The sequence below is a fragment of the Paraburkholderia bannensis NBRC 103871 genome (genome assembly GCF_000685015.1).
GTDB classification, from domain to species: Bacteria; Pseudomonadota; Gammaproteobacteria; order Burkholderiales; family Burkholderiaceae; genus Paraburkholderia; species Paraburkholderia bannensis.
Window position 1 is genome coordinate 1 of sequence record NZ_BAYA01000049.1, and the last position, 40418, is coordinate 40418.

35 protein-coding genes are annotated in these 40418 nt (G+C 66.8%); 20 read left to right on the top strand and 15 right to left on the bottom strand.

The features are described 5' to 3' along the window. The 3 genes from BBA01S_RS44510 to BBA01S_RS36865 form a co-directional block, all read right to left on the bottom strand. Positions 1 to 495: AI-2E family transporter (locus tag BBA01S_RS44510; RefSeq protein ID WP_407668371.1), on the bottom strand; the 495-nt coding region annotated here is incomplete at its 3' end. Positions 496 to 792: 297 nt separating this feature from the next. Next, entirely contained in the window at positions 793 to 1431 is a 639-nt protein-coding gene (locus BBA01S_RS36860; protein WP_027820784.1) for an MlaC/ttg2D family ABC transporter substrate-binding protein, read from the bottom strand. 318 nt (positions 1432 to 1749) lie between these two features. Further along, on the bottom strand, positions 1750 to 1998 hold the full coding sequence (locus BBA01S_RS36865; protein WP_027820785.1) for a hypothetical protein: 249 nt from the start codon (positions 1996 to 1998) through the stop codon (positions 1750 to 1752). A 411-nt stretch (positions 1999 to 2409) separates the two neighbouring features. On the opposite strand from BBA01S_RS36865, the gene BBA01S_RS36870 reads away from it, so the two are divergent. The 13 genes from BBA01S_RS36870 (at position 2410) to BBA01S_RS36930 (ending at position 15419) form a co-directional block, all read left to right on the top strand. After that, positions 2410 to 3273 (top strand): STAS domain-containing protein, encoded by an 864-nt coding sequence (locus BBA01S_RS36870; RefSeq protein ID WP_027820786.1) that lies wholly within the window; start codon positions 2410 to 2412, stop codon positions 3271 to 3273. Between the two features lie 16 nt (positions 3274 to 3289). Continuing rightward, positions 3290 to 3646 carry an STAS domain-containing protein gene (locus tag BBA01S_RS36875; protein ID WP_027820787.1) on the top strand — a complete coding sequence of 119 codons (357 nt, stop codon included), beginning with the start codon at positions 3290 to 3292 and terminating at the stop codon, positions 3644 to 3646. A 26-nt stretch (positions 3647 to 3672) separates the two neighbouring features. Beyond that, positions 3673 to 4098, top strand: a complete 426-nt coding sequence (locus tag BBA01S_RS36880) for an anti-sigma regulatory factor (RefSeq protein ID WP_042298505.1) — start codon at positions 3673 to 3675, stop codon at positions 4096 to 4098. Continuing rightward, the gene (locus BBA01S_RS36885) at positions 4083 to 5237 is read left to right on the top strand and encodes an ATP-binding protein (RefSeq protein WP_027820789.1); all 1155 of its coding nucleotides are present in this window, start codon (positions 4083 to 4085) and stop codon (positions 5235 to 5237) included. Before BBA01S_RS36880 ends, BBA01S_RS36885 begins: the two co-directional genes overlap by 16 nt. Beyond that, positions 5206 to 6642 (top strand): sensor histidine kinase, encoded by a 1437-nt coding sequence (locus BBA01S_RS44515; RefSeq protein WP_042298506.1) that lies wholly within the window; start codon positions 5206 to 5208, stop codon positions 6640 to 6642. The genes BBA01S_RS36885 and BBA01S_RS44515 overlap by 32 nt, the downstream gene beginning before the upstream one ends. After that, positions 6639 to 8171 (top strand): ATP-binding response regulator, encoded by a 1533-nt coding sequence (locus tag BBA01S_RS36895; protein ID WP_027820790.1) that lies wholly within the window; start codon positions 6639 to 6641, stop codon positions 8169 to 8171. The genes BBA01S_RS44515 and BBA01S_RS36895 overlap by 4 nt, the downstream gene beginning before the upstream one ends. Positions 8172 to 8197: 26 nt before the next feature. Further along, positions 8198 to 8680: a GNAT family N-acetyltransferase gene (locus BBA01S_RS36900; RefSeq protein ID WP_407668372.1), complete on the top strand. Its 483-nt coding sequence runs from the start codon at positions 8198 to 8200 to the stop codon at positions 8678 to 8680. Positions 8681 to 8760: 80 nt separating this feature from the next. After that, positions 8761 to 9444 carry a hypothetical protein gene (locus tag BBA01S_RS45450; protein ID WP_052392063.1) on the top strand — a complete coding sequence of 228 codons (684 nt, stop codon included), beginning with the start codon at positions 8761 to 8763 and terminating at the stop codon, positions 9442 to 9444. Positions 9445 to 9716: 272 nt separating this feature from the next. Continuing rightward, positions 9717 to 10874 carry an HPP family protein gene (locus BBA01S_RS36910; RefSeq protein WP_027820792.1) on the top strand — a complete coding sequence of 386 codons (1158 nt, stop codon included), beginning with the start codon at positions 9717 to 9719 and terminating at the stop codon, positions 10872 to 10874. Positions 10875 to 10979: 105 nt separating this feature from the next. Then, positions 10980 to 11408, top strand: a complete 429-nt coding sequence (locus BBA01S_RS36915; RefSeq protein WP_027820793.1) for a MarR family winged helix-turn-helix transcriptional regulator — start codon at positions 10980 to 10982, stop codon at positions 11406 to 11408. 5 nt (positions 11409 to 11413) lie between these two features. After that, entirely contained in the window at positions 11414 to 13225 is a 1812-nt protein-coding gene (locus tag BBA01S_RS36920) for a chloride channel protein (protein ID WP_042298507.1), read from the top strand. A gap of 457 nt (positions 13226 to 13682) precedes the next feature. After that, positions 13683 to 14258, top strand: coding sequence for an ANTAR domain-containing response regulator (locus BBA01S_RS36925; protein ID WP_027820795.1), 576 nt, complete (start codon positions 13683 to 13685; stop codon positions 14256 to 14258). 33 nt (positions 14259 to 14291) lie between these two features. Continuing rightward, entirely contained in the window at positions 14292 to 15419 is a 1128-nt protein-coding gene (locus tag BBA01S_RS36930; protein ID WP_027820796.1) for a CmpA/NrtA family ABC transporter substrate-binding protein, read from the top strand. Here the strand turns inward: BBA01S_RS36930 and BBA01S_RS36935 are convergent. From BBA01S_RS36935 to BBA01S_RS36970, 8 genes are all read right to left on the bottom strand, one after another. Next, positions 15416 to 15817 (bottom strand): type II toxin-antitoxin system VapC family toxin, encoded by a 402-nt coding sequence (locus tag BBA01S_RS36935; protein ID WP_027820797.1) that lies wholly within the window; start codon positions 15815 to 15817, stop codon positions 15416 to 15418. The two genes, BBA01S_RS36930 and BBA01S_RS36935, sit on opposite strands and share 4 nt — an antisense overlap. Next, positions 15817 to 16053, bottom strand: a complete 237-nt coding sequence (locus BBA01S_RS36940) for an antitoxin (protein ID WP_027820798.1) — start codon at positions 16051 to 16053, stop codon at positions 15817 to 15819. Before BBA01S_RS36940 ends, BBA01S_RS36935 begins: the two co-directional genes overlap by 1 nt. Positions 16054 to 16337: 284 nt before the next feature. Continuing rightward, the gene (locus BBA01S_RS36945; protein WP_027820799.1) at positions 16338 to 16631 is read right to left on the bottom strand and encodes an antibiotic biosynthesis monooxygenase family protein; all 294 of its coding nucleotides are present in this window, start codon (positions 16629 to 16631) and stop codon (positions 16338 to 16340) included. A 107-nt stretch (positions 16632 to 16738) separates the two neighbouring features. Then, on the bottom strand, positions 16739 to 17557 hold the full coding sequence (locus BBA01S_RS36950) for a PA3715 family protein (protein ID WP_027820800.1): 819 nt from the start codon (positions 17555 to 17557) through the stop codon (positions 16739 to 16741). A gap of 118 nt (positions 17558 to 17675) precedes the next feature. Then, positions 17676 to 18779, bottom strand: coding sequence for a porin (locus tag BBA01S_RS36955; RefSeq protein ID WP_042298508.1), 1104 nt, complete (start codon positions 18777 to 18779; stop codon positions 17676 to 17678). Between the two features lie 110 nt (positions 18780 to 18889). Then, positions 18890 to 20233 (bottom strand): MFS transporter, encoded by a 1344-nt coding sequence (locus tag BBA01S_RS36960; RefSeq protein WP_027820802.1) that lies wholly within the window; start codon positions 20231 to 20233, stop codon positions 18890 to 18892. A gap of 141 nt (positions 20234 to 20374) precedes the next feature. Then, positions 20375 to 20734 (bottom strand): protocatechuate 3,4-dioxygenase, encoded by a 360-nt coding sequence (locus BBA01S_RS36965; RefSeq protein ID WP_027820803.1) that lies wholly within the window; start codon positions 20732 to 20734, stop codon positions 20375 to 20377. Continuing rightward, complete coding sequence (locus BBA01S_RS36970; RefSeq protein WP_027820804.1) at positions 20731 to 21591, bottom strand: gallate dioxygenase; 861 nt, start codon at positions 21589 to 21591, stop codon at positions 20731 to 20733. The genes BBA01S_RS36965 and BBA01S_RS36970 overlap by 4 nt, the downstream gene beginning before the upstream one ends. A gap of 329 nt (positions 21592 to 21920) precedes the next feature. On the opposite strand from BBA01S_RS36970, the gene BBA01S_RS36975 reads away from it, so the two are divergent. Both BBA01S_RS36975 and BBA01S_RS36980 read left to right on the top strand, forming a co-directional pair. Beyond that, positions 21921 to 22628: a GntR family transcriptional regulator gene (locus tag BBA01S_RS36975; RefSeq protein WP_027820805.1), complete on the top strand. Its 708-nt coding sequence runs from the start codon at positions 21921 to 21923 to the stop codon at positions 22626 to 22628. Beyond that, positions 22625 to 23896 (top strand): LysR family transcriptional regulator, encoded by a 1272-nt coding sequence (locus tag BBA01S_RS36980; protein WP_027820806.1) that lies wholly within the window; start codon positions 22625 to 22627, stop codon positions 23894 to 23896. Before BBA01S_RS36975 ends, BBA01S_RS36980 begins: the two co-directional genes overlap by 4 nt. Positions 23897 to 23961: 65 nt before the next feature. On the opposite strand, the gene BBA01S_RS36985 is transcribed toward BBA01S_RS36980, so the two are convergent. Genes BBA01S_RS36985 through BBA01S_RS36995 form a run of 3 tightly spaced genes read right to left on the bottom strand, consistent with a single transcriptional unit; the run spans position 23962 to position 26568 of the window. Continuing rightward, positions 23962 to 25107, bottom strand: a complete 1146-nt coding sequence (locus BBA01S_RS36985) for a 4-oxalomesaconate tautomerase (protein ID WP_281177037.1) — start codon at positions 25105 to 25107, stop codon at positions 23962 to 23964. Positions 25108 to 25123: 16 nt separating this feature from the next. Beyond that, positions 25124 to 25819, bottom strand: coding sequence for a 4-carboxy-4-hydroxy-2-oxoadipate aldolase/oxaloacetate decarboxylase (locus tag BBA01S_RS36990; RefSeq protein WP_027820808.1), 696 nt, complete (start codon positions 25817 to 25819; stop codon positions 25124 to 25126). Beyond that, a complete protein-coding gene (locus BBA01S_RS36995) occupies positions 25816 to 26568 on the bottom strand; it encodes a PIG-L deacetylase family protein (protein ID WP_156966236.1) in 753 nt (250 codons plus the stop codon). Before BBA01S_RS36995 ends, BBA01S_RS36990 begins: the two co-directional genes overlap by 4 nt. 609 nt (positions 26569 to 27177) lie before the next feature. On the opposite strand from BBA01S_RS36995, the gene BBA01S_RS37000 reads away from it, so the two are divergent. Beyond that, on the top strand, positions 27178 to 29337 hold the full coding sequence (locus BBA01S_RS37000) for a TonB-dependent receptor (protein WP_156966239.1): 2160 nt from the start codon (positions 27178 to 27180) through the stop codon (positions 29335 to 29337). A gap of 74 nt (positions 29338 to 29411) precedes the next feature. Here the strand turns inward: BBA01S_RS37000 and BBA01S_RS37005 are convergent, their stop codons facing one another. After that, entirely contained in the window at positions 29412 to 30080 is a 669-nt protein-coding gene (locus tag BBA01S_RS37005) for an O-methyltransferase (RefSeq protein ID WP_027820811.1), read from the bottom strand. Between the two features lie 556 nt (positions 30081 to 30636). On the opposite strand from BBA01S_RS37005, the gene bcsB reads away from it, so the two are divergent. From bcsB to bcsE, 4 genes are all read left to right on the top strand, one after another. After that, complete coding sequence (gene bcsB, locus BBA01S_RS37010; protein WP_027820812.1) at positions 30637 to 33105, top strand: cellulose biosynthesis cyclic di-GMP-binding regulatory protein BcsB; 2469 nt, start codon at positions 30637 to 30639, stop codon at positions 33103 to 33105. Positions 33106 to 33107: 2 nt separating this feature from the next. Continuing rightward, positions 33108 to 34457 carry a cellulose synthase complex periplasmic endoglucanase BcsZ gene (gene bcsZ / locus BBA01S_RS44525; RefSeq protein ID WP_084162775.1) on the top strand — a complete coding sequence of 450 codons (1350 nt, stop codon included), beginning with the start codon at positions 33108 to 33110 and terminating at the stop codon, positions 34455 to 34457. Beyond that, the gene (locus tag BBA01S_RS37020) at positions 34427 to 38479 is read left to right on the top strand and encodes a cellulose synthase subunit BcsC-related outer membrane protein (RefSeq protein ID WP_245641710.1); all 4053 of its coding nucleotides are present in this window, start codon (positions 34427 to 34429) and stop codon (positions 38477 to 38479) included. The genes bcsZ and BBA01S_RS37020 overlap by 31 nt, the downstream gene beginning before the upstream one ends. Positions 38480 to 38588: 109 nt before the next feature. Further along, positions 38589 to 40418, top strand: a 1830-nt coding sequence (gene bcsE, locus BBA01S_RS44530; RefSeq protein WP_167336084.1) for a cellulose biosynthesis protein BcsE, incomplete at its 3' end; no start/stop codon positions are given.

Genomic DNA, 40418 nt, shown 5'->3' on the forward strand with positions numbered 1-40418 from the left:
GCGCGGCTGCGGCGGCGAGGGCGGCGGCGTGGGCGTCACGCGTTGCAGCGCGGCGGCCGCGCGCGTCATCAGCGAATCGGCGCGGCCCACGGTCTTTTCCTGCACCGTCTCGATTTTTTGCTCGATGGCTTCCTGGTACTGCGGCAGATCGGCGGCGAGCTGCACGACCTGCGCGGCGATCAGCGCGCTCACGCCCGCCAGCGCCAGCACGGTGGCGAGCACCGCGACCAGGATCGAGAGGAACTGCGGCAGGCGCAGGCGGCGCAGCGCGTTGACGAGCGGCGCGAGCAGGAAGCTCAGCAGCACGGAGAGCGTAATCGGAATCAGCACCGCGCTGCCGAAGTACAGTCCGCACACGACCGCCACGCCGGTGATGACCGAGGCGAGCGTGTGAACCGTCGGCGTGCTGGGCGGGAACACGCGGTTGCGGCGGCCGTCGGCGGCGGCTTGCGCGGGATCCATCTGGGGCCGGTCGGGCGGAAGCGGGAAATTCATGGCAAAGCGGTCACGGCTATCGTGATTCTGGGAACCCAGGCGACGCTGGCGGTCATCGGATTCTTGAGGAGCTTGGGGCTCGCGCATCGGGGCGCACCTGCATGTAGAAGAGTAGTGCGCGCTGCGCATGACAGGCGGCAGCGGGCGAAATCGTTCGGGTCGTTAGAGGCGGATCGGGCATCTCATGCCCAGCCTGGCGCTACGTGAGGCAACCGCCTGCCTTGCAGGGCAAGCGGCATGCCGGGCGCGAGCGTAACGCAGACGCGCCGTCAGACAAAGCAATACAGCGCGCCGGCGTCAGGGCTTGCCTGCTTCCAGTTGCTGGTTTCGCGAGGTCAGGAACTGGATCAGGCCGTCCACCCCGCCTTGCTGGATCTTCTCGTTGAACTGCGCGCGATACGTCTGGATAAGCCACGCGCCCAGCACGTTCAGGTCATAGAGCCGCCAGCCCTGTGGCGTCTTGTAGAGGCGATAGTCGATCTCGACGGGGTTGCTGCTGGTCTGCGCCTGGGTGCGCACGACCACGTCGGTGTCGGTCGGGGCGTTGCGCATGGGCGCGTATTCGATCTGCTGGTCGGGCTTGAGCTGGGCGAGCGCGCCGGCGTACAGGTGAATCAGCAGCAACTGGAACTGCTCCATGACCTGTTGCTGCTGCGCGGGCGTGGCCGTGCGCCAGTGGCGGCCCATCGACAGTTGCGTCGTGCGGCGGAAATCGACGTAAGGCAGGATGTCGCGATCGACGATGCCGCGAATGCGCGCAATGTCGTCGGGAGCGATCGACTGGGTGCGTACCTCGTCCAGCACTTGCTGGGTAGCGGTCTTGATAAGGGCTTGCGGGTCGGACTGGTCGACGGGCTGGGGCGCGGCGCTGGCGGCCGGGGCGATAAAGCCCGTGAGGGCGCTGAGCAGCGTGGCGACAATCAGGAAGTTCTTCATGCGTGGGCTCGGTCGGTTTTCAGGGCTGACGAGGACTGACGTTCGCCCCTTTTATAAAGCATTCAGCCGACGCGCGCATTTCAACGCTTTTCAGATCTTTCCTCGCCCGCCTGAGCAGGAACGGCGCAATGCGTTACGCCACGCGGCAGCCGTTGAAGGCTGTTACGTTACGTTACACCTGCCGGGAATTTGTTACAGGCACCCGGCATAAAACCGGGTCAGTGCAGCGAAAATCAGTCGAAAATCAGGGGCCAACCAGTCAGGTGACGGCCAGCAGATGTAACAAACACGTTCACATCCACCGGCCGTCCCGGCGCTTCAATCGCGCCTCCTCCCTTCAAAACCTTGAGCCGCTTGCGTGCCCGCTGCGTCCTGAGGCTCCATAAAGAAAGCCTCCAGGCCAAACAGCCAGGCCACGCCGTACGACAACCTCGACAGAATCCGCAGGCCTTTCTCCTCCCCAGCGGTCTCGTCCTCCAGCGCTTGCGGCGTAGCGAACGTGGCCCCTGCCGTTCCCCCTGCGAAACTCGCGGGCGTCGATTCCTGTGCTACCGGATCGATCTTCATGTGGCACCCCTCTCCTCGTTTTTGTGTGTGGCGGACAAGTAAGAGCAAACTCTGTACCAACGTCTCCAGACACGAAAAATTCCCGCACGCGATCGGATTTCGCCTGACAGCGTGCGGTGCCGCACTGAATGCCGAACACCCAGCCGGACTCCGTGGCCCGTCACTGCGAGCGCTCAGCCTGTAAAAACTACAAGCACACCGTGCAAAAGCGGGAAAGCCATGCACGCAGTGGGTTTGCCGGATTCATCGCAGAAGCATCAGGGAAGCAAAAGCGCCCCGCCCGTTCCTGATCTTTTTCCGCATAGGTAATAGCTTCAATCGCGACAATGGTGTAAGGTGCAGCGGTTCCGTCTCGAAAATCGGGACGCCGCCCGAGCCGCATCCAGAACGTCAGCCCGCAGAGGAGGTCGCATGAACTCACCCGAACGGACCCGTCTTGCCGATGTCCTGAACCAGCATCGCGACGCGCTGCTCGCCGACTGGATCCGCCTGCATCTGCCGACCGCGCTGCGCCGCGGGCTCGCCATGGAAGCCGAAATCCGCGAGCAGTTCTCGACGTTCCTCAAGGTGTTCCTCGACACGCTCGCGAAATCGGAGACGCTCGACGCGGGCCGTCCCGAATGGGAGCCGGTGCGCGCTTTCCTCGCCGATATGTCGGCGCACCGCGCGCGCCAGGGCTTCACGCCCGCCGAGACGGCCACCTTCGTGTTCTCGCTCAAGCAGCCGCTCTACGCGCGCCTGCGCGAAAGCTTCACGGATCCCGCCGAACTCGCGGACACAAGCTGGTCGATCAACCTGCTGATCGACGAACTGGGCCTCTATACCACCGAGGTGTTCCAGAAAAGCCGCGAAGCGATCATCGCGCGCCAGCAGGAGGAACTGCTGGAGCTGTCCACGCCGGTCGTGCAGTTGTGGGAAGGCATCCTGGCGCTGCCGCTGATCGGCACGCTCGATTCCTCGCGCACCCAGGTCGTGATGGAAAGCCTGCTGCAGAAGATCGTCGATACGGGCGCGGGCCTCGCGATCATCGACATCACCGGCGTGCCGACCGTCGACACCCTCGTCGCCCAGCATCTGCTCAAGACCGTGGCCGCCGCGCGACTGATGGGCGCGGACTGCATCATCAGCGGCATCCGTCCGCAGATCGCGCAGACCATCGTGCACCTGGGCGTCGATCTCACCAATGTCACCACCAAGTCCACGCTCGCGGACGCCTTCGTGATCGCGCTGCAACGCACCGGCGCGTCGATCATCAAGCCGAAGGCCACGGCGTAAGCCCCGGAGCCGCGCGATGGAACGCATTCCGATCCTGCGTCTGGGCGACTGCCTGATCGTGTCGATCCAGGTGGACATGCACGACCGCCTCGCGATCGCGTTGCAGGACGACCTCACGGCGCGCATCGTCAAGGAGTCGGCCAAAGGCGTGCTGATCGACATTTCGGCGCTCGACGTGGTCGATTCGTTCATCGGCCGCATGATCTCGAACACGGCGGCGATGGCGACGGTGCTCGACGCGCAGACGGTCGTGGTCGGCATGCAGCCGTCAGTGGCGATCACGCTCGTCGAGCTGGGCCTCACGCTCACGGGCGTGCGCACCGCGCTCGACGTCGAAAAAGGCATGGCGCTGCTCAAGCAGCGTCAGGCTTAGCTTTTGCTCACCCCTTGCTGACCTGCATGAACGGCGACGCCGCTAACGACCGGCTGCTTGCGCAAGCGAGCCTGCGCTCGGACGAGGAAATCGTCCGCTTGCGGCAGTTCGTACGCGACCAGGCGATCGCGCTGGGCTTTTCGCTGATCGAGCAGACCAAGTTCGTCACGGCCGCGAGCGAGCTGGCGCGCAACACGCTCCAGCACGGCGGCGGCGGCGAGGCGCGCGTCGAAGCGCTCAGCAACGGCGCGCGCGTAGGCCTGCGGCTCACGTTCACCGATCGCGGCCCCGGCATCGCCGACATCGAGCGCGCCTTGCAGGACGGCTTTACCACGGGCAACGGACTGGGCCTGGGGCTGGGCGGCTCGCGGCGGCTGTGCGACGCCTTTTCGATCGACTCCACACCGGGCAGCGGCACCACGGTCACCATCGTCAAATGGAAAGTTCGCTAGACGGAGCCTCCGGCCTGGCCGGCGGCGTGCATCGCTCCTTCGAGATCGGCGACGCAAGCAGCGTGGCGTTCGCGCGCCGCGGCGCGGCCGAAGCGGCCCGGCTGGCGGGCCTGAATCCGACCGACGCCGGGCGGCTCGCGATCGTGCTCACCGAAGCGGCCACCAATATCCTCAAGCACGCCGGGCACGGCGAGCTGCTGGTGCGCGCGCTGGAGCGCGGCGTCGAGCTGATCGCGCTCGATCGCGGCCCCGGCATGGCCGACGTGGGCGCGGCGCTCTCCGATGGCCACTCGACGGCAGGCACGCCCGGCACGGGACTCGGCGCGATCCAGCGGCTTTCGGATCAGCTCGCGCTGTGGTCGCAGCCGGGTCATGGCACGGTGTTGCGCGTGCTGGTGCAGCAGAGCGGCGCGCCGCGCGCGACGCAATCGACGCCCGAAATAGGCGGCGTGTGCGTGCCGTATCCCGGCGAGGAAGTCTGCGGCGACGGCTGGCAGGCGCAGGCCGATCGGGACGGCTTCACACTCGCGCTCGCCGATGGACTCGGCCATGGCGCGGAAGCGCATGTCGCCGCGACCGCCGCGCTCGACGTGCTGCGCAAGCGTGCGGGTCTCACGCCCGGCGCGCTGATGGAGCTGTCGCACGCGGCGCTGCGCCCGACGCGCGGCGCGGCGCTCGCGCTCGCGCGCTTCGACCTCGTGCGTTCGAGCGTGAGCTTTTGCGGCACCGGCAATATCTCGGCGGTCACCTACGGCACCGGCAAGCCGGGTCACGGCGCGGCGGAGCACGGCGCGACCATCAGCAGCAGCTCCGACGGAGCCGATACCGGCAGCGGCGCGCAAGCGAGCTATCAGATCGTCTCGCGCAGCGGCATCGTCGGTCATACGATGCGCGGCACCCAGGAGTTCGAGCTTGCGTGGCGCGAGAGCGGCGTGCTGATCCTGCATTCGGATGGCGTCGGCACGCGCTGGGACCTGGACGCCTGGCCGGGCCTCGCGCACCAGAGCGCGGTGGTGATCGCCGCCGTCCTCTACCGCGACTTCTCGCGCCGCCGCGACGACGCCACCGTCGTCGTCGTCAAGGCACGGCCGGGAGTACAGTTGACCCATGAACACGCCGCTGCTGCGCATCCGCATTGAGACCGCCCAGGACGTCGTCGTGGCGCGGCGGCGCTCGCGCGACCTGGCGGCGGGCTTCGGCTTTTCGACGCTCGACCAGACGCGCATCGCCAGCGCGGTGTCGGAGATCGCGCGCAATGCGTTCGAATACGCGGGCGGCGGCGAGGTGAGCTTCGCCTTCGACGCTGAGCGCACGCCGCAAGCGTTCGAGATCGTCGTGCGCGATCGCGGCCAGGGCCTGCGCGATCTCGACGCCGTGCTCGACGGCACGTGGCGCTCGCCGGGCGGCATGGGGGTGGGCATCATGGGCAGCCGCCGCCTGATGGATCGCTTCGAGATCACCTCGACGCCGCAAGGCACCACCGTCGCGATGGCGCGCCATCTGCCGCCCGGACATGGAGCGCTGCGCGGCAGCGAACTGGAAAGCGTGGTCAACAATGCGACCGCGCTCGCACCGCAGGACGATTCGCTCGCGGAGGTGCAGCAGCAGAACCGCGAACTGGTGGCGACGCTCGACGAACTGCGCGAGCGCCAGGAAGAACTCGCGCGCCTCACGCAGGAGCTGGAGGCAACCAATCGCGGCGTGGTCGCGCTGTACGCGGAACTCGACGAGCGCGCCGAAGAACTGCGCCGCGCCGACCTGATGAAATCGCGCTTTCTCTCCAATATGAGCCACGAGTTGCGCACGCCGCTGTCGTCGATCCGCGCGCTCGCCAACCTGCTGCTCAACCGGCTGGACGGCGACCTGGGCACGGAGCAGGAGCGCCAGGTGAAGCTGATCCTCGCCTCGGCGGAGACGCTTGGCGAGACCGTCGACGATCTGCTCGACCTGGCCAAGATCGAGGCCGGCAAGACCGAGGTGTCGCCCGCGTGGTTCGATCCCGCCGATCTGTTCGCCGCGCTGCGCACGATGCTCATGCCGCTGCTCGCCACGCCGCACGTCTCGCTCGAATTCGCGGCGACGTCGGGCCTGCCGCGCCTGCACACCGACGAGCCGAAGCTCACGCAGATCCTGCGCAACTTCGTCTCGAACGCGCTCAAGTACACCGAACGCGGGCAGATTCGCGTGGGCGCGCGGCTGGAAGCATCGGGCGAGCGCATCGTATTTTTCGTCGCGGATACGGGCATTGGCATTGCTCCCGAGCATCACGCCATTATTTTCGAGGAGTTCGGCCAGGTGCAGAACCGACTGCAACAGCGCGTGAAGGGCACGGGCCTGGGCCTGCCGCTGTGCCGCAAGCTCGCCGCGTTGCTGGACGGCGAAGTGGGCGTCGAAAGCGAGCCAGGCGTGGGTTCGACGTTTTACGTCGACCTGCCGGTGCTGCTCGCACCCGCCGACCATGGCAACAACCGTGACGCTGGCGACGTTGGCGACAGCGTCGCAAGCGCGGCGGGCGAAGCCACCCCGGGAGAGGCCGCCCCATGACGCCCACCGCCGCCACCGCCACCCTCATCCTCAACGTCGACGACAACGAAGGCGCGCGCTACGTGAAGTCGCGCGTGCTGCGCCATGCGGGCTTCGCGGTGATCGAGGCGGCCACCGGCCAGGGCGCGCTCGACGCCGTGAGCGAGCAGTCGCCCGCGCTCGTGCTGCTCGACGTGAAGCTGCCCGACATCAGCGGCATCGAGGTGTGCCGCCTCATCAAGCAGAATCCGAAGACCAGTTCCACGCTGGTGCTGCAGACCTCGGCGGCGGCGGTGCAGCCGCGCGACAAGATCCGCGCACTCGACGGCGGCGCGGACAGCTACCTGACCGAGCCCGTCGATCCCGCCGAGCTGGTGGCGAACGTGCGCGCGCTGCTGCGCCTGTACGCCGCCGAAAAGGCGCTGCGCGACGCCGACCGCCGCAAGGATCACTTCCTCGCCACGCTCGCGCACGAACTGCGCAACCCGCTCGCGCCAATCCGCAACGCCATCGAACTGCTCGACCCGCGCCACGGCGCAAGCGACGCCGGACGCGCCGACGCGCGCCTGATCGCCAGCCGCCAGGTCGAGCATCTGGGGCGCCTGGTCGACGACCTGCTCGACGTGTCGCGCATCTCGCACGGCAAGATCGCCCTGCAGATGACGACGCTCGACCTGCGCCAGATCGTCGAGCTGGCCGTCGAAACCAGCCGCCCGGCACTCGACGCCAAGCAGCAGCAACTGAGCGTGACGCTGACGCCGGGCCCGTGCCATGTCGTCGGCGACGCGATCCGGGTCGCACAAATCATCAGCAATCTGCTGTCGAATTCGGCAAAATACACGGCCATCGGCGGCGCGGTGACACTGCGCCTCGAAGCAGGCGGCGACGAGGTGGCGATCAGCGTGCGCGACAATGGCATAGGCATCGCGCCCGACGAGCTGCCGTACGTATTCGAGCTTTTCATGCAGTCGCGCGACGCGGTCAAGCGTGCGGACGGCGGGCTCGGCATCGGCCTCGCGCTGGTGCAGGAACTCGCGGAACTGCATGGCGGCTCGGTGACGGCTTATTCGGAAGGCCTTGGTAAAGGCTCGGAATTCGTCGTGCGCCTGCCCGTCGTACGCGCGCCGCAAACCGACAACGCATCAACAGAAAACAACAATATGGATAACGAAACAACCTCGCGAAAACGTCGCGTGCTGATCGCCGACGACAACGTGGATTCAGCCACGTCGCTGCTGATGCTGCTCGAACTCGAAGGCCACGATGTGCGCGTCGCGCACGACGGGCCCAGCGCTCTCGCCATCGCCGAAAGCTTCGTGCCGCATGTGGCCATCCTGGACATCGGCCTGCCCGGCATGGACGGCCACGCGCTCGCCAAGGCCATGCGCGCGCTGCCCGCCACGGCCCGCACGCAGTTGATCGCCCTCACCGGCTACGGCCAGGAACGCGACCGCCAGGCCACCACCGAAGCCGGTTTCGACCGCCACCTCGTCAAGCCCGCGCCGTTCGACGAAATCCTGCGCGAGATCGAAGGCACCCAGGCGAGCTGAACGGCGTGCAAGGATCGACCATGAACGTGAAGGCGCGCGCCCTCGGCAGCAGCGACCTTGAACTCGTCTGCCGCCATCGCGAGACGATGTTCCGCGAAGCGGGCCGCGACGACGCCACGCTCGCGACCATGACGGAGCACTTTCGTGCGTGGCTCGCGCCGCGCCTGGCCGACGGCCGCTATTTCGGCTTCGTGCTGCACGACGCCGAGGGAGATGTGGATACCCACGCTCACGACGCTGCGCCGCTGGCCGGTATCGGCCTGATGGAGATTGACTGGCCGCCTCATCCTGCGCACCCCGAGCAGGATCGCCGCGGCTATGTGCTCAATGTCTACGTCGAGCCGCACGCGCGGCGGCGCGGCCTTGCCCGCCATCTCATGCAACTCGCCGACGAGGAATTCGCGCGGCGCGGTATCCGCTATGCGATCCTGCATTCGACCGAACAGGGCCGCGACCTCTATCGGCAACTCGGCTGGGGCGGGACGACCGAAATGGCGAAGACGCTCTAACGCGAGCCTCTTTGCTCTCAAGCTGGCCTCCATTCGTGCCGTTAACCGGTTGAGCCCTCAACCTTCTCTCGGAGCCACGCTTGAACGGGAACACGCGCGCCTTTATTTCCAGACCTGAAACCGGTGCTTTCGCCGCGCTCGCGGCCGTTGTCCCTCTTTCGTTCGCGCTCATGCTGTCGGGCTGCGTGACCCATACGCAAGTGGTCGCCGCGCCTGCGCGCCCCGTCGTCGTGGCCGCACCGCCGCCCGTGCCGGTCGTGGTGGGCGCGCCCGCCTACGTGCCCGAGCCGCACGACGCCTATGTCAGCGTCGCGCTTGATCGCGACGTAGTCGTGATCGGCGGCATGACGTACATCTGGTTCGTAGGCCCCGACGGGCAGCGCCATCGCCATTACTACGGCCGCGGTGACCTGCGCGCCGAGGTGTTCCATCGCCGCGCCGAACTGCGCAACGTGATGGCGCACCACGAAGGCCATCTGCCGATGCAGCACGCCTATATCGCGCCCGAACCCCCGATGCGCGCCGCCCCGCCTCACTCGCGCGTGCGCGTGGAAATGGTCGCGCGACCCGGCGGCATGCCGCATCCCGTGTCTCGCCCAGGCGCACGTCCTGGCGCTCACCCGCAGCCGCATCCCGAGCCTCGCCAGGCCCAGCATCGCGCGCCAGCGCCCACCCGCAATGCCGCCGATCACGGCCGACGCCTGCCGAATGCCCATCCTGGCGACGCTCACCCGATGGCGGGCGTGCCGCGCCATACGGTGTGAGCAGGCGGCAACGCTCGCTGCGAAGCGATTAAAAAACCGCCGGTGCGTGTTGCGCACCGGCGGTTTTTTTACGCCCATTCATTCGACCTCCTGATTATTTGCGCGCTTGCGCATCGCCGGTGCATCGCTGGCGCATTCGTCAGTCGAATACACGTCTGATACCCAAAATAGTGCATGCGAACGTCTTTTTATATCACGTTGCGATATAATTCGCCGAATTCAGGCCGATGCTGGCTCCGCACCTTTTGTCGCTTTCTGTCGCTATTTCCATCGTGTCGACCCTCGCCCTTTCCCGCTGGCTTGCGCGTTTCGCGCCGCCGCCCGTCGCCTTGCGCTGGCGCGAACGTCTGCGCTCGGGCGTCGGCGCCCTGCTCGGCATCGCGCTTACGGGCGCGATATCGCAACATCTGCTTGGCAACGCCTCCACGATTCCCTGGCTGATCGCCCCGATGGGCGCGTCGGCCGTGCTCCTGTTCGGCGTGCCCGCCAGCCCGCTGGCGCAGCCGTGGTCGCTCATCGGCGGCAATCTCGTGTCAGCGGTCGTGGGCGTGACCTGCGCGCTCCTGATCAGCGATCCGGTTCTGGCCGCTGCGCTCGCCGTGGGCGTGGCAGTCTGCGCGATGTTCACGCTGCGCTGCGTGCACCCGCCTTCGGGCGCCGTGGCGCTGACCGCCGTGCTGGGCGGCCCCGCCGTGCATGCGCTGGGCTACGCGTTCGTGCTGGAGCCGGTGCTGCTGCAATCGTTCGTGCTGCTCGGCAGCGCGCTCGTTTATCACAAGGCCACGGGCCATCGTTATCCGCACGCCGCGCATCTGGTGAAGAGCGCCCAACCCGAGCCCGCGGTCAGCGGCTTCTCGCGCGCGGATCTGGAAGCCGCCCTGCGCGAGCGCGACGAACTGCTGGACGTCGACACCGACGATCTCGAAGCGCTGCTGCGCGAAACCGAAATCCGAGCATATGCACGCAGCTTTGGCGCGCTCAACTGCGCTGATGTGATGTCGCGCGACGTAGTCAGCATTACGCCGACCACCACGGTGGGCGAAGCGCGCGCGCTGCTGCGGCAACACGACGTGAAGGCGCTGCCGGTGGTGGATGCGCAGCGTCACGTGAAGGGCATCGTCACGCGCGCCGATCTGGCCGACGGTGGCGCGAGCCTGCATCCACTGCGCGCGCTGCTGCGTTCGATGGGGTTCGGCCGCCGCGCCGGTGAAAGCGACGCCGCGCGCGTGAGCACACTCATGAGCACGCACGTGCGCACGATTGCCGCCGCGACGCCCATCGTGGAGCTGCTCGCGCTTTTCGCGGGCCGCGGCCATCATCACGTCCCGGTGGTCGATCACGAGCGCCGTCTGGCGGGCATCGTCACGCAGGCCGACCTGATTTCGGGCCTCTACCGGCAGACCCAGCCGCTGCATAAGCAGGGCGCCTGAACTAGCCCGACACCCACGCAATGCGCTCATCACGGCGGGTCATTGCGATCATAAATATCATGTCGTGATATATTCGCAGATCGAATCGTCCAACCCGGATCCCCAATGAAGCAACCGTCAGGCAAGCAAGCGCCGGTCGGCCTGAAAAAGGCCGATTTCGAGCAACTGTCCGAGTTCCGCTATCAGATGCGGCGATTCGAGCGTTTCTCGGAGCAGGCGGCCCAGAACGAAGGCATCACGCCGCTGCAGTACCTGCTGCTGCTGCACGTGAAGGGCTATCCCAACCGCGAATGGGCGACCATCGGCGAACTGGCCGAGCGCCTGCAGGCCCAGCATCACGGCGTCGTCGCGCTGGTTTCGCGCTGCGAAGCGCTCGAACTCGTGGAGCGCCGCGTGAGCGAGCGCGACCGCCGCCAGGTGGAAGTCCACCTGCTCGCTGCTGGCGAAAAGCTGCTCGCGCGCCTCGCCGAGCTGCATCGCGCGGAGCTGCGCTCGCTCGACGGCGCGTTCACGGTTCCGCACATCGACCTCTGAGCACCATGCATTCCGACGATTCCCACAAGCGCGACTTTTCGGCCAACGCGCGCCTGCCCGGCATCGGCGCACTGGCCGCGGTGATCGGCGCACTCGCGACGTTTGCCGCGTTCGTGCTCCTGAACCTGATTCACTGGTTCACGAACCTGTTTTTCTTCGGCCGCTTCTCGTTTGCCGATCATTCGCCCGCGCTCAATACGCTGGGCGCATGGGTCATCGTCGTGCCGGTGGTGGGTGGGCTGATCGTCGGCATGATGGCGCGTTATGGCTCGGAAAAGATTCGCGGCCACGGCATTCCCGAGGCCATCGAGGCGATCCTGTTCGGCAAGAGCCGCATGTCGCCGAAGGTCGCGGTGCTCAAGCCGCTGTCGTCGGGCATCGTGATCGGCAGCGGCGGCCCGTTTGGCGCTGAAGGCCCGATCATCATGACGGGCGGCGCGCTGGGCTCGCTGCTCGCGCAGTGCGTGCGCCTCACCGCCGCCGAGCGCAAGACGCTACTGGTCGCGGGTGCCGCTGCGGGCATGACGGCGGTGTTCGGCACGCCGGTTGCCGCCGTGCTGCTCGCGGTCGAATTGCTGCTGTTCGAATGGCGTCCGCGCAGTTTCCTGCCCGTTGCGCTCGCCTGCGCCGTGGCCGGTTTTGCGCGCGCGCTGGTGTTCGGCACCGAACCGCTTTTCGCCATGCAGACGCCGCCGCCTCAGGCGATGGCGCTCGGCTCGTGCGTGATCGCCGGGCTGCTGTCGGGCATGCTGGCGTCGGGGCTCTCGGTCTCGCTCTATAAGGTCGAAGACCTGTTCAAGCGCCTGCCGCTGCATTGGTCGTGGTGGCCCGCGATCGGCGGCCTGGCGGTGGGGATCGGCGGATTCATCGAGCCGCGCGCGCTGGGCGTGGGCTATGACGTGATCGGCGACCTGCTGCACCAGCATATCCTGCTGCAAGCCGCGCTCGCGATTCTCGCGGTGAAGGCCGTGATCTGGGTGATCGCGCTGGGTTCGGGCACCTCGGGCGGCGTGCTCGCGCCGCTGCTGATGCTGGGCGCGGGCCTGGGCTGCGTGCTCGGCCACGTGCTGCCAGGCGGCGATCCCGCGCTGTGGCCGCTCGTGTGCATGGCGGCGACGCTCGGTGCTACGCTGGGCGCGCCGCTCACGGCCATCGTGTTCGCCTTCGGCCTGACACACGACGGCAACGCGTTGCTGCCGTTGCTCGCGGCGACGCTGGTCGCGCACGGTTTCGCCACGGTCGTCATGAAACGCTCGATCATGACCGAGAAGATCGCGCGGCGCGGCTATCACATCTATCGCGAGTACGGCGTCGATCCGCTGGAGCGCCATTACGTCGACGAAGTGATGACGCGTGAGGTCGAGACGATCGCCGCCGACATGAGCGTGCGCGAAGCCGTGGCGCGTTACTTCGGCACGGCGCAGCGGCGCCGCGCGTTGCCGGTGGTGCGCGACGGACGCGTGCTGGGCGTGGCGGATCGGGCGATGCTCGAAGCCGTGCTGGCCGATGAGTCGTTCGGTCGGCCCGACCGGGCCGATCAGCCGATTGGCGCGCTGTTCGCCGGTCGCAACGCCGATGTGGCGTTGCCCGAGGAAACATGCCGCCAGATCGCCGCGCGTCTTGCCGTGCACGGGCTGGAACGTCTGCCTGTGGTGAGCGCGCGCGAGTCGATGCAGCTGGTGGGGATCGTCTCGCGCAGCGACCTGGTGAAACTGTCGCTCGCGCACTTCGAGGAAGAAACCCGGCGCGAGCGCTTTCGTCGCATTAGTCTGGGCAATGGCAAGCGTCGTTATCCGCCGGTGCGGCGTGCTGGCTGAACACGCTTTGCTATCTCTCTGAAAAACGCGTGGCCTGGATGGGCGAACTGCTTTAGCCTGCTGCTTGCCGATTTAGGTCGCGCGCGATCCTCAATCGATCCGTCCTGCCTTTCTGCCCGATTGGGTCGCACAGACTTGGCTGTTAGTTGCGATAGATAGGCGCAATCTGCGCCACTTGAGTGCTCAATCGCCCCGCGCGCACTGCTGCTGTGCACCACATTCGTCCTGAGTGTCCGACTGCGCCCTCGCCGCGCCTGCTTCGCCCCGATCTCGTGCAGCGCACAAACTGGCACGCACCTTGCTGAAATCCAATGTGCGCTGCAACGACGCGGCGCACCTATGCACGGCGCTCCCCACGCGCCGAAATCCACACAGTCGGGCAATGCAGTTCGACACGCGAGAGTCGCTTCGCGGCTTCACCGCGCCGGCCTCCTATGCCATCGACCCACGAAATACCATGCTGCGCGTCCTGCTCGTAACCGACACCGACAAGCCCATCGGCGATCTGCGCGACGCGCTCGCACGGCTCGGCTACGACATGCTCGCCGAGCCCGCTACGCCTCAGGCGCTCCATCGCGTCGTGGCGCGCGAGCGGCCCGACGTCATCATCATCGACACCGAATCGCCCTCGCGCGACACGCTCGAACAGCTCGCCGTGATGAACGCCACCGCGCCGCGCCCGGTGCTGATGTTCAGCAACGACGCCAACCAGCAGCTGATTCGCTCGGCGGTGAATGCGGGCGTGACGGCGTATCTCGTCGAGGGTCTTGCGGGCGAGCGCATCGCGCCGATCCTCGAAGTGGCGCTCGCGCGTTTCGCGCAGGAAGCGCAGTTGCGCGAGCGTCTCACCCAGGCCGAGAACGAACTCGCCGAGCGCAAGCTGATCGACCGCGCCAAGCGCATCCTAATGGAGCAGCAGAAGATGACCGAGCCCGCCGCCTACGCGATGCTGCGCAAACGTGCGATGAACCAGAGCCTCAAGCTCGCAGAAGCCGCACGCCAGATCGTCGCGGCGGCGGATTCCAACGATTGACCAGGATTGACCGGAATTGAAGCGTTGACTGTCATGAACGAAATCACGCGCACGGCTGCGCCGCCCGAAAAGACCCACCTGAAGATCGGCTTCGTGCCGCTCGCCGACGCCGCGCCCGTCGTCGCCGCGAAGCTGCTGGAGTTCGGCCACGCGCACGGCCTGACGCTCGAACTGTCGCGCCAGCCTTCGTGGGCCGCACTGCGCGACAAGCTGCTCGCGGGCGAGCTGGATGCCGCGCATTCGCTGTACGGGCTCGTGTACGGCGTGCAGCTTGGCATCGGCGGGCCGCAGACGGACATGGCCGTGCTGATGGTGCTCAACCGCAACGGCCAGGCGATCACGCTATCGAACCGCCTGGCTGATGCGCTCGCCGAACACGGCACCTTGCCGCGCGCGCTCGCGACGCTCGGGCGCACGCCCGTGTTCGCGCAGACTTTCCCGACCGGCACGCATGCGATGTGGCTGTATTACTGGCTCGCCGCGCAGGGCGTGCATCCGTTGCGCGATATCGAAAGCGTGGTGATTCCGCCGCCGCAGATGGTGGCCGCGCTTGCAGAAGACCGCCTGGATGGCCTCTGCGTGGGTGAACCGTGGCCCGCGCTGGCACAGCGGCGCGGCATGGGACGCACGGTGATCCGCAGCGGCGAAATCTGGCCGGATCATCCCGAGAAAGTGCTGGCTTGCCGAAGGGATTTCGTCGAGCGCTATCCGAACACGGCGCGCGCGCTGGTGCAGACGATGCTGGAAGCGTGCCGCTGGCTCGATGGCGCGGGACATCGCACGGAGATCGCGCAGTGGCTCGCACGCCCCGAAATGCTGGGCGCCGACGCGGACTTGATTGCGGCCATGCTGGAAGGCGGCGCAGGTTCCAGCGCGCCGGACATGAAGTTCTTCGGCGGCGGATCGGTGAATTATCCGTTGGAGTCCGAAGGAATCTGGTTCCTGACGCAGTTTGAGCGCTGGGGGATGATGGCGCGGCGCGACGACTATCGCGAGATTGCTCAGGCGCTGAACCAGACCGCGCTCTATCGTGAGGCTGCGGAGACGATTGGGGTAAGCGTGCCGGCGGTTGCGCCGAAGCCAGTTTTTATCGATGGGCGCGTGTGGGATGGAGAGAATGCGGCGGCGTATGTGGAGGGGTTTGAGATCGCAAGCCGCTAGTCGTTGAGCCAGTTAGCCAACTTCAGGCCGGGATACTGCTCGAAGTCGCGCTCATTGTTCGTCACCAGCACGGTGTCGAGCGCAACCGCGTGCGCGGCAATCAGTTTATCCAGGTGATCCTTCTTGCGCTCGCGCGTGGCTTGCCTGATCGGGCCGTAGGCCACCGCCGCAGCCGAATCGAACGGCGCGACCGGGATGTCTTCGATCAAGGCCGCCAGGTTGCGCTGCTCGCGGGCGCGGTGCGCGGACATCGTTACGCCAAACTCCAGTTCCGCAAACGTGATAGCCGACATCACGACGTCGCCCACATAACACTGCGCGAAACGCCTGGCCACCTGCTCGGGCTGGTTCTTCATCAAGTAGATGCACATATTGGTGTCGAGCATGAATTGCGGCATCACAGCACCTCGCGATCGTCCTGGCCCTGCTCGCCGCGTCCTTGCGCCATGAAGTCCGGCCCGAACTTCGCGAACTTCTTCAGGACGCCGCCCAGCGGCCTGCGCGCCGGACGAATGCGGATTTCGTCGCCGACGCGTTCGATTTCGACTTCGATATCGCTGCGGTCATAGGCCAGCTCGGCGGGGATGCGCACGGCCTGGGAGTTGCCGTTCTTGAACACTCGCGTGGTGTGCATATCTGGGTGCATCGCGGGATGAATGTGGAACCCACTATAGGCGCTGGCTTGCATGATGTAAATCCATGTGTGTACATCAGGTCATTGGGGGCCGCATCTGCGATGATGAAACCGCGAGGCACTATAAGAACACCAACGCCCTCGCCTCTCTGCGACCCACATCAACAAAACCCGATCACCCAGCAGGTTCATCGAGCAAAACACGACAGACAAAAAAATGCCGCCCTGTTTGCGCCACTAACGAGCGCAAACAGGGCGGCAAGTTTTCGCGCGAGCGAGCTTGCTTACTTCACCACGACTTCCGTGTGCCCCACCACCGGCGGCTTTTCGAAGTACGGGCCAACCAGGCGGCGCCATTCCTGGAAGTCGTCCGATTCGCGGAAGTGCACCATGTGATCCTCGATGGTCTCCCACTGCACGACCAGCACGTACTGGTTCGGCTCTTCCACGCCGCGTTGCAGTTCGACGCTGCGGCAGCCGCGCGCGCGATGGAAAAGCGGCAGCGCCTGCGTCACGCCCGCTTCGAATTCGGCGTTCTTGCCAGCCAACACCGTGATGTGTGCCATTTCGTAGACCACGTTCTGCTCCTTGCTCTGCGTTGATTCGATGATGCGTCGGAATAGTGCGCCTTCGCCGTAGCTGACGCGCACGCCACGTTATCACGCCTCGGCTTTCGGGCGTATTTTCACTTGCTGCGCTTCATCACGGAATCGGCGGGATACCAGAAGTCGCGGAACATATTGATGCCGTAGGTCTTGCCGTCGTAGTGCAGGACGATGCGTTTTGTGTATTTGGTGGTCTCGATGCGCTGCTGACTTTTCTGTTCATTGCGCGTGACGCGGGCGCTCAACGCGAGATCGGCAAATCCGTGGCTGATGGTCTTTTCCACTGCGATCGTCATGGATGCGTCCGCATCATGCTCGGCCTCGAGTCCTGCACCGCACGAATTGGGATCTATGTTGACCCAGCCATAGAGATTCGTGCCGAATACCGGGCGCAGCGTGCGGCCCTCGCGGACAAAGAGCGTCAGTTCGTGATCCGCAGCCGCGTCGGCGCAACTCGGGCCGCGCGCGCTGCTGTCGAAGATGACGCCAAACGCACGCACGTCGGGCGAGAGCCTATACGGCGCCGTATCGATGCGATAGCCGCCAACCTGCGTGAGCACGTCCTGTTCGATCGTAGAACGGGTTGCCGCGAGTACCTGGCCGCCCTTGACCAGCGCCACGACCTGCGTGACGTTGCCGTCGCCGCTGCTCGGGCCAACGTGGTTAGTGTCGAGCGCGACCGCCGCAATCGTGGTATCCGGCGCATCGGGCATGGCCTTGCACGACGCAGCCGCAAGCATGCCATCGCCATTCCCCCAGGGCCCGAGACTGCCGTTCACACCGGCCCATTGCGCCACCGCGGCGACGACATCGTCGCTGCACGGCTGCTCTTCGCTGGCGCGAGCAGGATTCGAGAGTGTTGCAACGAGCGCAAACGCAAGCGGCAGGAACGTACGCATGAGACCGGTTTCTCCATTGAGCTTAAAAGCGCAAAGGAGAATACCGCAAGACAAAACGCGGCGCGCGTGAATCATCCACGCGCGCCGCGTCCAGAGGGCAGAACAAAGGGAAGAACAATCAGAACTTCGTATGCAGGCCCACACGCGCGACCGCCTGGGTCTGGCCGCTCGATGCGCCATCCGAGCTGTTCATGCCGTTGATCTGCGCATTGCCGCCCGCACTCGCGCGCTGATACACGCCCAGCACGTACACGCTGGTGCGCTTGGACAGCGCGTAATCGACGATGGCCGCCACCTGATGCGCGTGGTTGTTATCGACGACGTCGTTGCCTTTCATGTACATATACGACGCGCCCGCGCTCAAGGCCGGCGTGAAGTAGTAGTGCGCGCCCACCGACCCTTCGTACACGGAACCGCCGTTATACGAGTTATGCACCGTCGTGAACAGCGCATTGGTGATCCAGCCGCCAAACTTGTAATGCGCGCCGATACCCCAGTTGCGCACGCTCACGTCGCCTTCGCCGGTCACGACGTACTTGAGGTTCGTATAAGCCGCATTGACGCCGAAGTTCTCGTGCGCGTAGTTGAGCGCGAAGCTCGACCCATTGCCCGTGCCGATCGACCCCGCCACGTTGCCGAAGCTATACATCGCGCCCGCGCTGAAGCCGCCGAACGTGGGCGACACGTACTTGACCGAGTTGTTGACCGTTTCGCCGGCCATGCGATCCCAGTCGAACGCGCCAGTCGCGTTGCTCGGCAGCGCGAGCTTGTCGAACGGGCCCGCGCGGAAGTCGTAGAAGTGGCCCGAGAGTTCCGCCGGATCGTCGCCCGCAAAGTAGAGCGAGTCCGTCATGAAGTCGTACTGGTTACCGAGCGAGAGCTTGCCGTACACGGGGTTGCTCAGGCCCACGATCGACGTGCGGCTAAAGAGGCTCTTGTTCGGCATGAAGCTGCCGTTATCGACCTGAAACTGGTTGACCAGTTGAAAGAACGCCTTGCTGCCGCCGCCCAGGTCTTCGGTGCCAGTCAAGCCCCAGAGGTTCGGGCCGTTCACGCCGTCGTCCATCTTCACGTTGCTATGGCCGCCCTGGTTGCTCACGTAAGTGATGCCCGTATCCATCATCCCGTAGAGCGTCACGCTGCTCTGTGCGAACGCCGGGCCCGCGCCGATCACCCCAGCCAGCGCCACCATGATTTTTTTGTACTGCTTACTTTTCGTCATTCTCCAAGTCTCCTGTTTACCACTATCAATCGTGTGTCGTTGGTATTTGTCGATTGTGTGAGGCGCGAGCGGCGTCGCGCCTCACCAGGCCATCGCGGCCTTGTGCACTATCACGCGTCGGCGACTGGCGCGGTGATGAAGCGCAGTGCGAGGCGGTTGAGCAGGATCGCGGCAGCCGCCACGAGGGCAGGCACGGCCAGCACCGAGAACACCGTCGAGAAGCTGAAGCCCAGCGACAGCAGCACGCCACCCACGAACGAGCCGAGAATGCCGCCCAGTCGCCCGAAGCCCAGCATCCAGCTCACGCCGGTGGCGCGTGCCCGGGTCGGGTAGCAGGTCGGCGCCAGCGCGTTGAGGCCCGTTTGCGCGCCGCTCATGAAGAAGCCCGCGCAAGCCACCAGCACGGTCAGCATGCCGGACTTGAGCGTGCCCATGCCCAGCGCGAAGATGAACACGCCGCCCAGCAGGTAGGCCGCGCCGATCACGGCGTTGCGGTCGAGTCGATCCATCGCGAAGCCCACGACGATGGCGCCCACGGTGCCACCCAGCTGGAACATGCCGGTGATCGCCGCCGCACGTTCGACAGGCAGGCCTGCGTCCTTGATGAGCGTCGGCAGCCAGCCGGTCAGCAGGTAGATAATCAGGAGTCCCATGAAGTAGGTGACCCACAGCATCAGCGTGCTCATGGCGTAGCCGTCGGCGAACAGCATGCGTACGGGCGCCTTCGCGGCGACGACCGGTTCCGGCGACGTAAAGCGCGCGTCGGCGCCGAAACGATGGCCGGTCACACGCGAGAGCGTGGCGGCAATGCGTTCGACGGAGAAGCGGCGCACCAGCAGGAAGCGCGCGGACTCCGGCAGCAGGCCCAGCAGCACCGGCACGAACAGGATCGGCAGCACGCCGCCGCAGACGAACACGCCGCGCCAGCCGAAGTGCGGGATCAGCGCCGCCGCAACAAAGCCGCCCGCGCCCGAGCCGAAGTTAAAGCCCGTGAACATGATGGTGAGCAGCAGCGAACGGCTTTTGGACGGCACGTATTCGGAGAGCAGCGTCGTCGAGTTCGGCATCGCCGCGCCCAGGCCCAGGCCCGTGAGAAAGCGCAGCGCGACGAGCTGGCCCGGCGTATTCGCGAACGCGCACAGCAGGCTGAAAAGACCGAAGCACGCCACCGAGCCAATCAGCACTTTCTTGCGGCCGATGCGGTCTGCCGACGGCCCCGCAACCAGCGCGCCGATCGCGAGTCCCACCATCGCCGCGCTCATCACCGGGCCGAAGGCCGCGCGCGCAATGCCCCATTCCTTCATGACGACAGGCGCGACGAAACCCATCACGGCCGTGTCCAGGCCGTCGAGCGTCACGATCAGAAAACAGAGTGCGAGGACGAGCCATTGATAGCCCGACATCCTGCGGGCGTCGATAAAGCCCTTGATATCCACTGCGTCAGCAGAGTTCATGCGTGTCTCCGAAGTTAATTTTTTCCCCGCTCCTGTGCTTCGTCGGCTTAGGAGTGTTGTATTGCGGACAGCTTATGAAACAGCGGGCGCGGTGTTTGGGGTGGCGCGCCCGCTGCGCAATTCAGGCCATCACGTCGGCGCTCAAACCGCGTCGGGCACCTGGCGCGTCTTCAGGAACGCTTCGAGCGTCTCGCCGCGCATGCAGGCGTACATGCCCAGGTTGGTGATCTTCACGACGCGCGCGAACTTCTCCAGCACGAAGAAGCACACGCCGTACTGCACGAGGCCGAGCCAGTCGGTGTTGTCGACCAGCGCGCGTTCCTCGGCCGTGAGCGCGGCGGCGTCGTAGGCGGCCGTGCGGTCGCCCAGCCACAACTCGCGCGCGGCGGGCGTGCGCATCATCCAGAAGAAGCGGTTCAGGCGCATCGCCTTGATGCTCTGGCGGATGTCGAACGGATAGGTGCCGGTGAGCGCCTCGACGCCTTCGAGTTGCGGATTCATTTCGCGAGCTCCCCTTCGTCCGGCAGGTTCTCGTAGACCGTCACGGCCATCGCCGTGCTGGTCGCGAGGTAGTAGTTGCGGTGCACTTCCTTGATCTTCGGCGCGAGCGCGCCGCGCATCGCGAGCCACATGATGGTTTCGACGCTTTCCGCACCGCCCAGGCGCACGTAGTCCACATGCTTCATCTTCGCGAGCCGCTCGGGGTCGTTCACGATGAGGTCGAGGAACTCCATGTCCCATTCGGTGTTGTTGAAGCCGCTGCGCTCGCCGTGCACCTGATGCGAGAGGCCGCCGGTGCCCACCACGACCACGTCCAGGTCTTCCTCGAACGATTCGATCGCGCGGCGCAGCGCCTGGCCGAGCCGGTAGCAGCGGTTCGCAGTCGGCAGCGGATATTGCAGCACGTTGACTTCGAACGGCACCAGCGCGGTGGGCCAGCCGCCGGCATGCGGCAGCATCAGCGAAAGCGGCGAGTTGCAGCCGTGGTCGAGCGGCTTGTCCTGGAAGATCGTCAGGTCGAACTCGTCGTTGACGAGCTGTTCGGCGATATGGATAGCCAGTTCGGGATGCCCGGCGATATCGGGCAGCGGACGCTTGCCCGCGCCTTCATCGGCGAATTCGTGCTGCGGCGACACGCCAAGCGCGAAGGTCGGATAGCAGTCGAAGAAGAAGCTGTTGGCGTGGTCGTTGTAGAACATCACCAGCACGTCGGGCTTGCGCTCGGCGAGCCATTGCGCCACGGGTTCGTACCCCTGAAAAAGCGGCGCCCACGCGGGTTCGTTCTGCTTGCCCTTGTCGTACGCCAGTCCGATCGTCGGCACGTGCGATGTACCGATGCCGCCCACAATCCTTGCCATGCTTGTCGCCCTCTTCCGATTACTGGGGAACGCACCGCCTTATCGCGATTAGCGCCCTCTTGGGATACGAAATTACAGAATCGCGCTTTGCGCCGGAAGTAAGGGTTAACCACGGTTTTTGCGTTTTGATCCGTGATAGACGGGACATCCGGCGTTTTCGCGCCCTTCGGCCTGCCGTGAAACCCGCGCGCCATAACGGTTTTTGGTATCCTGAATCAGGTCGTGCGCGATTCATCCCGCATGCATCCGGCAACCGGCCCATAAACGAAACAGATAGCAAAAGAACGAACTCGCAAGGCCGCCCACGCGCCGCCTGGCGGGACATCGACATGAACGAGACCACACAGCAAACCATCGTGCAGGCGCTGCGCGAGCGCATCCTTTCGGGCGAGCTCGCGCCGGGCCAGCGGCTCGTCGAAGCCCACCTCGCCGAACGCCTCGGCATCTCGCGCACGCCGCTGCGTTACGCATTGAGCGTGCTGGCGACCGAAGGGCTCGTCGAGCGTTCAGGCGCGCGCGGTTATATCGTGCGCCGTTTCAGCGTGACCGACGTGCTCAATGCCATCGACGTGCGCGGCGTGCTTGAAGGCCTGGCGGCGCGCAGCGTGGCCGAGCGCGGCGTGAGCCCCGCGCTCGCACGCGCCTTGCAGGACTGCCTGCGCGAAGGCGATGCGATTTTCGAGGCGGGCGCGGCGGCGCTTGGCGGCGAGGCGGAAGCGCATTACGCCGACATGAACGGCCGTTTTCACGCGCTGATCGTCGATGCTGCGCAAAACCACGCGGTTAGTGCAGCGCTGGGCCTGAACGACAAGATCCCGTTTGTATCGCCTGCAACGGTGGTATTCGACGATGCCGCGCGCCAGCAGCAATACATGATGCTCGCCTACGCACACCGCCAGCATCACGCCATCGTCGGCGCGCTGCTCAAGGGCGAAGGCGCGCGCGTGGAAGCGCTCATGAAAGAGCACACGCATATCTCGAAGGAGAGCCTGAACCTCTCGGTCGAGCATCTGCATCTGATCGCGGGGGCCGCATGAATCCCGCCGATCTGCTCAATCTCGCGCATCTGCGCGCGTTCCGCCTGGTCGCCGACACAGGCAGCGCAACGCGCGCCGCCGCCGCGCTCTATCGCGCACAATCGGCCGTCACGCGCTCGGTGCAGGAACTTGAAACCGCCATCGGCGAGCCGCTGTTCGAGCGCAAGCCTTCGGGCATGTTGCCGACCGCCGTGGGCCGCGTCGTGCTGGATCGTTGCGCGCGCATCTTTTCCGAACTCGAAGCGCTAGCGCAGTGGTGCGCCGCGCGCCAGACGCGCCGCCGCGCGCTCGCCGAAGGCGCGCTGCCCGCGTGGCTGCTCAATACGCGGCGGCTGCAACTGTTCGTGGCGCTGGCGCGCCATCGGCATATGCCGAGCACCGCGAGCGCGTTCGGCATCAGCCAGCCCGCGGTCAGCAGCGCGATGCGCGTGCTCGAAAGCGGCTCGGGCATCACGCTGTTTCACCGCAGCCCGCGCGGCGTCCAGCTGAGCGAAGAAGGCGAGACCTTCCTGCTGCACGTGCGTCGCGCGCTCAACGAACTGCGTCACGTGCCCGACGACATCGCCGCGCTGCACGGCAATATCCAGGGCGCGGTGACGGTGGGCGCGCTGCCGCTTGGCCGCACGCTGATCCTGCCTGCCGCCATCGCGCGGCTGAGCGCGCAGCATCCCGGCGTGCGCGTGGTCACGGACGAAAGCGCCTATGAATTGCTGGTGGCCGGGCTGCGTGCGGGCGACGTCGATTTCGTGCTGGGCGCGCTGCGCGAAAACGATGCGGCCAGCGGCCTCGCCAACGAGCGCCTGATGGCCGAAGACATGGTCGTGCTCGCGCGGCGCGGCCATCCGCTCGCGCAGAAAACCGGCCTGAACGTGGGCGACCTGCGCAACGCGCAATGGATCGTCTCGCGACTGCACTCACCCGCGCGCGGGCTGTTCGAGGCGCAGTTCAAGCGCCTCAAGCTCAAGCCGCCGATGCCGACAGTCGAGACTGCCGACCTTGCCGTGATTCGCGGCCTGCTGATGGGCTCGGACATGATCGCGGCGCTGTCGGCGCAGCAACTGCACTATGAGATCGCGGCGGGGGAACTGGTGGTGCTGGACGTGCCGCTGCACAACACGCGACGCGAGATCGGGCTGACGATGCGCGCCGATAGCGCGCCGTCGCCGGGCGCGCGCGCGTTGATCGACGCGATCCGGCTGGCAGTGGCGGAGGCGGCTCCGGCGGTGCGGGTGGTGGAAGGCCGTCTGGGCGGCCAGACGGCGCGCTGAAGATTCGGCTCACCGGCGCGCCATCATCGGCGCGCCGGCTGAGCCGTACGCGACAACCAGCGAAGTTATGGAGTCCAGACCGAAGGCGGAATCGCCACTACGCCGTCGAACAACCAGCGCGCGGTGCGCAGCAGGGCCGCGCCTGTGATTTCGGTTTCGCCATCGCGGCGAGCGAGCGTCAATCCGACGGTGAATTCGCCGGTCGGATGCTCGACGACGACGCGTTCTGTGTCGTCACCTTGCCCGTCGCCCTGCGCGCCTTCGGCAAGCACCGCAATCCCGTCGCAGACCGTGCCCGGCAACGCTGCCGCGCTCGCCACGCTCACCGCGCCCAGCACGCCAATCGACGCGTGACAGCGATGCGGGATAAAGCTGCGCGTGCTGATCGTGCCGCCGTCGCGCGGCGGCGCAATGAGGCACATCTTTGGCACGGTGCGCTCGCGCACGTCGCCCAGATTCATGCGCGGGCCAATGGCGAGGCGAATCGCTTCAATGCGCGCTTTCAGGTCTTCATCGGCGTCCAGTTGCTCGCGCGTCTCGTAGCCCGTGCGGCCCAGGTCCTGCGCGCGCATCAGCACGAGCGGCATGCCGTTGTCGATGCAGGTGACGTCGACGCCTTCCACCGTGTCCTTGAGCTTGCCGGTCGGCAGCAACGCGCCGCAGGTCGAGCCCGCAGTGTCGCGAAACGCCAGCGGGATCGCCGCCGCGGTGCCCGGCACGCCGTCGATGCGCGCATCGCCTTCGTACTGCACGATGCGGCCCGGCGTCGGCACGTTCGCGACCGCGATCTGCCCGGTGTTGACCATGTGGATCGCCACGGACGTCGCGCCGTCGAGCGCATCCACCAGGCCGCGCTCGATGGCGAATGGCCCTACGCCCGCCAGCAGGTTGCCGCAGTTCTGGCCGTAGTCGACGCGCGCCTCGTTCACCACGACCTGCGCGAACAGATAGTCGACTTCGGCGTCGTCGCGCGTCGCGGGCGAGACGATCGCCACCTTGCTCGTGAGCGGATCCGCGCCGCCGATGCCGTCGATCTGGCGCGGGTCGGGCGAACCCATCACCGCCAGCAGCACGCGGTCACGCAGCGCCGGATCGGCGGGCAGATCAGAGGCGAGAAAGTACGCGCCCTTGGACGTGCCGCCGCGCATCAGCATGCAGCGGATACGCGTCTGCGCGCGCGCTGACGTGTCGTGTAACGAAGTCGATACCACCGGCCAGCCCTCCCGCTCAGAGATCCGCAGCGGACTGCACGTAGCGCAGGCCTTTTTCCGCGAGGCGCTCGCGCATCGCGTAGTAGTCGAGGCCGAGCGTGCCGCCCGCCAGCACGGCGCGCGTCTTCTCTTCCTTGGCGACGCGCGCCTGGGTGGCTTCCACGACCTTCGGCACGCTCGCGAGCGGCACGACCACGATGCCGTCGTCGTCGGCGACGATCACGTCGCCCGGATTCACGATCTGCTGCGCGCACACCACCGGCACGTTGACCGAGCCCAGCGTCTCCTTCACGGTGCCCTGCGCCGACACTGCCTTCGACCACACCGGGAAGCTCATCTCCTTGAGCGTGCGCACGTCGCGGCAGCCCGCGTCGATGATGAGACCGAGCACGCCGCGCGCCTTCATCGAGGTCGCCAGCAGGTCGCCGAAATAGCCGTCCTCGCAAGGCGAGGTCGGCGCGGCCACGACGATATCGCCGGGACGGCACTGCTCGACGGCCACGTGCAGCATCCAGTTGTCGGACGGCGGCATCAGCACCGTAACCGCCGACCCGGCAATCGCCGCACCGGAGTAAATCGGGCGCATATAGGTGGCCAGCAGGCCCAGACGCGCCTGCGCCTCGTGCACGGTGGCGGAACCGGCGGCCTGGAGGATCGCCACGTCGCGCGCGTCGGCGCGCGCAATGTTCGTTACGACGACGCCGCGCTTCATGCCAGGTCTCCCACCACTGCCGGCGTCAGGCGCATATAGCCTTCGCCGTACTGAATGTCGCGCTTGGCCGTAATGCCGATGTTGCGCTTGGCCTGGACGCCGCGTTGCAGCGCGACGCGCGTGTAGTACTCCCACAGATGTTCCTGGCCGGCCATGCATTCGATGGCGCGGCGCTTGACGTCCCACACTTCGGTGATGTCGAGGAAGGTGTTCGGCACCCATTCGCACTGCTCGGTCTGGTGCGGCTCGAACGCGTAGACCGGCGGCGCGCCGACGATCTTCTGGCCCGGGTTGTGGCCTTCGGCCTGGGCGATGATGCGCGCTTCCTGCGCGACGTGCATCGCGAGCGGGTGGTCGAAGTTGTACGGGTCTTTTGCCGAATGGCTCAGCACGAACGCGGGCTGCACGTCGCGATAGACGTCCACGAGGCGCAGCAGCGCCTCGTCGGACACGCGCAGCGGGTAGTCGCCCAGGTCGAAGAAGTCGACTTCGGCGCCGAGGATCTCGGCGGCGGCGAGCGCTTCCTCGCGGCGCGCGGCCTTGACCTTATCGAGCGTCATGTCGGCGCCCTTGCGCCACAGCTTCGCGGACTCGCCGCGCTCGCCAAACGACAGGCAGACCACCTTCACGCGATAGCCGTTCTTCTTGTGCAGCGCGATCGCGCCACCTGCACGCCATACGAAATCCGCGCTATGCGCGCTCACCACGAGCATCGATTTTTCAGTCATTTCCGGTTCACCCAGCTTCATTGGAACGATGCCCCATTGTAGGTTTGGGCCTGGCGTGCGGCGTACCGAAACTGCCGCTCAAAGCCATCGAATCTGCTTATGTCGAGGGTTTACCGCAGGGTGCCGTCGCAGGCCGCAAGCGGGGTCGCAGCACAGCCAGAAGCCGCGTCCCGGTCACATGAAATGGCACACGCAACGAGATTTGCACGCGCGATCGTCAGCGTCCGCGAGGTCGAATCCGATGCAACCAGGTTCGCAGCGATTTGGCCCTTTCAATGATCCAGGCGAATCGTTGCGCCCGCAACGAATAACCACACCCCGAAAGTGTTGCGTAAACGCCGAAGACGGTCATTGACAGCTTGCGTACGAATGACAATCGTTCTCATTTGCATATACAATCCGCATACTTTTGAGAATACGCCTGCCGTGCATCGCCCCGATGCCCGCGCAATCCAAAAAACAATACGTCCGCCGTCGAGCCACCGGTCTCGCGATGCGGCTGCATGAGCATTCGCTTCGAACTTATTTATGTCTGTCACCCGTCGTCTTTCGCCGCGCCCTGATGCGGCCGCGCTGCACGCCTGCCCGACTCAACCTGCACACCCCGTCCTGCCCGCCAGCCGCCGCGCGATGCTCGCCGCGGTCGCCGTCGCGTTCGCGCTGCCCGCCGCCGCGTTCGCGCAGGCAAGCAGCGCAGCAGCGACCGACGGCACGGCCAGTACGGCCAATGCGGCCAACGCCACGCTGCCCACCGTGAAAGTGCAGGCCGCGAAGGAAGCCCTGCCGGGCGATCTCGCGCCGACCTTCGGCGGCGGCCAGGTGGCGCGCGGCGGCAACTTCGGCATGCTCGGCCAGCAGAAGAACATCGACGTGCCGTTCTCGATGACAACCTACACGGCCAAGGCGATCGCCGACAAGCAGGCGCGCACTATCGCCGACGTGCTGCAGAACGATCCGGCCGTGCGCACGGCCTACGGCTACGGCAACTTCCAGGAGGTCTATGTCATCCGCGGCTTCCAGCTCGACAGCGACGACGTCTCCCTCAACGGGCTCTACGGCATCACGCCGCGCCAGATGGTGGAGACGCCCGCCATCGAGCGCGTGGACGTCTTCAAGGGCGCGAGCGCGTTCCTGAACGGCGCGGCGCCGAGCGGCAGCTCGATAGGCGGCAGCGTGAACCTGCAGCTCAAGCGCGCGGACGACAAGCCGCTTACCGAAGTCACGCTCGAAGGCAGCGGCTCGGGCGAGTTCGGCACGCATATCGACGTGGGCCGCCGCTTTGGCGACCAGGATCAGTTCGGCATTCGCGTGAACCAGGCCAACCGCGACGGCGAAACCAGCATCGACGGCGAGCACCGCCGCAACAACCAGACCGCCGTGGCGCTCGACTGGCGCGGCGACAAGCTGCGCCTCGAAGGCGACCTGCTCTATCAGCACCAGCACACCAGCGATGGCCGCCCGGTCGTGTACGTGTCGGGCACGGAAATCCCGGCAGTGCCGTCGGCGACCTACAACTACGGCCAGACCTGGTCGTCGAGCCAGACCGAAGACACGGTCGGCCTGCTGCGCGCCGAGTACGACTTCGTGCCGGGCTGGACGGCCTATGTGGCGGGCGGCGTGCGCCATAGCACCGAGTCCGGCCAGTATTCGTCGCCGTACTACACGAATCCCGACCTGACCACGGCCACGCGCATGTACGTGCCGCGCAAGGAAGACGCAACGTCGGCGGAAGTGGGCGTGCGCGGCCACTTCAACACCGGCCCCGTCAGCCACTTCGTGACGGCGGGCGCGTCGATCGTGCGCGTGAACACGCAGTCGGCGTGGAACCTCTCGGGCAGCTACAACACCGATCTCTACAACACGCCGCAAGTGCCGTCGCCGGCTTCGAAGTACTACTCGCAGGGCCTCGACGGCAACCCGCCCACCACGGCGCTGAACCTGATGCGCAGCGTGGCCGCGTCGGACACGCTCGGCTTCTTCCACGACCGCGTGCTGTTCACGGTCGGCGTGCGTCACCAGGAGATCCTGTCGAACGCGTATTCGTCGTCGACGCTCGCGCAGACCGAGGCCTACAACGATTCGATCACGACGCCGCTGTTCGGCCTCGTCATCAAGCCGACCGAGAACCTTTCGTTCTATGCCAACCGCAGCGAATCGCTGTCGGCAGGCGACCAGGCGCCCAGCACCGCGAAGAACTATGGCGCGCTGCTCGCTCCGGCGCGCACCAAGCAGTATGAAGTGGGCGTGAAGTACGACACCGGCAAGTACGGCGCGCAACTGGCGCTGTACCAGCTCGAAAAGCCGCAGAGCTATACCAATAGCGCGGGTTACTTCGTGGCGGACGGCAACGAGCGCCATCGCGGCGTGGAAGCGTCGGTGTTCGGCGAGGTCTACAAGGGCGTGCGCGTGATCGCAGGCGCGACCTACATCAACGCGGTGCAGCTCGATACGGGTTCGACGGACGGCAACCATCCGATCGGCGTGCCGAGCTTCATGTTCAACCTGGGCGCGGAATACGATGTGCCCTGGGTTCAGGGCCTGACGTTCTCGGCGCGCTACACGCACACGGGGCCGCAATACCTGAACGCGACCAACACGCTGTCGATCAAGGCATGGGACACGGTCGATCTGGGCGCACGCTACAAGACCAACATCTTTGGCCGCGACACGACCTTCCGCGCCGACGTGCTCAACCTGACCAACAAGGCCTACTGGAGCTCGACGACCGGCGGCTATCTGACGATGGGCGCGCCGCGCACGGTGCTGTTCTCGATGACGACGGACTTCTGAGCGCGCGTCTCGCGCCCACTCAGGTCTAAACCTCAGGTCGAAACGCCGGTGCTGCATGCAGCACCGGCGTTTTTTTATGCGCCCACTATCGTGATCGCGAAGCCGTCCCAGCCCTTGCTGCCCACGGTCTGCACCGCCGTCGTATCGAGCCGCGCATCGCCGGTCACGCGTTCGAAATACTCGCGCAGGCCGACCACGTCGGCGTCTCGATCGGATGCGTCGGCGATGCGGCCGCTGCGCACCACGTTGTCGGCGACGATCACGGTGCCCGGGCGCGCGAGCTTCAGCACGCGCTCAAGGTACTGCGGATTGCTTTGCTTGTCCGCATCGATAAAGACGAAGTCGAACGGCGCCGCGCCATCGCGCAGCATCGCATCGAGCGAGTCTAGCGCGAGGCCGGTCACGACCGTGACCTTGTCGCCCAGGCCCGCGCGCGCGATATTGGCGCGCGCCACGGCGGCGTTGTCGGGATTGAATTCGAGCGAGACGAGCACGCCGTCGCCCGGCAGCGCCCGCGCCAGCCAGATCGCGCTGTAGCCGCCCAGCGTGCCGATCTCCAGGATGCGCCGCGCGCCCTGGATGCGCGCGAGCAGATGCAGGAACTTGCCCTGATTGGGCGCGACGTTGATGGCGCGCAGGCCCGCTTTCGCGCTTGCCGCCAGCGCGCCGTCAAGCGCTTCGTCCGCGCCGATCAATCGCTCCGAGAACCAGTCGTCCACTGCCTGCCAGGTCTGTTCGTTCATTGCACTGCTCCGCGAGGGGGGAAGCGGCAAGCTTAACGCGCACGCGCTGGCGCACGCAGTTCGCCGCCCGCTAATTCCACTCGCCCCACTCGATTGCTTCGGATATCAAATTAATAAAAAGAGCAATGCGCCTTATGGTTCGCTTACATGTCGGCTTATCGACATCACTTGCTAAATTCCATTCAGTATGCATAGCAGACTATGCATTAGCGTTCGCAAACATTGATCACACAAAGGCCATAAAGCCCATTCTGGAAAACGCCGACACACCCCGCGCTCAGGCTTGCCAGCTAAAGCGTTGCGCGGATACGACTACCTAAGTCCCTGACAACACAACGGACTTCCCGGCTCTAACTTTTCTTAACAATGCAATGTAAATAAACGGTGAGCAATCATCTGCCGTAATTGATAAGAGTCATATAAACTCCGACGAACTCCGAACGTTGGCGCAATCCCGATCAGGGCGGGAAAGCGGAATCGCCAATATCACCCGACGACGGCTGGCTGTGCACAATTCTGGGACAGCCGTCGCGATAAGACAAAGGGCCCGTTTGCGATGCGAGTTTCCGTTCAAGTCCGCCTTGGCGCACTGGCCGCCGGGCTGCTGCTGGCGTCCAGCCTTCCCGCAGCCGACAAGCTGGCCTCCACGCCAGCCGGTAAAACACCCTCTAACGCAACACCAGGCACGGCAACTGCTACGGCGGCTTCCGCTGCCGTCGCCGCACCGGCGTCCGGGCCGGATATCGGCATCGGGCTGACGGGCGGCGTGGCCGGCAGTGTGGCGAATACGCCAGGCGGCAGCGGCCCCGCCGTGATCCAGACCGCGCCCGGCAAGATCGCCATGCCGATCGACGCCACGGCCCCGCCCATTCCGGCCGGGCCGCCGCGCACGCACGTGTTTTCGCTGCGCCAGATGGGCAGCTACGGCCCGATGGAACTGCGCGGGCTCGATCCGACCGGCTACCTGAACGTCGACGTGCGCAACGACGAAGTCGTCAACAGCGCGAAGCTGCGCCTCGTGTACACGTACTCGCCGTCGCTCATCTACGCGCTCTCGCACCTGCGCGTGATGGTCAACGGCGAAGTCGTCGCGACGATTCCGCTCGTGAAGGAAACCGCCGGTCAGCTCGTGACGAGCGAGATCAATCTCGATCCGCGCCTCTTCACGGACTTCAACCGCATCAGCGTGCAGATGATCGCGCACTACACGCTCGACCATTGCGAAGACCCGTATCACTCGGCGCTGTGGGCGGACGTTGCGCCCGAAACCACCCTCACGCTGAACACGACCGGCATCACGCTGCCCAACAGCCTCGCGCTGCTTCCGCTGCCTTTCTTCGACAAACACGACAACACGCTGCTGCGCGTGCCGTTCGTGCTCGCCGCCAACGCGGGCGTGCCGGCGCTGCATGCGGCGGGCGTGGTGTCGTCGTGGCTCGGTGCGCTTGCCAGCTATCGCGGCGCGCGCTTCCCGGTGGTGCGCAGTGCGCCCACCGATGCCAACGCTGTCGTGCTTGCGCTGCCAGGCCAGGTGCCCGCCGGCCTCACGCTGCCCGAGATCAAGGGCCCGACGGTGACGGTGATGAACAACCCCGCCGCCGATCCCCAGTCGGGCCGCAAGCTGCTGGTGCTCGCGGGGCGCACGCCGGAGGAACTGGAGAAGGCGGCCGACGCGCTCGTGCTCGGCCAGGCCGGCATGTCGGGCGACAGCGTGGTCGTGCAGTCGGTCGACCTGGGCCCGGCGCGCAAGCCCTACGACGCGCCCAACTGGGTGCCGACCGACCGCCCCGTGCTGCTGCGCGAGCTGGTGAGCGACCCGCAGCAGTTGCAGGTCTCGGGCTACAACCCGCCGCCGATCCGCGTGAACATGCGCGTGCCCGCCGACCTCTACGCGTGGTCGCGCAGCAACGTGCCGCTCGATATCCGCTATCGCTACACGGCGCCGTCGACGTGGAACGACTCGATTCTCAACGTGAGCATCAACGATCAGCTGGTGCGCTCGCAGCGCCTCAAGCCGGTCACGCGCTCGACCGACGAAGCGCGCATCAACGTGCCGCTGCTGTCGGGCGCCGATGCGCGCGCGTCGAGCAACATCGAGATCCCGGCCTTCCGCGTCGGCTCGAACAACCAGTTCCAGTTCCAGTTCCACATCGATTCGCAGAAGACCGGCCTGTGTACGTCGACGGCCACCGACGTGGCGCGCGCCGCCATCGATCCCGATTCGGTGGTCGACTTCAGCGACTTCGCGCACTACACGGCGATGCCGAACCTCGCGTACTTCGCCAACAGCGGCTATCCGTTCACGCGCATGGCCGACCTCGCGGAAACCGCCGTCGTGATTCCCGATGCGCCCAACGCGCAGGACCAGGAAGCCGTGCTGACCATGCTCGGCCACATGGGCGAGTGGACGGGCCTGCCCGCGCTGCGCGTGAAGATCGTGCCCGCCAGCCAGGTCGATAGCGTGAGCGGCAACGACCTGCTCGTGATCGGCTCGGGTTCGGGGGCGAACCTGCTCGCCAAATGGGGCAAGGATTTGCCGCTGCTGATCGAGCAGGGCAAGACCGCCGTGACCACGCGCGACCAGCGCAGCGGCTGGCCGGGCTGGCTCGGCGGCACCGAGGACATGGACGATTCGACGCCCGCCGGACGCTCGATCGTGACGCTGGGCGGGCCGATTTCGGCGCTGATCGGCTTCGAGTCGCCGCTTGCTTCGGGACGCAGCGTGGTGGCGCTCGCCACGACGTCGTCGGCGCAACTGGGCGATGTGCTCGACGCGATGTCCGACAGCGGCAAGATAGCAGCGATGCACGGCGACCTGAGCCTCGTGCGCAACAACGACGTCGAAGGCCTGCGCGTAGGCGATCGCTACTTCGTGGGCGACCTGCCGTGGTATGCGCGCATCTGGGTGCATGTCTCGCGCTTCCCGTCGCTGATGGCGCTGGCGGGCATTCTCGCGGGCCTGATCGTCGCGCTTACGGTGTTCTGGGCGCTGGGCCGCATGGCCGCTCGCCGCACCGGAGACTGACGATGCAGCCGGGATCGTCCCGACTCGCGCGCTGGCTCGCGACCGGCGCCTGCGCGCTCGCGCCGCTGGCGCCGCTCGTGGGCGTGGGCGCAGCGCAGGCTGCCACGCCTGCTCCTGCGGCAACACCTGCCGCCGGGGCGAGCGCAAGCGTGAGTGCGAGCACGTGCGCGTGGGCCGACTGGAGCGCGTTCAAGCGCGACCTGCTGTCCGCCGACGGGCGCGTGATCGACGGCAGCACGCCGCGCCAGATCACCGTGTCCGAGGGCCAGTCGTATGCGCTTTTCTTCGCGCTCGTCGCGAACGACCGCGCGGCCTTCGACAAGATCCTGCAATGGACTGAGAACAATCTCGCCCAGGGCGACCTCACGGCGCATCTGCCGGCCTGGATCTGGGGACGTACGGATATCGACGAGAAAGGCGCGCCGGTTGCGGCGTCGGTTGCGGCTTCGGGTGCTGCGGCGGCTTCGGGTGCGTCAGCGGCCAGCGCCGTGCCCTCGTCGAAAGGCACGTGGGGCGTGATCGATGCCAACTCCGCCAGCGACGCCGATCTCTGGATCGCCTACACGCTGCTCGAAGCGGGCCGCCTCTGGAACGAACGCCGATACACGGCGCTTGGCACCGTGATGGCGCGCAACATCGTGCGCAGCGAAACGGCCACGCTGCCGGGCCTGGGCCGCACGGTGCTGCCTGGGCCGCAAGGCTTCAAGCTCGACAAGGATAGCTGGCGCCTGAACCCGAGCTACGTGCCGCTCCAGGTGATGCGCCGCTTCGCGCTCGCGCTGCCCGATTCGAGCGAATGGAAGGCGATGCTCGACAGCTCGGCGAAGCTCGTCAACGACACCGCGCCGCACGGCTTTTCACCGGACTGGGTCGTCTATCGCGGCAAGGACGGCGCGAAGAACGGCGGCAAGAACGGCTTTGGCCCCGACGCGCCCACGCACGCCGAAAGCGCCTACAACGCGATCCGCGTCTATCTGTGGGCGGGCATGCTGGCCTTCGACGATCCGCTGCGCAGCCAGACGCTCGCGACCTTTTCGCCGCTTTCCGCGTTCGTGCAGGCGCACGGCTATCCGCCCGAGCGCGTCGACACACAGACCGGCACGCCCGGCCCGAGCGAAGGCAACGGCGGGTTTTCGGCGGCGCTCGCGCCGTACCTGTCGGCGCTCGGTCGCACCGATCTCGCCGATGCCCAGGTCCTGCGCAGCCGCACGCTCGCTCAACAGTCGCCGCCCGGCTACTACAGCAGCGTGCTGATGCTGTTCGGCCTCGGCTATCTGCAAGGCCTTTACCACTTCGACGCGCAAGGCCGCGTCGCGCCCGCATGGACGACCCGATGCCCGGCACCGCGCTGATCGCCCTCGCCATTGCCCGCGCGCCGCAGCGCGCTTCCCGGCGCCCGCGCGCCACGCCGCGCTTTTCACCTCGCGTGTCGTCGCTGCTCGCGCTGCTGATCGCGGCGTCGCCGTTCGTTGCGCGCGCACAGAATGCGCAGAACGCCGCGAACGCGCCGCAGCCCGCGACCTATGCCGCCGCACCGTCGGCGCAGGCCGCGCAACTGCTTTCGGCAGCGCGCATGTGGATGGCGAAGAACCGCCCCGATGTCGCGCAGAGCCTCGTGAAAAAGGCGCTGCTGTTCGATCCGCAGCAGCCTGACGTGCTCGCGCTCCAGGGCGAAGTCGCGCTGCGCATGAACCAGCCCGCCGATGCCGCGAAGGTGCTGGTGCAATTGAAGAAAATCGCGCCCAACGCGCCCGCGACCCTGGAACTGGCCGACGCCTACCGGATCGCGACCACCGACAAGAACGAGCTGGCGGAGATCCGCCTGCTGGCCAACTCGGGCAAATCCGACGAAGCCGCCGCACGCATGAAGAAGCTGTTCCCGAACGGCGCGCCGCAAGGCGCGCTGGCGCGCGACTACTACCGCATCATGGCGGGCACTGCCGCGGGCCGCCCGCAGGTCATCGACGAATTGCGCGCGCGGCTCAAGCGCAATCCCGGCGACAGCGCGAGCGCGCTCACGCTCGGCGACCTGCTGACCGACCGCGCCAGCACGCGCATGGAAGGGCTGAACCTGATCTACGGCGTCTACCAGCGCCAGGACAGCAACCGCGCCGACGCGCTCGAACGCTGGCGGCGCGCGCTCGCGAGCGCCGGCCGCGACGATCCGGCCTATTACGTCTGGTATCAGCGCTATCTCCAGGAAGTGCCCGACGATGCCGACACGCAGCAGACCGTCGCCGATCTCGCGAAGAAGCTCGGGCCGAAGGGCGTGGCGCAGGCCAACGCAGCGGCGGCGAGCGGCAAGCCTTATATCGTCGCCTCGGCTGGCAACAGTGGCGGCAACGGCGGCGGCAGCGCGGCCCCACGCCCGGCGGGCCCCGGCTCGGCGGCGCGCAATCGCGGCCTCGCGCAACTCCAGCGCGGCGACCTCAAGGATGCCGAAACATCGCTGGAGACGGCGCAGCGCGCCAACCCCAACGACGGCGAGACGCTTGGCGCACTCGGCCTCGTACGCATGCGCGAAGGACGCCAGGACGAGGCGCGCGAGCTGTTCGCGCGCGCGCTCAAGCTCGACCCGGACAACGCCGGCAAGTGGCGCAGCCTCGAAAAGACGGCCGACATCTGGGGCACCATTGGCCGCGCCCGCACCGCCAACGCACAGGGCAAGCCGCAAGAAGGCGAAGCGCTCGCGCGCCAGGCGCTCAAGCTCGATCCGGGCAACAGCGACGCCACGCGCATCCTCGCCGATTCGCTGATCGCGCAGAAGAAGTGGAGCGAGGCCGAAGCGCTGCTGCGCCCGCTCGTCGAGGCGAAGAAGCCCGACATGGGCGCGCTGCGCAGTCTCGTGACGGTGCTGCGCGAGACGCATCGCGACAGCGAGATCGATCCGCTCATCACGGCCACCGCGCCGCGCCTCACGGGTTCGGACGCCGAACTCAAGCGTCTGCGCGCCGACCTGCTGTCGATCCAGGCCGATCAGCTGCTCGCCGAAAATCACAAGAGCCCGGCCATCGCCAAGCTCGAAGAAGCCGTACGCCTCACGCCCGACGACGCCTGGACGCGCTTCACGCTCGCGCGCCAGTATCGCGACCTGGGCCTGCCCGCGCTGGGCCGCCAGGTGATGGAGGACGGCCTGAAGGTCTCGCAGGCGCCCGACATGCGTTATGCGACCGCGCTGTACCTGAATTCGGTCGACGACGTCGATGGCGCGGCGGCGCAGCTCGACGCGATTCCCGTCGCGCAGCGCAGCGACGGCATGCGCGAGCTGATCGGCAATCTCAAGGCGCAAAAGCTGCTCGTGCAGGCCCGCCAGCTTATCGCGCAAGGCAAGGACGACGAGGCGCGCGCCATGCTCGATGCGGCAGCGGCCAGCGCCACGGCGGCCAACGATCCGCAGATGCTCGCCTCGGTGGGGCGCGAGTGGATCGCCCTCGGCGAACCCGACAAGGGGCTGAAGCTGGTGCAGGACTGGCTCGCGGCGCACCCGAGCGACGAAGCCGCGAACGGCGTGCGCGTGCGCTACGGCGAGCTGCTGGGCGCGGCCAATCGCGACGACGAGTGGGCGAAGTGGATCGACACGACGCGCGCGCAGCCCGGCCTCACCGACGAACAGCGCGCGAGTCTCGACGATCAGGAACTGCGCCTGGCGGTGCGCGCGACCGATCGCCAGATCGCCGCGGGCGACCTGCGCGACGCGCAGCGCACGCTCGACGCCGTGCCGGAGCGTCTCAAGTCGAACCGCCGCTGGCTGCTGGAGCAAGCCGACCTGCTGGAAGCGCGCGGCGACTACAAGGGCGCGGTGGCGTCGGCGCAAAAGGTGCTGGCGACGAATCCCAGCGATCCCGATGCGCGCCTGACCATCGCGCGCCAGTACGAGCGCATGGGCCGCAACGCCCAGGCCGCGCAGCTGGTGCGCGACGTGCTGGCCGACACGCCCGAGGACGACGTGGACACGCGCCTGGCCGTCGCGCGGCGCTTCACGGCGCAAGGGCTCAATCAGGACGCGCAGGACGTGGTCGATCCGCTGCGCGCGCGCTATCCCGACCGCTCCGACATCACGACGCAGGCCGGGCGCGTGGCGCAGTCGCGCGGCGACTACGACGAAGCCGCCAGCCTCTATCGCACCTCGCAGACGCAGGAGCAGGCCGAAGGCGAGCAGCCTGACCCGAGCGACGGGCTCACTTCGGCGGCGCGCGCGCTGCAAGGGCTGGAAGATCGCAAACAAGGGCAGATCGCCACCGAGTGGTATCAGTCGAATCTCTCGGGCGACTCCGGCATTTCGGAGCTGCACGCGACCGAAGTCCCGCTCTACGTGCGCATTCCGGACGGCTACACGGGCCATTACTTCTTCCACGCCGACACGGTCTACCTGAACGCCGGCACGCTGCCCGCCAACGATCTGCAGGCCGCGTACCAGTACGGCAAGATCGCGGCGCTCGGCAACACGGGGCTCAGTCCGTCGAACCAGACGGCGACGGGCGTGGCGCTCGCGGCCGGCTACGAGTACAACCGCGCGAACACCAACTGGCGCGCCGATATCGGCAGCACGCCAATCGGCTTCCCGATCACGAGCGTGCTGGGCGGCCTGCTGTATCGCTACGACTTCCCGCACGCCTCGCTGTCGGTCGACGTGTCGCGCCGGGCCATGACGAGCAGCCTCGTGTCCTACGCAGGCGGGCGCGACCCGGTGACGGGCGAGACCTGGGGCGGCGTGGTGCGCAACAGCGTGACCGTGCGCGGCGCGCAGGACTTCGGGCCGGGCACCCTGTTCACAAGCGTCGGCTACGGTCTGCTGACCGGCTCGAACGTGCAGACCAACCAGGAACTGCGCGTGCGCAGCGGCTATGGCCTCACGGTGTGGCAGCGGCCCGACCAGACGGTGTCGAGCGGCCTCACGATCAACTTCTGGAAGTACTCGAAGAACGAGCACTTCTATACCTTCGGCAACGGCGGTTACTACAGCCCGCAGAGCTATCTGTCGTTCGGCATTCCGCTCGACTGGACGGGGCGCTACAACAAGCTCTCGTGGGAAATCGACGGCTCGGTCGGCGTGTCGTTCACAAACGAAGACCGCTCGGCGTACTTCCCCACCAACGCCGCGCTGCAATCGGAAGCCGCCACCTACATGGCCGCCAACGGGCTGGGCTCGCCGTATTTCGGCGGCGGCTCGGGCGGCGGCTTCAGCTATGCGGTGGAAGCCGCGCTCGAATACCGCGTGACGCCGCACTTCACGGTGGGCGGACGTTTCCGGCTCGACCGCTCGCGCGATTACGCGCCGAACGTCGGCCTGCTGTATCTGCGCTACTTCTTCTCGCCGCAGCATGGCCCGGTGCCGTACCCGCCGACGCCGGTCAGGCCATACTCGGAATATTGAGGCATCGTATGAAGACTTCGATGGACAGGGCGCTGCCGTATTTCGCCGATCCGCTCGCCTTTGCAGACGGGCCGTGGGCGGTGCCGACGGCCGCGCCGGGAGCGACACGATGAACCAGTCCGCCCGCAATAAGACAACTGACGCCACCAACGCCGCCCAGCCCGGCGCCGAACCGCGCGCCTCGCTGCTCGCGCGTCTTTCGCAGCGCGAGCCGCTTGCGATCGACGGCCTGCCGCCCGCGCTGGCCGCGCTCGGCTCGGGCCAGGTGCATATCGTCTACGCCAGCGCGTCGCCCGCACGCGACGCGCTGTTCTGGGAAACCGCCGCCGCCGCGCTCGAAGGCCCGGCCACGGTGCTGTCCACGCGCGACACCGCGAGCATCGCCGCGACGCTGCGCGAACACGGCGTCGACGTCGACCGGCGCGACGCCACCCATCACTGGGCCAACGTCTGCTCGCTTACGCCGCTCGACGGGCGTGACGGCGCGCAGGTGCTGATCGAGGCGCTCGACGCGATCGCCAACCAGTGCGCCGCACCCGCGAGCCAGTTCTATATCGAAGGCGCGGAAGCGTTTTTCGCCTGGCACGATGCGGCCACGCTGATGCGCCAGGGCGCGCAGCTCGCCAACTGGTGCGCGACGCACCGCTACGGCGTGCTGCTGGTCGCCGAGTTGCCGAACGCCGATGAGAACAACGTCCAGCCCGCGCTCGCCGCCTTCCAGGCGCGCTTCGCGGGCGCGGCGCAACTGCTGCAGTCGCAGGGCCAGTTCCACTGGGAAGTGGCGTTCTGGCGCGCGGGTGAAAGCGTGCTGGGCAGCCAGTCGCTGCCGCTGCGCTTTTCGGCGGTCGATCATCGGCTGACGGTATCCGGCGGCACGTTCCAGCATTCGATCGGCGAAGCGGGCCTGCTCGCGCCCGACGAAGGCCGCGTGATCGTCTCGCGCGACGCCGTGCTCAACGAACGCGTGCTGCCGCCCGCGTGGCAGGTCGTCGACGATAACGAGGCAGCGCTCACCGCCGCGCGCACCGCCGTCGCCGCCACCGTGATTCTCGATTTCGGCGCGAGCCGCGACCTCGAAGCGCTCGCGGAGCACGTCCACACGCTGCGCCTGCAATGCGGCAACGCGCTCAAGATCATCGTGCGCGAAGACGGCGTGGCGATGCGCTACGAGTCGCTGATGCTCAACCTCGGCGCGAACCGCGTGATCGCGCGCAATACGACGCTCTCGCAGTGCGAAGCCATCGTCGAGAGCCTGCAAGGCCAGGTGTTCTCGCGCCCCATGCCCGCCGACTATCGCCAGGCGCTGGCCGCCGTGATGCACGGCGAGGAAAGCGGCTACGTGAGCGCGACGCACTTCGTCGAGCTCGTGCGCGCCGCCGTCGAGCGCAGCCGCGTGATCCAGCTGCCGAACGTGCTGATCCGTCTCGCGCTGATGCCCGAAGTCGCGCACGTCGATGCGCTCAAGGCGTGCCATCAGCGCCGGGCGGGCGACATCATGACCGCGGCGGGCGACAGCCTCTACGTGTTCTTCTTTGCGTGCCGCCTGGGCGACGCCGATGCGGTCTGCCAGCGCGTGTTCCAGCGCCCGCTCGCCGAGCTGTTCCAGGGCGAGCAGCGCTGCGGCGACGCCAAGTCGATCGGCGCGCTGCTGGAGACGCTCACCGATGAGATCGACGCGCAGACGCCGCCCGACTACTCGGGCTGGCTCGCGCTCAATGCGCCGCCCGATGCAACGGGCGCAACGGGCGCAACGGGTGCACCCGCGCAGACGCACGCGCCCGCCGCGCCCGCTCCTGTCGAAGCCGAACAACCGGGTGCGCCTGAAGTCCCCGTCTACATCGCGCCGCGCGAAGTCTCGCCAGCCGACGCTGCGGCCGCCGCCGCGAACACGCCGCTGCCGAGGCTCTCGCCGCTGCCCGGCCTGCCCGTGCTCTCCGAC

Excerpts from the sequence above, each read along its gene's own strand:
- bcsZ (WP_084162775.1), top strand. The coding sequence starts at position 33,108 with ATGCAGCCGGGATCGTCCCGACTCGCGCGCTGGCTCGCGACCGGCGCC.
- BBA01S_RS37005 (WP_027820811.1), bottom strand. The coding sequence starts at position 30,080 with ATGAACGAACAGACCTGGCAGGCAGTGGACGACTGGTTCTCGGAGCGA.
- BBA01S_RS36995 (WP_156966236.1), bottom strand. The coding sequence starts at position 26,568 with ATGAAGCTGGGTGAACCGGAAATGACTGAAAAATCGATGCTCGTGGTG.
- BBA01S_RS36920 (WP_042298507.1), top strand. The coding sequence starts at position 11,414 with ATGCATTCCGACGATTCCCACAAGCGCGACTTTTCGGCCAACGCGCGC.
- BBA01S_RS36915 (WP_027820793.1), top strand. The coding sequence starts at position 10,980 with ATGAAGCAACCGTCAGGCAAGCAAGCGCCGGTCGGCCTGAAAAAGGCC.
- BBA01S_RS36935 (WP_027820797.1), bottom strand. The coding sequence starts at position 15,817 with ATGCCGCAATTCATGCTCGACACCAATATGTGCATCTACTTGATGAAG.
- BBA01S_RS36880 (WP_042298505.1), top strand. The coding sequence starts at position 3,673 with ATGAACGGCGACGCCGCTAACGACCGGCTGCTTGCGCAAGCGAGCCTG.
- BBA01S_RS36950 (WP_027820800.1), bottom strand. The coding sequence starts at position 17,557 with ATGCGTACGTTCCTGCCGCTTGCGTTTGCGCTCGTTGCAACACTCTCG.
- BBA01S_RS37020 (WP_245641710.1), top strand. The coding sequence starts at position 34,427 with ATGGACGACCCGATGCCCGGCACCGCGCTGATCGCCCTCGCCATTGCC.
- BBA01S_RS37000 (WP_156966239.1), top strand. The coding sequence starts at position 27,178 with ATGCTCGCCGCGGTCGCCGTCGCGTTCGCGCTGCCCGCCGCCGCGTTC.
- BBA01S_RS36925 (WP_027820795.1), top strand. The coding sequence starts at position 13,683 with ATGCTGCGCGTCCTGCTCGTAACCGACACCGACAAGCCCATCGGCGAT.
- BBA01S_RS36860 (WP_027820784.1), bottom strand. The coding sequence starts at position 1,431 with ATGAAGAACTTCCTGATTGTCGCCACGCTGCTCAGCGCCCTCACGGGC.
- BBA01S_RS36955 (WP_042298508.1), bottom strand. The coding sequence starts at position 18,779 with ATGACGAAAAGTAAGCAGTACAAAAAAATCATGGTGGCGCTGGCTGGG.
- BBA01S_RS36990 (WP_027820808.1), bottom strand. The coding sequence starts at position 25,819 with ATGAAGCGCGGCGTCGTCGTAACGAACATTGCGCGCGCCGACGCGCGC.
- BBA01S_RS36930 (WP_027820796.1), top strand. The coding sequence starts at position 14,292 with ATGAACGAAATCACGCGCACGGCTGCGCCGCCCGAAAAGACCCACCTG.
- BBA01S_RS44515 (WP_042298506.1), top strand. The coding sequence starts at position 5,206 with ATGAACACGCCGCTGCTGCGCATCCGCATTGAGACCGCCCAGGACGTC.
- bcsB (WP_027820812.1), top strand. The coding sequence starts at position 30,637 with ATGCGAGTTTCCGTTCAAGTCCGCCTTGGCGCACTGGCCGCCGGGCTG.
- BBA01S_RS36870 (WP_027820786.1), top strand. The coding sequence starts at position 2,410 with ATGAACTCACCCGAACGGACCCGTCTTGCCGATGTCCTGAACCAGCAT.
- BBA01S_RS36940 (WP_027820798.1), bottom strand. The coding sequence starts at position 16,053 with ATGCACACCACGCGAGTGTTCAAGAACGGCAACTCCCAGGCCGTGCGC.
- BBA01S_RS36895 (WP_027820790.1), top strand. The coding sequence starts at position 6,639 with ATGACGCCCACCGCCGCCACCGCCACCCTCATCCTCAACGTCGACGAC.
- BBA01S_RS36885 (WP_027820789.1), top strand. The coding sequence starts at position 4,083 with ATGGAAAGTTCGCTAGACGGAGCCTCCGGCCTGGCCGGCGGCGTGCAT.
- BBA01S_RS36975 (WP_027820805.1), top strand. The coding sequence starts at position 21,921 with ATGAACGAGACCACACAGCAAACCATCGTGCAGGCGCTGCGCGAGCGC.
- BBA01S_RS36970 (WP_027820804.1), bottom strand. The coding sequence starts at position 21,591 with ATGGCAAGGATTGTGGGCGGCATCGGTACATCGCACGTGCCGACGATC.
- BBA01S_RS36980 (WP_027820806.1), top strand. The coding sequence starts at position 22,625 with ATGAATCCCGCCGATCTGCTCAATCTCGCGCATCTGCGCGCGTTCCGC.
- BBA01S_RS36965 (WP_027820803.1), bottom strand. The coding sequence starts at position 20,734 with ATGAATCCGCAACTCGAAGGCGTCGAGGCGCTCACCGGCACCTATCCG.
- BBA01S_RS36875 (WP_027820787.1), top strand. The coding sequence starts at position 3,290 with ATGGAACGCATTCCGATCCTGCGTCTGGGCGACTGCCTGATCGTGTCG.
- BBA01S_RS36865 (WP_027820785.1), bottom strand. The coding sequence starts at position 1,998 with ATGAAGATCGATCCGGTAGCACAGGAATCGACGCCCGCGAGTTTCGCA.
- BBA01S_RS36960 (WP_027820802.1), bottom strand. The coding sequence starts at position 20,233 with ATGAACTCTGCTGACGCAGTGGATATCAAGGGCTTTATCGACGCCCGC.